The organism is Streptomyces uncialis (assembly GCF_001905345.1).
Taxonomy (GTDB): domain Bacteria; phylum Actinomycetota; class Actinomycetes; order Streptomycetales; family Streptomycetaceae; genus Streptomyces; species Streptomyces uncialis.
In genome coordinates this window covers 719,671-777,341 of record NZ_LFBV01000003.1, presented here as the reverse complement: position 1 = coordinate 777,341, position 57,671 = coordinate 719,671, and the positions used below count along the sequence as shown (strand labels likewise).

Below are 57,671 nucleotides of genomic sequence, written 5' to 3'. Positions count from 1 at the left end.
CCGGACAGCACCTCGGCCGCGGCGGTCAGATGCCACTGCCACTCGGCGGGCAGGCTGTCGGCCGGGTAGATGGCCTGGACCGGGCAGACCGGTTCGCAGGCGCCGCAGTCGACGCAGTCGCCGGGGTGGATGTACAGCATCCGGTCCCCCTCGTAGATGCAGTCGACGGGGCACTCGTCGATACAGGCGCGGTCCTTGACGTCGACGCAGTTCGTCCCGATCACATAGGCCATGGGCACCTCCTGGGGCGCGAAGGGGGACGGGGAGAGGGCGGCCGGGGGGAGCGGGGGCGGCGGTGGGCCGGGCGGCGGCTCATCCGGCGGTCCAGGTGTCGCGGCCGGTCAGCAGCGTGTCGAGATCGCGGCCGGCGCCGTCGGCCGCGGCCCGGCGCAGCTGGTCGGCCACCAGCCGGTCGTACGAGGGCCTGGCCACCGAGCGGAAGACGCCGACCGGGGCCGGACCGCCGTTCTCCGGCAGCCGCGACAGGGCGAACGCGCCCGCCGGGTCCGGGTCATGGGCGTCGTGCACCACCTCGCCCGGCGGTTCCGCGCCGTCCCGGCCGGCCGGGGTCAGCGCGCCGGACGGCCCGCGTACGACGGTCCGCGCGCCCCCGGCGCCGTACCGCAGCGGCGCCCCGTGGGTCAGCCGCAGCAGATGGTCGTCGCGGGTCGCCCGGTTCTTGAGGACCTCGAACGCGCCGTCGTTGAAGATGTTGCAGTTCTGGTAGATCTCCACCAGCGCGGTGCCCTCGTACCGGGCGGCCTCCCGGAGCACCGAGGTCAGATGCGCGCGGTCCGAGTCGATGGTGCGGGCCACGAACCCGGCACCGGCGCCGAGCGCCAGACCCACCGGTTCGAACGGGGTGTCGACGGAGCCCATCGGTGACGACTTGGTGATCTTCCCGGGTTCCGAGGTCGGGCTGTACTGGCCCTTGGTCAGGCCGTAGACACGGTTGTTGAACAGCAGGATCGTGATGTTCACATTGCGGCGCAGCGCGTGGATCAGATGGTTGCCGCCGATGGACAGGGCGTCGCCGTCCCCGGTGACCACCCATACCGACAGATCCGGCCGGGACACGGACAGGCCCGTGGCGATCGCGGGTGCCCGTCCGTGGATGGAGTGCATACCGTAGGTGTTCATGTAGTACGGGAAGCGGGACGAGCAGCCGATCCCGGAGACGAACACGATGTCCTCCCGGCGCAGTCCCAGTTCCGGCAGGAACCCCTGGACGGCGGCGAGGACGGCGTAGTCGCCGCAGCCGGGGCACCAGCGGACCTCCTCACCGGAGCGGAAGTCCTTCGCCGTCAGCTCCAGCCCCGGGCCCCGGGCGCCGGATGGCGTGGTCACCGTCTCAGACATCGCAGATCACCTTCTCGACGGCCGTCCGCAGATCGGCGGCCTTGAACGGGGTCCCGCGCACCTGGGTCACGGACACCACGTCGACCAGATAGCGGCCACGCAGCAGCAGGGCGAGCTGACCCAGGTTCATCTCGGGCACCACGACCCGGTCGTAGGCCGCGAGGATGTCCCCGAGTTCCGCGGGAAAGGGGTTGAGGTGCCGCAGATGGGCCCGGGCGACCGGGCGTCCCGCGGCCCGGACCGCGTCGCACGCGGCGGCGATCGGCCCGGCGGTCGAGCCCCAGCCGAGCACCAGGACCCGGGCGTCCCCGCCGGGGTCGTCCACCGTCAGCGGCGGCAGGTCCCGGACGATCCCGTCGACCTTCGCCTGCCGGACGCGCACCATGAACTCGTGGTTGTCCGCGTCGTAGGAGATGTCGCCCGTCCCGTCGGCCTTCTCCAGCCCGCCGATCCGGTGTTCCAGACCCGGGGTGCCGGGCACCGCCCAGGGCCGGGCCAGGGTGACCGGGTCCCGCAGGTACGGCAGGAACCGCGGCGATCCGTCGGCGGCCGTGCCGTTGGGGCAAGTCGCGAAGGAGAACACGGCCGACAGGTCAGGCAGTTCGGCGGCCTTCGGGACGAGCCACGGCTCGGAGCCGTTGGCGAGGTATCCGTCGGACAGCAGCACCACCGGGGTCCGGTACGCCAGGGCGATCCGTACCGCCTCCAGCGTCGTGTCGAAGCAGTCGGCCGGGGAACTCGCCGCGAGCACCGGCAGCGGCGACTCGCCGTTGCGGCCGTGGAGCACCTGGAGGAGATCCGCCTGCTCGGTCCTGGTCGGCAGCCCGGTGGAGGGCCCGCCGCGCTGGACGTCCACGACGACCAGCGGCAGTTCCAGGGTCACCGCGAGCCCGACGGCCTCCGCCTTGAGCGCGATCCCCGGCCCCGAGGTCGTGGTCACCCCGAGCGATCCGCCGAACGCGGCCCCCAGCGCCGCGCTGACGGCGGCGATCTCGTCCTCCGCCTGGAAGGTGGTGACCCCGAGGTCCTTGTGCCGGCTCAGCTCGTGCAGGATGTCGGAGGCCGGTGTGATCGGGTACGAGCCGAGGAACAGCGGCAGCCCGGCGCGCTGGGCGGCGGCCACCAGTCCGTACGACAGGGCGAGATTGCCGGTGATGTTCCGGTACACACCGGGCGGCGCGGGCGCCGGGGCGACCGTGCAGGTCACGGCGAACGCCTCGGTCGTCTCACCGAAGTTCCAACCCGCTCCGAACGCGGTGAGGTTGGCCCGCAGGATCTCCGGCTTCCGCGCGAATTTCCGTTCCAGATGGGTCCGGGTGCCCTCGGTCGGCCGCTGGTACATCCAGGACAGCAGACCCAGCGCGAACATGTTCCTGGCCCGCTCGGCGTCCTTGCGGGACAGCCCGGAGTCCTTCAGCGCGGTGACCGTGAGGGTGGTGAGCGGCACCGGCCGCAGCACGTACCCGTCCAGCGAACCGTCGGTCAGGGGATCGGCCGGGTATCCCGCCTTCGTCAGCGCGCGCGGGGTGAACCGGTCGGCGTCCACGATGATCTGGGCGCCGTCCCGCAGATGTCCGAGATTGGCGCGCAGCGCGGCCGGGTTCATCGCGACGAGTACGTCCGCGCTGTCGCCCGGGGTGCTCACCCCGTGGTCGGCGAAGTGGAGCTGGAACGCCGAGACCCCGGGGAGGGTGCCGGCGGGGGCGCGGATCTCGGCGGGGAAGTCGGGCAGCGTCGCCAGATCGTTCCCGAAGGCCGCCGTCTGCGCGGTGAACCGCTCACCGGTGAGCTGCATACCGTCACCGGAGTCACCGGCGAACCGGATCACCACCGAGGGGACGGCTCTGACCTGCTTGGACATGATCGCGACTCCTGAGATCGCAGGGAGGTCCCGCAAGGGGGGCTCCGGGGAGCCGGTCCGGCGGCTAGCCGTGCCTCTCGCGTCGTCCGGTGCGGACGCCCGGGGCACCGGCCGTACGGGACGCGGCCCGGGACGCCGTACCGGATACCGCACCGGAACGCCCGGCGCGGGCCGGGGGAGAGACATGGGGTGGGAAGGCCGGTCCCGGTGGGCCGCGCGACCGGCGCGTCGGCCCACCGGGACCGGGCGCCGGGGCCGGCGGGAGTCCGTGCGGGGAACTCCGCGGGCCGCTGCGGCGCGGGCCTGCCCGGAGGGTACGGGCAAGCCGTCCGGGCCGCCCGGGACCGGGGCGGAGGCGGCGGCCAGGGGCGAAAAGGGGAGGTGGTGGGCGGGGGTGGCCGCGCCCCGTACGCGTGATGGGCATCGACTGCGCGGGACACGGGACCCTTCAGGTCCCGCACACGGTGCGTACGGGGCGCGACCGGTCCGGTCAGGTCCCGTGGACCGCCTCACGCAGCCGCGCGACCAGTTTGTCCGGCGCCGCGGACCCCCAGACGTTGCGGCCGAACGCGACACCCGCGCCGCCCGCCTCGACCACGCCCCGGGCGAGCGCGACCACCTCGTCCTCGCTGTCGGTCTTCGGACCGCCGAGCGCCACCACCGGCACCGGGGTCGCCGCGACGACCTCCGCGAACTCCTCCGTCGGACCCGGGCACACCGTCTTGATGATGTCCGCGCCCAGCTCCGCGCCGATCCGCGCGGCCCGCGCCACGTTCTTCGTGGTCCACGGCACCGCCTTGGCCCAGCCGCCGGGGATCATCTCCGCCATCACCGGCAGACCCAGCAGCTCGCACTCCGAGGTGAGCCGGGCCAGCCGCTTCAGCGACAGATCCTCGTCGGGCGCCCCGGGGAAGGCGAGGACGACCACGCAGTCCGCGCCGATCCGCAGCGCCTCCTCCGGCAGATGCATGATCGCGTTGACGTCGCCGGAGGCGAACTCACCGATCTCGGAGGAACCGCCGTCCACCCGCAGCACCAGCCCCGCGCCGGCGAACACCTCGGCGTACGCACGGGCCAGATGCCAGGTCGCGAGGACCGCGTCCGGGCGGCCCTGCGCGATCCGCGTCATCGGCTCCCCGAGCGGCGGCCCCTCACCCATGTACGCGGCGTGGTCGATGGCCGCGAAGACGGCCCGGCCGTCCGCGCCGAACATCCGGCGCATCCGCCGGAGCTTGCCCGCCCCGAGGGCGGAATGGGTCTGCACAATCGTTCCTTTCGTCGCTGTACACGTCATCCGGGCGGCGGTCCCGGCCGGCTACCCGTCCTGCTCCGGCCGGGTCCGCCACCGCCGCTGCTCGGTGCTCTGCCGCTGGAAGGTGCCGCTGTCCCAGTAGTCGACCCGGTGCGCGATCTCCCCGCCGCTGACCCGGAACCGGAACATCCCCCGGATCCTGATCCGCGGCCGGTGCGCGGCCCCCGACCAGCGGAACGTCATCAGATACGCCACCGCGGCCCGGTCACCGTCCACGATCAGGTCCTCGACCTCGTACCGCAGTTCCTCGAACTCGGCGAGGAATCCCGTCAGCCGCTCCCGGTACGCGGCCCGGCCGCGCACACTGCGGCCGAGCGACGCGGTGTGCTCGTTGTGGAAGTCCGCGGTCACCCGCCCCGCGATCCGGTCCGGGTCCCCGCTGTTCAGCGCGGCGATATAGCGTTCCACGGCCTCCCGGGTCCGCTGCGCGGTACCCGCGCCGGCGGCCGGGGCGGACCCGCTCACCGGTCCCCGCCGGAGCCCCAGAGGGTGCGGACCTCCTCGAACACCCGCTGATTGTGGGAGATCTCGACGACATTGCCGTCCGGGTCGTTCAGCGCGCAGATGTAACCGACCGGCGGCGGCAGCTCCATCGGCTCCCAGTGCAGACAGCCGGCCTCCCGGGCCCGCGCCGCGGTGTCGTCCACGTCCGAGCGGTTCGGCACCTCCATCCCGAGGTGCGCGAACGGGCTGAGCTGCGGCTGCTTCCTGCCCTTGTCCTTGTCGAACCCGACGAGCACCAGCACGAACGGCGTCTCGACCTGGCCCTGGTTGGACAGCCACGCGTTGGCGCCGTCCTTGTCCTGGTGCCGGGCCACCACCACCAGCGGGGTGAAGGACGTGTAGAACTCGACCGCCGCCTCCAGATCGCTCGTCGGAAGCGCGATATGGGTCCAGCGGGCCTCGGTGAGCTTCCTGCCCGGTTCCGTGTCGGCCACGGTCACCACTCCTCTTGTCTCTCGTTCCTCGGCGGCCCCGCTCGCGGCCGTACCGGCCGCCGCTGCCCGTCCCCTCAGCCGACGGGTCCCTCGAACTCGTCCGGCGCCAGCGGGGTCGCCACGTCCTCGCGGATCTGACGCATCATGTGCCGGGCCCGGCCCTCCCAGGTGCTCGGCGGGCCGACCCGGTAGAACGGTGAGCGGAGGTTCTCCATCAGGACGGTCACCATGTCGGTGTCCTCCTTGTTGGTCAGCTCCAGATTGACCAGCTCCCGCTCCTGGAGCCCGATGTCCTCGGTCAGCCCGTAGATCCGCGACACCAGCCGGCTCCGGTCCGGGGCGATCGGGTCCACCCGCACCATGATCAGCTGCGAGGCGTACGGCAGCGGCGTCAGGTTCGGATAGACGAACTCCGCGTAACTGCCGCGCAGATCCTCCTCGTTCAGGTCGGTGCGGCCCAGCGACAGATCGAAGTTGTCGCTGTGCGGTTTGTAGCCGCTGGTCGTCCGGCCCTGGAAGCGGACGATGGTGTCCATCTGCTTGCGCACCTTGTTCAGCCGCCGGTGCACGAACCGCACGTGGTAGTCGTCGTTCGAGTTCTCGACGAACACCTTCCAGTTCATCGGGTACTCGTCGTTCAGCTCGCGGTGGTAGCGGTGGTACCCGTCGATCCGGTACGCCTCGTAGCGCGGCAGCAGCGGCGCGATCCACTCCTCGAAGGAGGGCGCCTTGCGCGACAGACAGGCGAACACCAGCTTCCCGAAGGCGATGTGCACCCGGATCGGCACCAGCCCGTACCGGTTCATCGGGAAGTCCGGGCCGTACATCCGCTCCCGGTCCGGGATCGACAGCAGCTTTCCGTCCAGGCCGTACGTCCAGGCGTGGTAGGGGCACGCGAACGCCTTGCCGCAGTTCCCGGCCGGTTCGAAGGCCACCCCGGAGGCGCGGTGCCGGCAGTTGTTCAGGAAGCCCTTGACCGAGCCGTCCCGCTGCTTCACCACCAGCACCGACTGGGTGCCGATCCGCCCGGTGATGAAGTCGCCCGGCTTCACCAGGTCCTCGGTGTCCCCGAGCCACACCCAGGACCGGCCGAACACCCGGATCATCTCCAGGTCGAACAGTTCCTGGCTCCACACCTCCCACGGCTGGAGCATGTCGCTCGGCAGGGGTGACTCGACGAGTCCGTCGCTCTCCCGCGCCGGCCCGGCGGCCCGGCCCGCGGCCACCTGCTCGTCCAGGGCGAGTTCCGAAGCGGTCATCCGGTCCAGCACGGCTTCCTCCCCAAACACTTGACTTGCTTGCACCGACTGCGTGCTCTTGATGCTTGTGATGAGCTCGAAGGTAGGTCCGCGGCCCACCGCCCCGGTATGTGCTTCAGGCACGAACCTGGGCCGCCCTTGCTGCTCCCCGGCCACATCGGTACGCGCGGGGCGAGCTGTCAGGCTCGGGACATGGATTCTGTGAACCTCGGCGGTACAGGACTGCGGGTCAGCCGCCTCTGTCTGGGCACGATGATGTTCGGCGCCTGGGGAAACCCGGACCACGACGCCTGCACCCGGATGGTGCGTACCGCGCTGGACGCGGGCATCGGCTTCATCGACACCGCCGATGTGTACGCCTTCGGCGAGAGCGAGGAGATCGTCGGCCGCGCGCTGAAGGGCCGCCGTGACGAGGTCGTCCTCGCCACGAAGTTCGGTGAGCGCACGGACCCCGACGACCCGCGCACCGGTGGCGCGTCCCGCCGGTGGATCGCCCGGGCGGTCGAGGACAGCCTCCGCAGGCTCGGCACCGACCGGATCGATCTCTACCAGCTGCACCGGCCCGACTTCGGGACCGCGCTCGACGAGACACTCGGCGCCCTCGGCGATCTGGTGCGCCAGGGCAAGATCCTCGCGATCGGCGCCTCGGCCACCCCGGCGGACCGCATCGTGGAGGCCCGGTGGACCGCGGAACGCCACGGTCTGGAACCCTTCGGCACCGAGCAGCTCGGGTACTCCGTCCTCGCCCGGCACGCGGAGGCGGCGGCCCTGCCCGCGTGCGGGCGGCACGGGATGGGCGTGCTGGTGTACAGCCCCCTGAACGGCGGATGGCTCACGGGGAAGTACCGCGCCGGGGTCCCGGCCCCCGCCGACTCCCGGGCGGTGCGCAACGCCGGGCACTTCGACCACGGGCAGCGGGGTGTGCGCGCCCGCAAGCTCGCGGTGGTCGAGGAGATCGCCCGGCTCGCCGAGGAGTCCGGGCACACCATGATCGAGCTGGCGCTCGGCTTCGTGCTCGCCCATCCCGCGGTGGGGTCCGCGATCGTCGGACCCCGCACCGAGGAGCAGCTGGCGGCTCAGCTCTCGGCGGCGTCGGTACGGCTCGCCCCGGACGTGATGGACCGGCTCGACCAGCTGGTCGCCCCGGGTACCGACCTCAACCCCGGGGACGCCGACCAGACGTCCCCGGCGCTGACGGACGCCGCACTGCGGCGCCGCGCCCACGCGCTGCCCGAAGGCGCGCTGCCCGAAGGCGCGCTGCCCGGGGGCGGTGCCTGACCGCCGCCACGCGACCGGGCCGGGCCGCCCCCCTCCCGGGCGGCCGGGCCCGAGGACACGGCCGCGGCCGGGCAGCGGACGAGCCGCCTCGGCCCCCGCCGGACGGCCCCGCGCATCATGCGTCGGCCGACCTCCTGACCCCGGTCGGACACCCGGCTCCGGCCGGGACCCCGGTCGTACGCGGGGTCCCGGCCCGGACGGTCCCCCGCGAGGTCCCGGCCCGGCAGTCGCGGGCGTCAGGAGTTCGCCCGCCACACCACGATCTGGTTGCCCCACGGGTCGAGGAACGAGGCGTGCCGGCCGTTGAACTCCTCCCAGTAGGTCTGCTCCCACAGGGCCGTCGCGCCCAGCAGGACCGCCTTGTTGAGGTAGTCGCCGGGCGGACCGTCCACCAGGATGTACACCCGGGTGTGCAGACCGGAGCGGGGCTGCGCGGGCAGCGGCGCCGGGTCCGGGTGCTGCTCCGTCTCGCTGAACAGCCCCAGGTGCAGCCCCTCGCCCGGGACCACCTGATGGAAGACGCCCTGGGGGCGCGGGTTGATCGTCCAGCCGAACAGCTCACGGTAGAACGCCGTGGACGCCTCGACATCGGTGCTGGGGAGGTCGACGAAGACAAGGGTGTTGGCCATGGGGTGGTTCCTCGGTTCCTGGGATCGTTTCGGTTGCTCTGCCGACCGCGTCCGGTGCCCGGCGGCGGTCACCCGGTCCGCGGCGCGTGACCGCTCCTGAAGTACGTCCCCTTGTCACGCCACAGGACGACCTCGTTGCCCCACGGGTCACGGAACGCCGCGCAGCGGGCCTCGAACTCCGCCCACGGCTTCTCCTCCCAGAGCACCGTGGCGCCACCGGCGACGGCCTTCTCCAGACAGGCCGGCGGCTCGTCGACCATCACATAGATCCGGGGCACCGGACCGGTGACCGGACGGTCCTCCCGGTGGATGCCGAGATTCGGCTTCACCCCGGGCAGCACCTCGTGGAACTCCCCGGCGGGGCGGCGGTTGAAGGTCCAGCCGAACAGCTCGGCGTAGAAGCGCGAGGTGGCCTCCACATCGGGCGTCGGCAGATCCATGAAGATCACGGGATTGGGCATCGGGACTCCGTTCTCCGGGCGGGACGGACAGGGGCCACCGGGCGGCGGGCCCTTCACGCGGCGGTGGAGGTGTTCACCGGAGCCGACAGACGCGCCACCTCCGCGTCCCCGAGCGCCAGGAAGAGCCGCAGCCCCTCCGCGTACACCGGGTCCGGCTCCGGATCGATCACGGTCATCGGCGGACGCGGCCAGTCCCCGCCCGCCCCGGCGCCGGGCACGGGCCACCAGCCCGCCCCGGCGCCCGCGGCGAGCGCCGCCCCGAACGCCGCCACGTCCACCGGCTCCGGCACCTCCACCGGCACCCCGAGGACCGCGGCCTTCACCCCGCACCACAGCCGACTGCGCGCCGGGGACCCCGCGCACACCAGCGTGTCGATGGGCGCCCCGTGCGCGGCCAGCCCCAGCGCGATGTGCGCCAGCCCGTACGCGGCGCCCTCCAGCGCCGCCCGGGTGAGCTCCCCCGGACCCGCCGCCGACGACAGCCCGTGGATCTCGCTGCGCAGCGCGCGGTTCCAGCGCGGCGCCCGCTCACCCTCCAGATACGGGATCACCGTGACGCCCCCCGCGCCCGGCGGCACCCGCGCGGCCAGCCGCAGCAGATCCGGCACGGCCCGGCCGGTCAGGGAGCTCAGCCACTCCAGCATCAGTCCGTGCGCGGCGACCGGCCCGCCGACGATGTCGAGGCCCGGCACCGCGCTCGGCAGCGCGTAGTGGTCGGCGGCCGGTGAACCCGCGGCGACCGCCACCGCGAGGCCGCCGGTCCGGCCGCCCGGGTCCATTGCCCGGCCCGGCCGGTCCAGTCCCCCCGCCCAGAACGCCAGATACGCGTCCTGCGCCGCCGCCACCAGCGGAATCCCGGGCGCCATGCCCTCGGTGCCGGTGGTCGTCCCGGTCACCGTGCCGGTCCGGGCGACGGGCCCGTAACCGTCCAGCAGCGGATCACCGGTCCAGCGCGACTGGTACCGGTCCGCCCCGAGCCGGGCTCCGACCCAGTCGTACAGCTGCCACGGTGTGCCGTCCGGGTCGTCCGCGCGCAGCACCGTCCGCTGCGCCTGGTGCTGGGCGACCGGGGACCCCTGCGCCCCCGCTGGATGACGGCAGGTCAGGGCGGTGACCGGGGAACCGCCGTCGGACACCGCGACCGTCGTCGGGCTCTGCCCGCCGAAGGCGAGCGCCACCGGACGGGCCGCCGCGGGCAGTCGCGCGGCCAGCCGGCGCACCGACTCGACCGCACCGGCCAGCCAGCCCGCCGGATCGGCGCATCCCGCGGTCCAGTCCGCGGCACCCGGATAGGGCGCGGTGGCGCTGCCGAGGCTGTTCCCCCCGGGGTCCAGGGCCAGCGCACGGGCGGAGTTGCTCCCCAGGTCGACCCCGACGACGACCCGGGCGGACACGGGCGGCACGCTCAGCCGCCCACGAGGACACGGTAGACCGGGCTCTTCGCGGCGAGCCGGAGCGCCGCGTCCGCCTCCGCCAGCGGGAACTCGGCGGTGACCAGCGCGTCGAGGTCGGCGGCGAGCCGCCCGGAGGCGATCAGGGCCGCCGCCTCGGTCCAGTCCTCGGGCTCATGGCTGAACACCCCGAGGACGGTCAGCTCATGGTGGTGGATCGCGTCGGGGCCCACCCCCGCGACGAGTTCCTTCGGGAACGCGCCGAACAGCACCACCGTGCCCCCGTCGTCGCACAGCGCGAGCGCCGTCTCCAGCGCGTCCGGCGCACCCGCCGTCACGAACACCAGATCCTGCTTGCCGCCCGTCGCCACCGCCGCGTCCGGGGTGCTCGTCCAGTCGGCCCCGGCGTCACGCGCCTCCGTCAGCCGGTCCTCGCTGATGTCGATCAGCCCCACGGACGCCGCGCCCCGCAGCTTCGCCAGCGCCAGATGCAGCCGCCCCATGAAACCCGCGCCGACGACGGCCACCCGGTCCCCGGCCCGCAGCCCGCCGAGCCGGGCCGAGTGCGTGACACACGCGAGGGGTTCGCCCATGACCGCGTGGCGCACCGGCGCCGCACCCGTCCCGAACGCCTGCGCGGCGGGCACCCGGACCAGCTCCGCGAGGCCCGCGCCCATCGAGACGGTGCCGTCCGACAGCGCGCCGCCCTGCGGGCGCTTGCACAGGGCGCTGCGCCCCCGGCGGCACGAGACACACGTCCCGCAGCGGGTCAGCAGATCGAGGGTGACCGTGTCACCGACCCGGGGCGAGCCGGGCAGCCCCTCGGCCTCCGCGCCGACGGCGACGACCTCGCCCGCGACCTCGTGCCCGGCGGCGACCGGATAGACCGGCTTGGTGCCCAGATAGAGCCTGCGCTCCATGGTGCACAGACCGCAGGCCCCGATCCGTACGAGCACGTCCCGTGCTCCCGCGACCGGATCGGGCTCCTCCCGCAGCGAGACCTGTTCGGCGGCGGTGATGACGGCGATCTTCATGAGAACGACTCCCGGTGCTAGGGGATGCGAGAGGACGGAACGGAAGAGGTGGGGTGGGGAACGCTTCAGTGGGCCGCGATCACGGGCCATCGGGACCGGACCGGGACGCCCGAACGGTGCAGCAGGTCCGCCGCCGCGCGCGCCGCGTCGGCCCGCAGTTCCGTCTCGTCGACGGTGACGCAGCGGTGGTCGCGGACCACGACCCGGCCGCCGACGAGGACGTCCCGTACGGAGCGGCCGTCGGCGGACCACACGAGCTGATGGGCGATGTCCCCGCGCGGTGTCCACTCGGGTCCCGCCGTCGTGTGGACGACGAGGTCCGCGTACTTGCCGGGTTCCAGCGAACCGATCCGGTCGGCCATCCCGATCGCCTCGGCGCCCCGGATCGTCGCCAGCTCCAGGGCCTCGGCGGCGCCGAACCGGGTGGGGTCGGCGCGCATGTCCTTCGCGAGTCCGGCGGCGAGCGCGGCGGCCTTCAGGATGTCGGAGGAGTCGCCCGCGTTCTGCGCGTCGGTGCCGAGCGCGAGCCGTCCGCCCCGCTCGAACAGCTCCGCGTGCCGCCCGGCGCGGGTCACCCCCTGCCCGAGCCGCAGATACGCCCAGGGGCAGTACGCGACGGCCGTGGAACTGGTCAGGAGCGCGTCGACCTCCGCGTCGTCGAGCCACACCGCGTGGGCGAGCAGCAGATGCGGGCCCAGTACCCCGAGGTCGGCGAGGTGCAGCACCGGCCGGCGGCCGGTCAGCTCCAGATAGTGCGCGGGGTCGGCCGCCGACGGCGACATATGCATGGTCATCGGGGCACCCGTGGCGCGTGCGAGGTCGGCCGCCCCGGCGAGCAGTTCGTCACTGGCCAGCCCGTGCCCGACGAGCGTGACCCAGCCCTCGACCCGGCCGCCCGCCGGATACGTCTCCACCAGTGCGCGCAGCCGGTCCAGCACCCGCGGCGCGGGGGCGGCGAACGGCGCCCCCGGCACGTCCCAGCCCCAGGTGCCGACCGTGCCGCGTATCCCGGCGGTGCGCAGGGCGTCCGCGACCCGGTGCGGATGGGCGACCGTGCCCGCCTCCACCACGGTCGTGACCCCGTTGCGCAGATTCTCCACGCAGGTCAGCAGCGCCGACAGTCCGTCGTCCGCGGCGGTGTGCGCGCGGTGCAGGGGGATCGCCCAGGACCCCACCGACGCGCCGGGCGGCAGATCGTCGGGGATCCGGGCCCGGGCCAGCGGGTCGCCCGTGTGGTGCTGGTGGGCGTTGACCAGACCGGGGGTGACGACACAGCCGTCGGCGGACAGCTCGGGGGTGCCGGGCCAGCGCTCCCGCAGCGCGGAGGTCGCGCCGACCGCCAGGACACGTTCCCCGGCCACCGCGACCGCGCCGCCCGCGAGGATCTCGCGGCGGGCGTTCATCGTCACCACGTCGCCGCCCGTCACCAGCAGATCGGGGCGCTCCGGGGGCGGGCCGTGCGGCTCCTGTTCGCTCACCATGGCCACGGACACTAGGCCGCCGGGGGCCGCCGGACATCGTGGCCGGGAGCACAATCAACGCCCCCCGGTCCATGCCGGGAACACGATGCGGCGGCTCCCCGCTGCGACCAGCCTGACTTGCGTTCGTATCGCACGGCCAGGCAGCCGAGAGGGAGTGACCGCGATGTCCGCCGCGATGTCCGCCGGGGAACACAGCACCGGCCCGCAGCCCGGAGCCGAGCCCCGGCTCCGTCCGGGCTGGCTCAGCACGGACCCCTATCCGCAGCTCATCGGGGGCCGTGAGGCCACCGGCGGCACCCCCCTGCCGATCACCGACCCGTCCACCGGGGAGCGGCCCGCCCGCTATCTGGCCGCGACCGCCGAGGAGGTGGACGCCGCGATCGGCGCGGCCCGCGCCAGCTTCGACACCGGGGTGTGGCGGCGGATGCCGGGCCCCCGCAAGGCGGAGGTGCTGGAGGCCGCCGCGGCGGCGATCCGCGCGGACGCCGCGCGGTTCGCCGCGCTGGAGGCCCTGGACACCGGCAAGGCGGTGTCCGGCGCGCTCACCAATGACGTCTACGAGGCCGCGAACGCCTTCTCCTACGCGGCGGCCGTGGCCCGCACCGCGCACGGCGATGTCCGCCGGGCGACCTTCCCGCCGGAACTGCTGCCCGGCGGCGGGCCGCGTGTCCTCACCGTCCGTGAACCGGAGCCCGCCGGGGTCGTCGTCGAGCTGCTGCCGTGGAACGGGCCGCTGATGACCGGCAGCCAGCGCATCGCGTCCGCGCTCGCCGCGGGCTGCTCGATCGTGGCGAAGCCCCCGGCCGACGCGGTGATCACCCTGGTCGAGCTGGGCCGTCTGCTCACCGCCGCCGGTCTGCCGCCCGGGGTGCTGAACATCGTCCTCGGCTCCGGCGCCACCGTCGGGGAACAGCTGATCACCGACCCCCGGGTCGATCTGATCAGCCTCACCGGGGGCACCGCGACCGGCCGCCATGTGATGGCCGCCGCCGCCCGCAACCTCACCCCCGTCCATCTGGAACTCGGTGGCAAGTCCCCGGTCGTGGTGTTCGCCGACGCCGATCTGGAACAGGCCGTCGGCTGGGCGATGATGGCCGCGTTCGTCAACATGGGCGAGGTCTGTGTCGCGGGCAGCCGGCTGCTGGTCGAGGAGTCGGTGTACGAGGACGTGGTGCGCTCGGTCGCCGCGGCGGCGGCGACGCTGCCGGTGGGGGACGCCCTCGACCCGAAGACGTTCATCGGCCCGCTGATCCACGAACGGCACGCGAACCGGGTACGGGGCTATGTGAGCCGCGCTCTCGGCGCCGGGGACGCCACCCTGGTCGGCACCCCGGAACTGCCCCCGGGACTGGGTCCGGCGTACGCCGCGCCGACCGTGCTCGGCGGGGTACGGCGCGGCTGCGAGCTGGAACAGGAGGAGGTCTTCGGCCCGGTGCTCGCGGCGATGCCGTTCCGTACCGAGCGGGAGGCCGGTGAACTGGCCAACGGCACCGCCTACGGGCTCAACGGCACGGTGTTCACCGGGAACCTGGAGCGCGCGTTCCGCTTCGCGGACACCCTCGACTGCGGCGAGGTCAACGTCAACTGCCACTTCGCGCCCGATATGAACGGCGGCCGGGGCGAACCCCGTCGGGCCAGCGGATTCTCCCGTACCGGGGTCGACGCGTACACCCGGATCAAGGCCGTGAACATCTCCGTGCACAGTGGCTGAATCCCCGCTTTGTGCTCCTGAACCAAAGACCCCCCTGGCCTGGCGTCCATACCTTCTGACCGTCAGACCATCAGTCCGGAACGAACCGGCCCACCGAACCACCGGAAGGAGTCGCCGACGATGGCGATCACCGGTATGAACCACGCGGTCCTCTATGTACGGGACGCCCGCAGGACCGCCGCCTTCTACCACGACGTCCTGGGCTTCGAGACGGTCATCGAGGGCCCGCCGGGCAGCTTCGTCTTCATGCGCGCCCCGGCCTCGGACAACCACCACGACATCGCGTTCTTCACCATCGGCGACAAGGCGAAGGCGTCCGAGGCGGGTTCCCGGACCGTGGGCATGTACCACATCGCCTGGGAGGTCCCCTCGCTGACGGCCCTCGCCCGGGCCCGCGACACCCTGGCCGCCGCCGGCGCGCTGAAGGGCGCCAGCGACCACGGCGCCAACAAGAGCCTGTACGCCACGGACCCCGACGGACTGGAGTTCGAGGTGATGTGGCTGGTCCCCGCCGAGCACTGGGGCGACGAGGCGCACCAGGCCATCGTCCGCCCGCTGGACATCGACGCGGAGATGCGCCGCTTCGCATCCGTCACGGGCGCGGTCTAGGCCCTGGCCCTGCCCCGTCCCGGTGCCCACCGGACACCGCACCGCGCCGGCCCTCCGGGCGGGCGTACCCACCACGAGGACCGGAGGCCGTCCCCATGGACCCGAAGCGCTTCGCCCCCGTCTCCCGCGCCACGGTCCCCGAGCAGATCAGGGACTCGCTCCTGGACGGCATCCGGGACGGCAGTCTGGCGCCCGGGTCCCGGCTCCCCGCGGAGCGCACGCTGTGCGAACAGTTCGGTGTGGCCCGCACCTCGGTACGCGAAGCGGTCCAGGGACTCGTCGTCCTCGGCTGTGTCACCAAGCGGGGCAACCGCTTCGTCGTCGCCGATTCCCTGCCCGACATGCCGCTGGGCGGCGAGGACCGGCGCAAACGCAACATCAGCGAACTGTTCGAGGTACGGCAGGTGATGGAGGTCGCCATCGCGCGGCTCGCCGCCACCCGCGCGGACCCGGCGGAACGCGCCCAGATCACCGCCCTCGCGGCGGAGTTCGGGCCGGGCATGCGGCTGGAGGACTTCCGGGACCTCGACCGCCGCTTCCATCTCGCCCTGGCCCGCGCCTGCGGCAACCCCACCCTGCACGAGCTGTACCGCAAGGCCCTGGACGCGGTGTTCGCCTCCGAGGACTTCTCCTCGCTGCTGGACGCCGAGGACAACGCCGGGGCCGTCCGCGAGGTCATCGCGGAAGCCTGCCTGGCCCATGTACGGATCGCCGCCGGGGTGGCGGGCGGGGACCCGCACACCGCCGCGCTCGCGGCGGCCGACCATCTGGGCGAGGTCGAGAAACACATGATCGCCCGCATGTTCTGACCCACGGGCCGCCCGCTGGCCGCCGGGGCCGGCTCCCCGGCTCTCGGCTCCCCGGACCGCGGGGCGCGGGCACCGGCACCGGCACCCGCACGACAGAGAGGACGGACCCGCCCATGAGTGACGACGACCGGCCGACCGAGGACGCGCAGCACGTCTGGGCCTTCGACGACGCCGAGTTCAAGGAGGTGCGGCCCGGCTTCCGGCGCCGCGTCTGGTCCAGCGACGACATGATGCTGACCTTCTGGCGGATCGAGGAGGGCCGCGGCCCCACCCCGTACGACAACCATCCGGACAACGAGCAGTGGGGCGTCGTCCTCAAGGGGAAGCTCGACTTCCGGATCGGTTCCGACGAGCGGCGGACGCTCGGCCCCGGCGACGTCTACTGGGCGCCCAAGGGCCACGACCACGGCGACAGCCTCTTCATCGGCGACCCCGAGCACGGCGAGACCTGGATCCTCGACATCTTCACCCCGCCCCGCGAGGAGTACCTCGGCGGCTGACCGGGCCGCCCACGCCTCACTCACCCGCGCGCCACGCGCCACTTCACCCACGCGCCACCCGCCTACCCACCCACGCATCCTGGAGGACACCGTGCGCATCGGCAGCCTGCTGATCGGTTCGGAGAACGCCGAGCAGATGAAGTCCTGGTACCGCTCCGCCTTCTCGGTCACCGAGAACGACGGCGGCGCCTTCCCCCTCGGGGACGTCCAGCTCTTCATCGAGGAGCACAGCGAGGTCTCCGGGCCCAACGCGGACGCCGCCCGGGTGATCGTCAACCTCGACGTCGACGACTGCCGCGCCCTGGAGGCCCATCTGCTCACCCTCGGCGTCACCTGGGTGCGCAAGGTCGAGCAGATGCCCTTCGGACTGATCGGCACCCTCGCCGACCCCGACGGCAACTATGTCCAGATCATCCAGTGGGGCGCCGAACCGGGCACCCACCCCGGATGATCCGCCCGCCCCACCTTGAGGGCCCCACAGCACCCCCCACTCCTAGCAGCTCCCGCAGCACCCTCGAACGGTCCGCGGACCCGCCACCGGGTCCGCGTGACACCGAATCCGCGTTGAGTCGTCTGGAGAAGTGCGATGCGAAGAAAAGTACTGAGAGCTGTCGCGGGCCTGGTCATCGCGCCGGGACTGCTGCTGACCGCCTGCGGTGAGACACGGACGGACAGCCCGAAGGCCACCCCGGCCGCCGGCAAGAGCAGCGGGGGAGCGGCCACCACCACGCAGGCCGACGGCACAGTGCCCGCGGGCGAGCCCGATGTGAACGGCGACGGCAAGGTCGTCATCGGGGTGATGAGCCCCGGCGACACCAAGGACAAGGGCTACTACCAGAGCTTCGTCGACGAGTCCCGGAAGTTCGCCGACGAGAACGACTGGAAGCTCACCATCGTCGACAAGATCAACCCCGCCACCGCCGTCCAGCAGGCCCGCAACCTGTGCCTCCAGCGGGTCGACCTGATCGCCATCGGCGCCAGCGAGCTCAAGGACGCGCTGTCCGCGTCCACCGAACCGCAGTGCAAGGGCGTCGCCTGGTACATCAGCGGCGGCCAGGGCGTGAAGCAGACCCCGGCGTTCACCCAGTCCCTCGACTTCATCAACGAGAGCCTGTACGCCGCCGGTTACGCCGCCGGACTCATCCTCAAGGAGAACGGCGGCAAGAAGGCCGGCTACATCACCGGCCCCGACCTCGACTTCGCGCGAGCCGTCGCGAAGGCGTACAAGGCCGGTATCAGGTCCGTCGTCCCCGACGCCGAACTCGTCGAGAACTACACCGGCGACTTCAACGACTCCGGCAAGGCCAACGAGGCCGCCAACGCCCAGCTCTCCCAGGGCGTCAAGGTCATCTACCCCTACCTCGGCGGCGCCACCGACTCCGTCACCCGGATCGCCAACAAGAAGGGCGTCCCCGCCCTCACCCCCGGCACCGACCGCTGCACCCCCGAACCGGGCGGTGTGAAGTACGCGGTGTCCGTGGTCTTCAGCCCCGGCGCCTACTTCGCCGGAGCGCTCAAGGACTTCAAGGAGGGCACCCTGCGGATGGGCGTGGCCCGTGAGTGGCACCTGGGCAAGGACCCCGTCCCCACCGTCAAGCTCTGTGAGCCGAAGGGTGACCAGGAGGCCAAGCTGGCGAAGCTCATCGAGGACATCGGCAGCGGAAGGCTGAACGTCGATGACGCCGTCGCGGGCAAGCGGTAGCGCGACCGCGCCGGTCATGGCCGCGGACGTGCCCGTGCTCCAGATGCTCGGCATCTCCAAGCACTTCGGGTCCGTCCGCGCCTGCGGCGAGGTCGATCTGAGCGTGGCCGCCGGGGAGATCCACGGTCTCCTCGGTGAGAACGGCGCGGGCAAGAGCACCCTGATGAAGATCCTGCTGGGCCTGGTCGTCCCGGACTCCGGACGGGTCCTGCTGCGCGGCCGGGACGAGGACATCACCGACCCGCTCACCGCCGCCGCCCGCGGTATCGCCATGGTCCACCAGCACTTCAGCCTCGTCGGCCCTCTCACCGTCTGGGAGAACATCGCCCTCGGTGACCGGGGCCGGGTGGACCGCGACCGGGTACGCGCGGCGGTCCGCGAGGTCGGGGAGCGCTACGGACTCGCCGTCGACCCCGACGCCCGGGTGGAGGACCTGTCCACCGGGGAACGCCAGCGGGTGGAGATCGTCAAGTGCCTGCGCCGGGACCCCGATGTACTGGTCCTCGACGAGCCGACCTCGGTACTCACCCTGGAGGAGTCAAGGGACCTGTTCACCGTGCTGCGCCGGGCGGCGGCCGACCAGGGCAAGGCCGTGATCCTCATCAGCCACAAGCTGGACGAGATCGTCCACGCCACCGACCGGGTCACCATCATGCGCCAGGGCCGCGTCGTGGCCCGGCGCACCACCGCCGGGACCGACGAACGCTCCCTCGCCCGCGAGATGGTGGGCCGGGAACTGTCCAAGTGGACGGCGGCCACCGCCGTCGGCGCGCTGGACGCCCTCATCGAACCCGGCCGCACCGAACCGGCCGGAGGCTCACCCGTCGAGGTCCGCGAGGAACCGGACACCGAGGCCCCGGCGGCCACCCCGGCGGCCTTGCCCGCTACTTCGGCCACCCCGGCCGCCACCCCTGGGACCGCCCCGACCGGCGGGGCGGGGGAGTCCGGCTCGGGCGACGGGCCGGGGGTGAGCCGTACCGGAGCCGCGTACGGCTCACCCCTGCCCGCCGTCCCCGCGTCCCGGCGGGCGGACGCCGACCCGGGGCCCGGATCGGCCGGCCCACCGCACCCCGCCGCCACGGGTGTGCTCCTGCGGGTCCGCGACGCCCACGCGGTCGGCCCCGAACGGATACCGCTGCTGCGCGGACTCTCCCTCGAACTGCGGGCCGGGGAGATCCTCGGCATCGCCGGGGTCGAGGGCAACGGACAGGCAGCCGTCGGTGAGCTGTTCTCCAGTCTGCTGCCGCTCACCTCCGGCAGCGTCGAGGTCGACGGCACCACCGTGCCCGCGGGCCGCCCCGGCGCCATGCACGACGCCGGGATCGGCGTCATCCCCGAGGACCGGCACGCCTCCGGATGCGTCCTCGACATGAGCGTCGCCGAGAACCTCGTACTGGCCGACCTGCGGACCGTGACCCGGCGCGGACTGCTCAGCAGACGCCGACTCGTCACCCGGGCCCGCGAACTCATCGAGCGCTTCGAGATCGCCACCCCGTCCCCCGACACCCCGATGCGGCTGCTGTCCGGCGGCAATCAGCAGAAGGTCGTCCTCGCCCGGGAACTCTCCGCCCGGCCCCGGGTGCTCGTCGCGGCCCAGCCCACCCGCGGGCTCGACATCGGGGCCATCGAGTACATGACCGAGCGGCTGCACGAGGCGGCCCGCGGCGGTATCGCGATCCTGCTGCTGTCCACCGAGCTCAGCGAGATCCTCACCCTCTCCCACCGGATCGCGGTCATCCACCGCGGCACGGTCGTCGGCGGGATGGACCGCGCCGACGTCGACATCGAACGCCTCGGCCTGATGATGGGAGGCCAGACCGCATGACCGGACTCCTCCAGGCGCCCCGCGCGAACAGCGCGGCGGGCACGCCCGGACCACCCGCGCCCCCGCCGCGCCCACCGCTCACGGAGCGGCTGCGCACCCCCGCGCTGTACGTCCTCTCCCTCTCCGCCGCCTTCGGGATCGCCGCGATCCTCGTCGCCGTCGTCGGCAAGTCCCCCAAGGACGCCGCCGTCGCGATGTTCGACGGCAGCCTCGGCAGCGGCGCGGCCCTCGGCCAGAGCGTCGACCAGGCCGCCCCGCTGCTGCTCGTCGCCGTCGGCTCCGTCATCGCCGCCCGCGCCGGGATCTTCAACATCGGCCAGGAGGGACAGGTCGTCATCGGCGCCGCGCTCGGCGCGGGCGTCGGGCTCTTCATGCCCGGCCCCGGCTGGTTCGTCCTGCCGATGATCCTGCTGTGCGCCGCGCTCGGCGGCGCCCTGTGGGCCGGCGTCGCCGCCCTCCTCCACTACTGGCGCGGGGTCGACGTCGTCATCAGCACCCTGCTGCTGATCTTCGTCGCCAACCAGGTCGTGTCGTTCGCCGTCAACCGGGACTATCTGCTGCGGGAGACCGCCGTCCCCGGCCAGACCACCACCTCCCAGTCCGACATGCTCCGGGAATCGGTGTGGCTGCCGCGCTTCGGCGAGTTCCCCGGCTTCAACATCGGTGCCGGGATCTTCCTCGCCGTCGTCCTCGCGGTCGCCGTGTACTTCGCGCTGACCCGCACCCGCTGGGGCTTCCGGATCCGGCTCCTCGGACTCAACGCCCGCACCGCCCACCGCGCCGGGGTCGGCGCCGTCGTCGTCGGCGGCGGCGCACTCCTCGCCTCCGGCGCCTTCGCCGGGGCCGCGGGCGGGGTGATGCTCACCGGCAGCGGCTACCGCATGCAGGACGGCTTCGCCGGGAACGTCGGTTTCGACGGACTCCTCGTCGCCCTCGTCGCCAAGGACAACCCGCTGCACGCCGTCCCCGTCGCCTTCTTCTTCGGGGCGCTGCGCGCCGGCGGCGGCTTCCTCGCCGCGACCGGCATCCCCCGCTACATCGTCGCCGTCGTCACCGCGCTGCTCGTCCTCGCCGTCGTCTTCCCGACGGCCGTCGCGGAGATCCGGCGGCGTGTCCCGGCCCGCACCAAGGAAGCCTGAGAGGAGGCACCATGATCGACGAGTCCTCCGTGGTCCTCGCCAGCGCCGTACGGCTCACCGTGCCCCTGGCCTTCGCCGCCTGCGGCGAGTACATCGCCGAACGCGCCGGAACCATCAACATCTCCGTCGAGGCCATGATGCTCGGCGGCGCCTTCAGCGCCGTCCTCGGCGCCACCGTCACCGGCTCCGCCGCCACCGGACTGCTGTTCGGGATGGCCGCCGGACTGCTCGTCGGCTTCGTGCACGCCCAGTTCAGCCACCGGCTCGGCGTCAACACCTACGTCGTCGGCCTGGTGCTGAGCGCGCTGGTGCTCGGTCTGACGAGCTTCCTCCTCGACTCCGTCGACCTCGACAAGAACCAGCAGGTCGGAGCCGTCGACATCCCCTTCCTCTCCGACCTCCCGCTGCTCGGACCCGTCCTGTTCAGCCATCGCTGGCCCGTGTATCTGCTGGTCGCCCTGGTCCCGTTCGTCTGGTGGCTGGTGCAGCGCAGCCGCTTCGGCCTGGAACTGCGGGCCGCCGGGGAGAACCCCCGGTCGGCCGACGTCACCGGTATCGACGTCCGCAAGCGCCGCCGCCAGGCCCTGCTCATCTGCGGGCTGCTCTCCGGACTCGGCGGCGCCTACCTCGCCGTCGGGGAGGTGGGCATGTTCAACCAGAACATGACCGCGGGCCGCGGCTTCGTCGTCATCGCCGCCGTCATCTTCGGCGGCTGGACGCTGCGGGGCACCCTCACCGGCTGTCTCGTCTTCGGCGCCGCCGACGCCATGCGGCTCGCGCTGCCCGCGCTCGGCCTCCAGCTCAACGCCCAACTCCTGATCGCCGCACCCTATGTGCTCGCCCTGCTCGCCATGATGTTCTTCGCCAAGAGCCACCGGGCCCCCGGCGCGCTCGGCCGGCCGTTTGTCCGGGGGACCGTGTGAAAGCCGTGATGCACACCCGCCACGGCGGACCTCAGACCCTTGAGCTCCGCACCCTGCCCGACCCCGAACCCGCCCCGGGCGAGGTGCTCGTCGCCGTCCGCGCCGCCGGGGTCAACCGCCTCGACCTGATCCAGCGGCGCGGCCCCGGCGTCCTGCCCGGCTTCCGGCTGCCGCACATCCCCGGCATGGACGTCTCCGGCGACATCGTCGCCCTCGGCCCCGGCACCACCGGCCGTGCCGTCGGGGACCGCGTCGTCGTCAACCCGACCATCGCCTGCGGCGACTGCGGTGACTGCGCCGCAGGGAACGACGCCTACTGCGGCCGGGTCCGGATCATCGGCGGCAACCGCCCCGGCGGCTACGCGGAACTCGTCGCCGTACCCGCCACCCACACCCATCTCCTGCCGCCCGGCACCGGTCATGTCGCCGCCGCCTCGCTGCCCACCGCGTACGGCATGGCCTGGCAGGCGCTCGTCGTCCGCGGTGAACTGCGCGCGGGCGAGAGCGTCCTGGTCCACGGCGGCGGCAGCGGGGTGAGCATGGCCGCCGTCCATATCGCCCGCCGGATCGGCGCCCGGGTCCTCGTCACCTCCGGCTCCGACACCAAGCTCGACCATATGCGGGACGTCGGCGCCCATGTCGTCATCAACAACCGCACCGAGGACATCGCCGCCCGCGCCCACGAGGCCACCGGGGGCGCCGGGGTCGACCTCGTCCTCGACCACATCGGGCCCGCCCTCTTCCAGCCCTCCCTGCACGCCCTGCGGCTGCGCGGACGCCTCGTGTTCTGCGGCGACACCACCGGCAGCACCGCCGAGTTCGACCTGCCGCACGCCTTCCACCGGGGCATCACCCTGCTCGGCGCCGGATCATGCGGGTACGCCGACTTCGGCGCGATGATCGACTTCTGCTTCGGGGACGGCGGCGGGGTCGAGGGCGACCTCGAACCCGTCGTCGACACCCTGCTCCCGCTCGCCGGGGCCGCCGCCGCGCACCACCGCCTGGAGAGCGGCGCCACCATGGGCAAGGTCGTCCTCGTCCCCGGCGACACCCATCCCGGCCCGGCCGCCCGCACCACCTGCGCCGCCCCCCGCCCCGCGCCCGTCCCGCACGGCCGTTCGTCCGCTACCCGCTCCACCGCGACGGCCGTGGAAGTGGCCACCGTCCCGTGACCGCGTTCGAGATCGTCCTCGTGCTGGCCGCCGGACTGGCGGCCGGCACGCTCAACACCGTCGTCGGCTCCGGGTCCCTGCTCACCTTCCCCGTACTGGTCGCCCTCGGCCACCCGCCCGTCGTCGCGAACGTCTCCAACACCATCGGCCTGGCCCCCGGTTCCCTCAGCGCCGTCTACGGCTGCCGCCGCGAACTCGCCGCCCAGCGGCACCGGTTGCTGCCGCTCGGCGCCGCCGCGGTCCTCGGCGGACTCACCGGCGCCCTGCTGCTCCTCGCCCTGCCCGCCGACACCTTCGGCGCCGTCGTCCCCGCCCTGGTGCTGCTCGCCGCACTGCTGATGGCCCTTCAGCCCCGGCTCACCCGCCTCGTCGCCGCCCGTCGGGCGCGGCACGCCCAGGCCCCCGCCCCCGGGACGCTCGCCACCCGGCCCCCGCGCACCACGGGACGCGCCCTGCCCGCCGCCGTCCTCGCCGTCAGCGTGTACGGCGGCTACTTCGGCGCCGCCCAGGGCGTACTGCTGCTCGCCGCGCTCGCGATCGCGCTGGACGACGACCTGCGGCAGCTCAACGGCCTCAAGAACCTCCTCCAGGCACTGGTCAACCTGATCGCCGCGGTGCTGTTCGCACTCACCGCGGACGTGGCCTGGCTGCCGGTGGCGCTGATCGCCGCCGGTTCCGTCCCCGGCGCGCTCCTCGGCGCCGCGCTTGGCCGCCGGGTGAGCCCCGCCGTGCTGCGCGCGGTGGTCGTCACGGTCGGGACGGTGGCGGGGGTGACGCTGCTCATGCGGTGAACGGACCGGGCCCGGGGCCGGACCCCGTGCCCCCACGCACGACGGACGAACGACGACGAAAGGCTGGGAACATGCTGCGCTGGCTGACTGCGGGGGAGTCCCACGGACCCGCGCTGACCGCGGTACTGGAAGGGATGCCCGCGGGAGTGGGCATTACGACGGACGACCTCGCGGACGCGCTCGCCCGACGCCGTCTCGGCAAGGGCCGCGGCGCGCGGATGCGCCTGGAACGCGACCAGGTCGAGATCAACGGAGGCGTCCGGCACGGACGGACGATGGGCGGCCCCGTCGCCGTGCGCGTCGCCAACACCGAGTGGTCCAAGTGGTCGGAGGTGATGTCCCCGGACCCCGCGGACGCCGACGGCCGCCGCTACGACGAACCGGGCCGGTTCCCCGACCGGGGCCGCTCCGCCCCGCTGACCCGCCCCCGGCCCGGCCACGCCGACCTCGCCGGGATGCAGAAGTACGGCTTCGACGACATCCGTCCGGTGCTGGAACGGGCCAGCGCCCGAGAGACCGCCGCCCGGGTCGTGCTCGGCGAGGTGGCCCGCGCGTTCCTCACCCAGGTCCTCGACGCGGAGGTCCTGAGCCATGTGGTCCGGATCGGTTCGGTGGCCCTGCCGGACGGACTGGTCCCGGTCCGGGGCGCCCGCGACGCCGTCGACGCCGATCCGGTGCGCTGCCTCGACCCGGCGACCTCGGCCGCGATGGACGCGGAGATCGACGCCGCCCACAAGGACGCCGACACCCTCGGCGGTGTCGTCGAGGTCGTCGTCCACGGGCTGCCGCCGGGCCTCGGCAGCCATGTCCACTGGGACCGCCGGCTGGACTCCCGGCTCGCCGCCGCCCTGATGGGCATCCAGGCCATCAAGGGCGTCGAGGTGGGCGACGGCTTCACCACGGCGTCCCGCCGGGGTTCACTCGCGCACGACGAGATCGAGGGCGTGGTCGGCGGCGACCCGGGGCGGCTCGCGGTCCGCCGGATCACCGAACGGACCGGCGGGATCGAGGGCGGCATGACCACGGGCGAGACGCTGCGGGTGCGCGCCGCGATGAAGCCCATCTCGACCCTGTCCCGACCGTTGTCCACGGTGGACGTGAGCACGGGGGACCCCGCCAAGGCGATCGCCCAGCGCAGCGACGTGTGCGCCGTCCCCGCGACCGGCGTGGTCGCCGAGGCCATGGTGGCACTGGTCCTCGCGGACGCGGTCCTGGAGAAGTTCGGCGGCGACAGCGTCACGGAGACCCGCAGAAACGTCGAGTCCTACCTGACCGAGGCAAAGGTGACAACAGCCCCCTGACCGAACCCACCAGGACCTGGCGGGGTGCCCCGAAGGGGCGCACTCAGCACTGGCACCCGCCGGAACAGGCCCCGTCTGGACAAGCCCAGGCGGGGTGCCCCGACAGGGGCGCGGGGAACTGCGCGAAACCCCGTACAGCCGTGGAAGTCCCGTCCGACGCCCAGAATCGCCCCGAAGGGGCGCACCCGACAACGGCACCCGCCGGAAGGCACACGGACCGGACAGGCCCAGGCGGGGTGCCCCAAAGGGGCGCGGGGAACTGCGCGAAACCCCGTACAGACGTGGAGGTCCCGTCCGACGCCCAGAATCGCCCCGAAGGGGCGCACCCGACAGCGGCACCCGCCGGAAGGCACACGGACCGGACAGGCCCAGGTGGGGTGCCCCAAAGGGGCGCGGGGAACTGCGCGAAACCCCGTACAGCCGTGGAGGTCCCGTCCGACGCCCAGAATCGCCCCGAAGGGGCGCACCCGACAGCACCCGCCGGAGCACGCACCCGACACCCGGACCCACCGGAACACGCACCCGACACCCGGACCCACCGGAACACGCACCCCACGACCGGACCCACCGGAACCGGCCCCGCACGGAACGGGTCAGGGGGAACCGAGGACCCCCACGCCGCCGCCCGAGGCCACCGCCCGCGCCACATCGACCCCCGCCCAAGCCATCGCGAGCCCCCCTTCCACCACAGCCCGATCCGCCGCCGCCCCCGCGGCCACCGCCGCGAACCCCGCCTGGTGCAGCCCCACCGCCCCGGACCCGATGGACACCAGCGGCTGGATCGCGGGCACGGCGAGCGACACGTTCGCCATGTCCGTGGACCCGGCCTGCCGGTCGTCCTCCGCGGTGACCGGCGGAAAGACCCGCCCCAGGGCCACCGCGTTGCGCTCGTACGCACGAAGGAGAACAGGATCATGACGGAAGTGCGCGTACGTGGGGGAGTCGGACCCGATCGTCAACCGGGTCCCCGTCGCCACCGCGCCCGCCTCGAAGCACGCCCGCACCCGCCGTTCCAGCGCGCCGACCCCGTCCAGCGTCGCGGCCCGTACATAGAACGCGGCCTCCGTCAGCTCGGGGATCACATTGGGCACCTGCCCCCCGGTCGTGACGATCCCGTGCACCCGCTGGTCGGGCGTCATGTGCTGGCGCAGCAGCCCGATCGCGACCTGTGCCACGGTCAGCGCGTCCGCCGCGTTGAGCCCGTCCTCGGGACACGCGGACGCGTGGGCCGCCCGCCCCTCGTAGCGCACCCCGAGCTGCGCCCGCGCCAGGCACACCGGATCGAGCCGCTCCCGGGGCGCGGGGTGGACCATCATCGCCGCGTGGACGCCCGCGAAGGCGCCCCGCTCCAGCATCAGGACCTTGCCGCCGCCGTTCTCCTCGGCGGGGGTACCGAACACCCGTACCGTCACCCCGATCTCGTCGGCGACCGCCCCGAGCGCGAGGGCGGCGGCGAGGGCGGCGGAGGCGATCACGTTGTGCCCGCAGGCGTGCCCGAGGCCCGGCAGCGCGTCGTACTCGGCACAGATCCCGATCACCAGCGGACCGCTCCCGCGCTCGGCGACGAACGCGGTCGGCAGCTCGCAGACGCCCGCCGTGACCGTGAACCCGTGCGCGGTGAGGACCTCTCCCAGCCAGCCGCACGCCCGCTCCTCCTCGAAGCCCAGCTCGGGGTGCGCGTGGAGCCGGTGGCTCAGCGCGACCAGCTCGTCCGTGGCGCGGTCGACGGCGGCCCGCGCGGCGGACTTCACCCGTGTCACGTCGGCGGAATCACCGGGTATCCCATGGTTCGTCAGCATTCGCGCATCGTGCCACGGGTGGCCGGAACCATGCGATACCCGGGACGGGACGACTTCCGCCGGACAGCCCCGCGTCAGCGGCGCTCCGGTGGACTCACCCGGGCCGGGCGTTCGCGCGATTGGAGAGGTGGAGGGGGTAGAGCGGACGATCGCAACGAGATACGTTCCCGGTACCGATATGGCCGATGCGGGGATTTCACCGTATGGGGCCTATGGGGGACATCCTGGACCGTGGGCGTCATCCATGGACAGGGACACCGTGTCGAGCGGCCGGACGATCCGTCGTCCGAACAGTGTGGAGCGACATGAACCAGACAATCGGGAGACCGGTCCGCCCCGCCCGCACCCCCGGCGGGGCCGAGGTGTTCGAACGCCGGCTCAACACCCTCGCCCTGTCCGGCGACGGCTGGTCCGCGGTCCTGCGGGCGATCGCCCAGCACACCGGGCGTCCCGTCCGGCTGATCGGGGTGCACGGCGGGGTGCTCGCCGCCACCGACGACGGTGCCACCGCGATGACCCCGGTGGGTGTCGCCCGGGTCTTCGCCGAGGACGGGGTGGTCCCCGTCACCTGCGAGACCGGCTGGCACGCCAGCGCGCGAGCGGTCCGCGCGGGGGAGCGCCGGGTGGGTGTCCTGCTGCTGGGCGGTGCCCGGTCCCCCGCCGACCCGGACGACGAGGTGGTCCTGCGGGCGGCCTCGACCGCCGTGGCCATCGAGGCGATACGCCGTGACGCGGTCGCCGCCGCCACCACCGAGACCGGCGGACGGCTCATCGACGAGCTGCGCTACGGCGCGCTGCGCAACCACACCGAGGTCGTACGCACCGCCGCCCGCTTCGGTCTGCGGCTGGAACAGCCTCACGCGGCGGTCGTCTTCGCGTACGCGGGCCCCAATCAGCGGACCTGGTCCACGGCCCTGTCCTGGCTGGAGATGCCGGTCCGCCAGGAGGGCCGGTTCGGCCTCGCGGTGCTCGCCGGGCACATGGACCGGGAGATCACCCGGATCAGGGTCCGCCTCCAGGGCATGGTCGGCGAGTTCCCGGTGCTGGCGGCGGCGGGCCCGGTCGTCTCGGACGTCCGTGAGACGGCCCGTTCCTTCCGGGACGCCGAGACCGTCCTCGGACTGCTGCGCCGCCGGCCGGGGGAGGTGGAGCTGCGGTTCGCCTCGCTGGGGCTCGCCCAACTGCTGTTCGGGGTCTCGCCGGAGCGCCTTCAGGCGTTCGTGGAACAGCATCTGGGCCCGATCCTGGAGCGCGAGGAATGGGTGAACACCCTCAGCGCCTGGCTCGCGACCAAGGGCAGCCGTGCCGCCGTCGCGGAACTGCTGCATCTGCACCGCAACTCCGTCGGCTACCGGGTGGGCCAGATCCGTGAACTCCTCGACGCCGATCCCCTGGACCCCGAGGTCACGCTGCGCCTCCAGGCCGCGCTGACCGCCCGTGAACTGCTGTCCGTCCTGCGCGAGGACGGCACCCGGCGCCCGGTGTGAACCCGTGCGCCGCCGCACCGGACGCGCACCGCGTCGTACCGCGCAGGGCGCGTACCGCGCCGGGCCGTTACCGCCGGGCCGTGTACCAGGTGACGCTCACCCCGTTGGGGAACACCTCGCGGTCGGCGGCCAGGAACGGCGTCGGGTCGAAGCCCCCGTCGAACAGCGCGACCCCGGCCCCGGCGACCACGGGATAGCTCTTGAGGATCAGTTCGTCGATCTCCGGCAGCAGCGCGCCCGCGAGCTTTCCGCCACCGCACAGCCAGATGTCCCGCCCCCGCTCGCGCTTGAGCGCGCGGACGAAGCCGACCGGGTCGCCGTCCACCACCGTCACGGCGGGATCGGGGGCGGCGCCGAGGGTGCGGGAGACGACGTACTGCCGCAGATGGGCGTACGGGCTCGGGGCGCCGAGCGCGAGTGCGTCGCGGTAGGTGCCGTGTCCCATCAGCACGGTGTCGAAGCGGGCGGGGGGTACGTCCGCGACACCGGCGGGTTCCCGCATGGCGGTCGGGACGGTCTCCGGCAGCCGGGAGTTGACCCACCCCGCGTACGCGGCGGACTGCTGGGCGTCCCCTGTGGGGAAGAAGTCGAACTCGCCCTTCGGGCCGGCGATCCGGCCGTCGAGGGACGCGGCGATGTAGTACACGAGCTTGCGCAAGAGGCTCCCCGTTGTGCAGTACTATGTTTGTAGTGGTGGGAATGTAGTACTACATGTGGAGTGATGTCAATGGCGCGCAGGAACGACGAGCGACGAGCCGCCCTCGTGGACGCGGCGATCGAGGTACTGGCCGGCGAGGGCGCCCGCGGGCTCACCTTCCGGGCGGTCGACGTGGCGGCCGCCGTCCCCACCGGAACGGCGTCCAACTACTTCACCAACCGCGACGATCTGCTGACCCAGGCGGGCGCCCGGGTCTATGAACGCCTCCAGCCGGACGAGGCGACGATCACGCGGCACCGCACCGCGAGCCGGGACCGGGAGACCTACGCGGAACTCATGCGTGAACTCGTCGGCCGTGTCAGCTCCTTCCGTACCGGCTATCTCGCCCTGCTGGAGCTGCGGCTGGAGGCGACCCGGCGGCCCGCTCTGCGGGCGATCCTGACCGAACGGGTCAGTGCGGACGTCGCCGCCAATGTCGCCTATCACGAGCAGTCGGGGCTGCCCGGCGACGCCACTGCCGTACGGCTGCTGTATCTCGCCCTCAACTGGCTCATCGTCGAACAGCTCACGCTCCCGGGCGTGTTCTCCGAGGAGGAGCGCGACGCGCTCGTCACGGCGGCGGTCGAGCGGATCGTACGGACGGACTGACCGGTCCCCCGCGCGCCCCGGCCCCGGACCCGTCCGCGCCCCGACCCTGAAGGAGCAGCGCCATGCCCACCCTTGACCGCCAGGACGGCGTCTTCGTCCTCGACCTCGGGGACACCGAGAACCGCTTCCACCCCGACTGGGCCGCCGAGGTCGACGCCCTTCTTGACGAGGCCGAGCGGGCCGACGGCCCGCGCGCCCTGGTGACCACGGCGCGCGGCCGGTTCTGGTCGAACGGCCTGGACCTCGACTGGTTCCTCGCCCACCCGGACCGCGCCGACGCCTTCGTCGCCGATGTCCAGGCGCTCCTTGCCCGGGTGCTGACCCTGCCGATGGTCACCGTGGCCGCGCTCCAGGGGCACACCTTCGCGGCGGGGGCGATGTTCTCGCTGGCGCACGACCTCCGGGTGATGCGCGCGGACCGGGGCTACTGGTGCCTGCCCGAGGCCGACCTGGGGATCCCGTTCACCACGGGCATGTCCGCGCTGATCCAGGCCCGTCTGGACCCGCGCACCGCCCATGAGGCGATGGTCACCGCCCGCCGCTACGGAGGCCATGACGCCCTCGCCGCCGGGATCGTGGACCGGGTGGTCGACGCGGACACGCTGCGTGGCACGGCCGTCGACCTGGCCCGCGCCCAGCTGGCCAAGGCGGGAGCCCCCCTCGCCACCATCAAGTCCCGTATGTACGCACCGGTGTTGACGGCCCTGGCGGAGAAGGGCGTCCGCCTCGCACCGGACGCCCGGCCCGCGTGACGTGACATGGCCGACGGCACCCGGGTGCCCGGGTGGGCAGCCGGATGCCGCGCGCCCGACGGCACCCGCCCGCCACCCGGCGGCACCGCGCACCGGGCGCCCGCCCGCCTTCCTGTCGGCGCCGAGGGGGCGGCGCACGGGCGGACCACCCGGTGTGCGCGGTGCCTGAGCCATACTATTGCTAAGTAGTTTAGTAGTCGAATGCGGCCGACGCGGATCACTTCCTTCCGGACGAGAGCCGCCGGTCCGCCTCGTCGGGACTCACGTCCTGGTGACGTGGTGACCCGTGAGCGGGGTCCGGCCCGGCGCCACCGAAACCCGTACCTTGGCCGCCCGTCGGCCGCCTCGGAGTCTCCTCCAGGGCGTGAAGGCCCGGGTGTCGACTCACGCGCCCGAGGCGAACTTCCTTGCAGGGCAGTGCTGTTCGTCGCTGGCACGGATGGTGGCCGAGCGGCTGGGCGGCTTTGCGCCAAGAGTGCGGAGGCGGGCTCCGACGGCGGCCCGTGCGGTGCGGCCCGGGGTACTTTCGCACCCACAACCGTCCGTCGAACGGCGCTCGCGGCATGAGGTCGAGGCCGCCATCGGGGCCGTCGCGGACCGGCCACGCTCGGGCCGGCTGTCGGTCGCGGCCGTCGGCCTGCCGCTGCTCGCGGTCCCGCACATCGGACTGATCGGCCTTTCCCTGTTCCGCCCGCTGTACCTGGACCGCTATGTCCTGTTCGGCCTGCTGGGTCTGGCGCTGCTGATCGGTGCGGCGCTGGGTGCGGCAGTGGCCTCCGTCGCGAAGAGGTTCCAGCGGATGTCGTCGTGGCTCCTCCCGGTGGCGGTCGTGGCGGCGGTGTCGGCGCTCCTGCCGCAGTTGCAGGCCAAGCGTTCCCCGGCGAGCCGGATCGATGACGTCCTGGCGGTGGCGGCGGACGTGAGGCGATTGAAGAAGCCCGGGGACGCGGTGCTCTTCATACCGGCGGCACGGCGTGACACGGCACTGGTCTCACCCGACGCGTTCGCAGACCTGCGGGATGTGGCCCTGGCGGAGAGCCCCGCGGCATCGGGCACCTTGAAGGGCCTGGAGACGGGCCCCGGCCGGATAAGGGCCGACCTCCTCACGCAGCGGCGGATACTGCTGGTCACGGACGCGCACGAGGTGGCCCGACCGGTGTCCGGGGCGCGGGACGAGGCGAAGATGTCGGTGCTGCGGACGTTCTTCACCGCGGTGGCGGATCGTCAGGTCCTCGGACGACGGGTGACGGTGTACGAGCGGCGCCCCTGACACGTCGAAGCGAACGAACCGGCAGTCATGGGTCTGCCCAGCCGTGACGCGATGTCCGGCGAAATTCTGAGCGACCGCTGCCGACGCAACGTAGGCTCCGGCGCTGTGGATCTGCGAACCTTTGCTTTCGATGACCGGCCTGATCTGCATGAGCGGGCTGAGGAGATCTTCAGCGCGGGATGGCCGGAGTTCATCTTTCACGACCCTGTCGCCGACCAGCAGATGGACAGGGTCCGGCAGTGGTTCGGGGAGCTGAACCTCCTCCTGGTCGACGGTGAGGACCGGATCGTGGCGGGCGGGTGGGGTGTCCCCGTCTGCTGGGACGGATCGCTCGACGACTTGCCCGGCGGATACGACGAGTCGCTGGTGCGGGCGGTCGCACTGCGTGAGGCGGGCGGCCGGGCCGACACGCTGGTGATCGCCGCGGCTCAGGTCCGTGGAGATCTGCAAGGTCGTGGCCTGGCTTCCGAAATGCTCGGCCTGCTCGCGGGGGCCGGGGAGCGAGAGGGTCTGGCGCGCGTCATCGCCCCGGTGCGGCCGGCTTCGAAGGCGCGCTATCCGCTGACCGCGATGGACGAGTTCATGAGCTGGACCCGGGCGGACGGCGCTCCGTCGGACCCGTGGTTGAGGACCCACCATCGGATGGGCGCCCGCGTGCTGCGTTCCGCCGAGCGTTCCATGACGATGAAGGGTTCGGTCGCCGACTGGGAGAAGTGGGTCGGGTTCGCCCTTCCGGCCTCCGGTAGCTATGTGGTCCCGGGGGCCCTTGCTCCCCTCGTGATCGACCGCGCGACCGATCAGGGCGTGCTGGTGGAGCCGAACGTGTGGGTGCGGCACCGCTGAACGGCCGCGCCGTCCGACATCGCTGCTCTCTGTGCGTTGCTGAGCGGACGCCGCAAACGGTCCTGGCCCAGCGACGACCGCACAGAGCGTGCCGACCGGCGAGTCGACGAAAGATCGGTTGGCCGGTGACATCTCCGATCGGCACCTGCGCCGCGTCCGGTGGGTTCCGCTTCGGCTTGCCGCTTGGTGCCGCGCTGACCTGCGGCTTTGATGGTCGTCCAGGTGACTTGTCAGCGCCTTCGTCCAGCGAATGTGTCAGATTCTTCAGCAGCGGGAGCCTCTTCGGGCAGTGCACAGAACCATCTGGTGGTCGCCATGGGAGAGAATGCTGGGCATGACGACTTGAAGAGCACCGACCGGGCGGCAGCGCTGGGTCAAGGTCGCGTCCTGGGACACGGTCAGCCACGGCGATCGCCGAAGCTGCGCTGCCTGCGGGACACCCGTTCGCTCCTACCAGTTCCGTCTCCATGAGCCTGAGTCCTCGATGTTCGAGCGGTGCGTCGGCTTGGCCTGGTGTTCCGGGTGCCGGATCTACTCCGCTGCGATGGTCCGGATTCCCCGAACGCGTGTCCTCGTCGACGCGCTGGGATCCCTGCCTGCGGACGAGCGTGTTCGACTGCGCCGCAGCGAGGTGAAACTGATCGACCATCTCGATCGCCAACGCGACCGGAGGTCGTGATCCGCATCCCGAGGGTGGCACTGCCGATGTCGCGCTCACTCGTGAGTCGTTCCGGCGGCTCCAGCCGATCAACGTGCCCGGCGCGCGAGTGGTGCCCGGCCGGAGCCCCTTCGATGCCTCCGATCGTCGGTGAGACCGGATGCACCCCGGGTCAGGGGCGCGTGGCGGCGAAGTACGGCATCGAGTCCAGTGGGGTGAGCTCGACGTTCTTGCCCGTGCGGGGCGCGTGGATCGCCTTCCCGTCGCCCACGTACATCCCGTTGTGCTGGGTGTTGTTGTACCAGTAGATGATGTCGCCCGGCTGGAGGTCCTCCCGTGCGACCTGGCGACCGGCCGAGTACTGCTGGATGACCGTGCGCGGCAGTGAGACCCCGGCCGTGCGCCACGCCGTTCCCGTGAGCCCCGAGCAGTCGAAGGAGTCCGGGCCGGTCGACCCCCACTCGTACGGCTTGCCGAGCTGCGCGTACGCGAAGCGGACCGCGTCGCGGGCGCGGCCGCTCGCCGAGCCCTGGTACGCCGCGGGCTTGTCGCTGTTGCCCGCGGCCTTGTCCTCCTTCTTCTCCGCCTCCCGCAACTGGGTCCGCTGCTCGGCCGTGAGGCTGTTGAGCAGCTTCCGCGCCGCACCCAACTTGCCCTGGATCTCCTCCTTCTTGCCGCTGAGGCGCTCGCGCGCCTTCTCCGCCGCGCCCACCTTCCGTCCCGCCTCGGCGCGTGTTCGGGCGAGCTCGCGGCGCTTGGACTCCAGGGCGGTGAGCTCGGTGGCCTGGCGGGCGCTCATGCGGTCCAGCGTCTGGGCCCGGTCGAGATAGCTGTCGGGGTCCGCCGACAGGAACAGTCCGAGCGTCGGGTCGACCCCGCCGCTGCGGTACTGGGCCGCCGCCATGGGCCCCATCCGTGCCCGCAGTTCGTCGACCTCGGCCTGCTGGTCGGCCATCCGCCGCTGGGCCGCGTTGGCCTCCTTCTGGAGTTTCGCCTTCCGCTCCAGGATCGCGTTGTACTCCTCCGTCGGCGCCTCGGCCTCCTCGTAGAGCGCGGCCACCTGCTGGCGTACCTCGTCGAGGGAGGGTTTCGGCGCGGCCTGCCCCTGGGTGGGCAGCAGCGAGACGGTCCCGGCCGTCGCGGCCAGGACGGCGAGCCGGGGACGGCTCGGCGGCTTCGGTCGGCGGTGCGTCCCCATGGCGGACCACTCCTTCGCTCACCGGGGCGGCGGACGCCGGGGCGGGCGTCCGCCGCACGTGCCGGTGGGGTTGTGACGTCGATATCGTCAACAACTTAGTAGATTCGTAGTTCGGCCCACAATCCCGGGCACCGGATACGCGGGAGCGGCGGGGGACCGGGTACGCGGCCGGGTACGGGCGTCAGCCGACGCCGTGCAGACAGCCCATCGCCAGCGGGAGGAGCACGACCGCTGCCGCGGCCGCGGCCAGGCCCGTCCGCAGGACGAGCGGGGGTCGGTGGCGCGGGGCGAGCACGCGCCGCAGCCGGAGCAGGGCGGTGGGGCCGCCCACCGCGAACGCGCCCGCCGGGGCGGTCGCCGTCGCCATCCCGTACATCGCCGCCGCCAGGACATCCCCGGGCTGACGGCGCAGCGCGCGGTCGTCGGCGATCATCTCCAGCAGGACCGCGGTCTGTTCCCTGCCGTGCCGGGCCAGTGGGAGCCACCGGAACACCCGGGCGAACCCGCCGGCCGCGGCGAGCACCAGATGATGGCGCCCCGTGATGTGGGCGCGCTCGTGCAGCAGGACCGCGTCGAGCTGGTCGTCCGACAGCAGCCGCAGGGCGCCCGCGCTGACCACGACCCGGGGGCCGCGGCCGGGCAGGCAGTACGCGGCGGGCCGGTCATGGTCGAGCACCGTCGCGCCGAGCCGCCGCGAGCGGCGTCCCACGATGTCCAGCACCGCCCGGTGCCGGGACCGCGCCCGCCGACCCCGCAGCACCTCCACCGCGACGGCCAGCGCGACCGTACCCACGACCGCGCCGGGCGCCGCCATGGCGAGCCGCGCCGCCACCGAGGCCGCCGGGACGGCCGCCGGGTCACCGACCCCGCAACTGTGCAGCAGCCCCACGATCTCCGTGTGCAGATGACCGGCGGGCACCACGACGTCGTAGACGGCCAGCGCCAGCGACACGAGGAACGACAGGGTGAGCGCCTGCCAGAGGGCGAGCGCCAGCGCCGGGGCGCGGTGCGGCCAGCGCGCCCGCAACAGGGGGACGGGCGCGAGCACCCCGACGGCCGCCGCGTAGCCGAACAGCGCCGGGGCCGTGCTCACGCGCGGTCCTGCCGCCCGGCCGCGCGCAGCGCCTTGCGCAGCGCGCCGACCTCCTCGGGGCTCATCTGCTCCACGAAGTGCGCGAGGGCCACCGGGCGGTCCTCGCTGGCGCCCAGGGCGTCCTCCATCAGGGCCGCCGCGTACTCCTCACGGCTGCGGACCGGGGTGTACACCCACGCGCGGCCCTCCTTCGCGCGCAGCAGCCAGCCCTTGTTGTAGAGGATGTTCGCCACCGTCATCACGGTGGTGTACGCCAGCGGACGCCGCTTGTTGATGTCGTCCACGACCTCCCGGACCGTCGCCGGGCGCTCCCAGCGCCACAGGCGGTCCATGATCTCCGCCTCCAGATCCCCCAGCCGACGCATCCTCTGCTCCTCCTCCGACACCGCGCGAACGCAGGCCAATAGTAGGCCGTGGGGGCCGGCCGACGGTCCGCGCACCCGGGGTCGGCTCACACCCGGGCGGGCTGCTCCTCCTCCCCGGGCCGTCCGGCGTCCTTCGCCTCCGTGGGCCGGGGCCGGGTCTCCGGCAGCGCGGCGAAGCAGCACAGGCTCAGCACGGCGACCCCGGTCAGCCACCCGGCGACACCCCAGGGCGGTCGGCCGCCGCCGGACAGCGCGGTCGCCACGATCGGGGTGACCGCGCCGCCCAGCACCCCGGCGAGGTTGTAGCCGACGGCGGCGCCCGTGCACCGCACCCGGGGTTCGTACAGCTCCGGGAGATACGCGGCGATCACCGCGAACATCGTGACGAACGCGATCAGGGCCACCATGAACCCCAGGGACATCAGCACGGGTTCCCCCGTGCTCAGCAGCGCGACCAGCGGGAACATCCACACCACGGCGAGCGCGCTGCCCGCCAGGCACAGCGGCCGCCGCCCGAACCGGTCGCTCAGCAGCGCGGCCACCGGCGTCAGCAGCCCCTTCACCGCCACCGGGACCATCACACAGAGCAGCATCAGCGTGGGACTGACCCCGATCACCTCGGTCCCGTACGCGAGCGCCCAGGTCGACACCGAGTAGAACACCGCGTATCCGCTGGACAGGGCGCCGGCGGTCAGCAGTACCAGCCGCCAGTGGCCGCGCAGCACCTCGGCGACGGGCGCGGCGGCCCGTTCCCCGCTCTCGCTGAGGGCCTTGAACTGGGGGGTCTCCGCGAGGGAGGAGCGCAGCAGCAGACCGCCCGCGGCGAGGAGTCCGGCCGCCCAGAACGGCACCCGCCAGCCCCAGGAGTTGAACTGCGCGTCGGTGAGGGTGGCCGTCAGCAGCAGCATCATGCCGTTCGCCAGCAGGAACCCCAGCGGGGGACCCATCTGCGGGAAGCTGCCCCACAGCCCGCGCCGACCGGCGGGGGCGTGCTCGGCGGTCAGCAGCACCGCGCCGCCCCACTCACCGCCCAGTCCGATGCCCTGGACGAACCGCAGCACCAGCAGCAGCAGGGGCGCCGCCATCCCGATCGACGCGTAGGTCGGCACACATCCCACGGCGACCGTCGCGACCCCGGTCAGCAGCAGCGACGCGAACAGCACGGGCCGCCGCCCGTACCGGTCCCCGACATGGCCGAACAGCACCGACCCGAGGGGCCGGGCGACGAAGCCCACGCCGAACGTGGCGAACGCGGCGATGGTCCCGGCCAGCGGGGAGAACGACGGGAAGAACAGCGGCCCCAGCACCAGCGCGGCGGCCGTGCCGTAGATGAAGAAGTCGTAGAACTCGACGGCGGTCCCGGCGAGCGAGGCCGTCGCGAGCCGCAGCATGGACGGCGTCCCGCTCCGGGAGGACGGCGGCGACGGAGCGTGACTGGTAGACATACCGCACCAACGCCCCGCACCCGGAGCCGGTTACGCCGACGGCCGCGACAGCGGCAGGAACATCGGCCAGGGCACGGGCGCGGGCGTCGGTACGGGTCCGGGCACCGGCACCAGCACCGGTACGGCCGGCGTGACTTCGCGGCGGACGGAGCGCGCGCGGAGCGCGGACGGGTGCCCCGGCGTACCGTGCGCACCCCCTCAGCGCGACCACCGGGTGTGCGGGTCACTTCGCGGCGTGCCCGGTCGGGCGCGGTTCCAGCCCGCGCGTGCGCATGGTTCACGCGCTCCCGCCCGGCGCCGGGACCCCGCGCGGCGACCGCTGCGCCTAGCCTTCCGAGGACATTAGCAGGGGCGGCCGTCGTGAATTCCCACTGCGTCGCCCCCGCCCGTCCGTGTCTCGAACCGGAGACCGTTCCCGGAGGTTGTCCATGCTGGAGAGCATCGTTGTCGTCGGTGGCGGAACATCGGGCTGGATGACGGCCTCCTATCTGAGCGCCGCGTTCGGCGAGCGGATATCCGTCACGGTGGTGGAATCCGCCCGGGTCGGGACCATCGGAGTCGGCGAGGCGACCTTCAGCACCGTGCGGCATTTCTTCGAATACCTCGGGCTTTCCGAGGAGACATGGATGCCCGCGTGCAATGCCACCTACAAACTCGGTATCCGCTTCGAGAACTGGCGGGCACCGGGCCACCATTTCTACCATCCCTTCGAACGGCAGCGGGTGGTGGACGGGTTCACCCTCCCCGACTGGTGGCTGGCCGACGGCGGCGCCACCGAACGGTTCGACAAGGAGTGCTTCCTCGTCGGCACCCTGTGCGACACGATGCGCTCGCCCCGCCACATGGACGGCGCCCTGTTCGAGGGGGACCTCACCGACCGCCCCGCGGGCCGCAGCACACTCGCCGAACAGGGCACCCAGTTCCCGTACGCGTACCACTTCGACGCCGCGCTGCTCGCCGACTTCCTGCGGGACTACGCCGTCGCGCGCGGGGTGCTGCACGTGGTGGACGACGTGGTCCACGTCGCCCGGGACGAGCGCGGCTGGATCAGCCATGTCGCCACCCGGGGCAGCGGTGACCTGGCCGGGGACCTCTTCGTCGACTGCACCGGCTTCCGCGGGCTGCTCATCAACGACGCCCTGGACGAGCCGTTCGAGTCGTACCAGGACACCCTCCCCAACGACAGCGCCGTCGCGCTGCGGGTACCCGTCGACATGGAACGCGAGGGGCTGCGCCCCTGCACCACCTCCACCGCGCAGGCCGCGGGCTGGATCTGGACCATCCCGCTGTTCGGCAGGGTCGGCACGGGCTACGTCTACGCCCGCGACTACTGCACCCCCGAGGAGGCCGAGCGCACCCTGCGCCGGTTCGTCGGCCCCGCCGCCGACGATCTGGAGGCCAACCACATCCGGATGCGGATCGGCCGCAGCCGGCGCTCCTGGGTGAACAACTGCGTCGCCGTCGGACTGTCCTCCGGATTCGTCGAACCACTGGAATCCACCGGGATCTTCTTCATCCAGCACGCCATCGAGCAACTGGTGAAGCATTTCCCCGACGCCGACTGGGACCCCGCCCTGCGCAGCGCGTACAACACGCTCGTCAACCGCTGCATGGACGGTGTCCGGGAATTCCTCGTCCTGCACTACTACGGTGCCGCCCGCGCCGACAACGAGTACTGGCGGGACACCAAGACCCGGAAGATCCCGGACTCCCTCGCCGAACGCGTCGAACAGTGGCGGACAAAACTCCCGCACCCGGAATCCGTGTATCCGCACTATCACGGCTTCGAGGCCTATTCCTATGTGTGCATGGTGCTCGGGCTCGGCGGAATCCCGCTGAAACCCTCACCCGCGCTGCGCATGCTCGACCCGTCCGCCGCGCAGCGGGAGTTCCGGCTGCTGGCCACCCAGGCCGAGGATCTGCGGCGCACACTGCCCAGCCAGTACGCGTACTTCGCGCAGTTCCGCTGAGCGGCGGCGGCCGGAGCCGTGGCGATGACGATCGATCTGCTGTGGTCAGTACTGCATCTGACCGCCCTGCTCGGGGCCCTCGGCCTGGTCGCGCTGACCGGGCGGGCCGTCGCGCGGTGGCTGCGGCTGCCGCTGGTGATCGGGGAGATACTGGTCGGCCTGTGCGCCGGGCCCGCCCTGCTCGCCCTGCTCGGGGGACCGGGCTTCGACCGGCTGCTGCCGGACCATCTCGCCGTCCCGCTGGCCCGGGTCGGTGAGGCGGGGCTGGTGCTGTTCCTCGTCGGTGTCGTCCACGGGCTGCGGCACGGCCCGGCCGGTCCGGCGAACCGGGCCCTCGGCCGGGTGAGCGCCGGGGTGTTCCTGCTGCCGCTGCTGACCGGGCTGCTGTTCGCCGGCTGGGTGCTGTGGCTCGGCCCGCCGGGCCTGGCCGGTACGGCGCCGCTGCCCGCGCTGCTGGTGATGCTGCCCGTGGCGATGAGCGTGACGGCGGTGCCCGTCCTCGCCTGTGTCATCGACGAACGCGGGCCCGGGCTCGGCCGGGCCGCGCCGCTCGCCCTGATGTCCGCGATCCTGCTGGACACCGTGGCGTGGCTGCTGCTGGCCGTCGCGCTGGGGCTGGCCGCCGGGGGACTGTGGGGGGTGGCCGGGGCGTTCGCCGCGCTCGCCGTCGGGCTGCTGCTGGCGCACGGAGGCCGCCGCGCACTCGCCCGCCCCCGGATCACGGCGGCCGCCGCCCGCCGCCCCACGGCCGCCGCCGTGCTGCTCGGCGGGCTCGCGCTGCTGGCGGCGACCGGGGCCCACGGCGCGGGACTCACCGCCGTCCTCGGCGCGTTCCTCGCGGGCGTCATGGTCCCCCATGACCCCGACGGCCCCTGGACCCGGGCGGTCGCCGTCGTCGCCCGGGTCGGCCGGGTGCTGCTCCCGGTGTTCTTCGTCGGCACCGGGATCACCCTGTTCACCGAATCGGCGGGCTCGCTGCCCTGGTCCGCGACCCTGCTGTGCACCGCGCTGGCGATCGTCGGCAAGGTCGGCGGCGGATACCTCGGCGCGCTGTGGGCGGGGGAGGACCGCCGGACCGCGCTGCGGGTCGGCGTCCTGGTCAACACCCGCGGACTCACCGAGATCGTGGTCCTCCAGGTGGGCTGGGCGGCGGGCATCCTCACCCCGGGACTGTTCCTCGCGATGCTGGTCATGGCGCTCGTCACCACCGTCCTGACCGGACCGCTGCTCTCCCTCATCGACCACCACGCGGCCTCCCGGGAGCCGCTCGTGCGAACAGGCGGTGTTCCGTGAAACTGTCCCCAGAGATCACCCCGACCCGGTTCCGCGCCCTGATGGCCGGGTTCCCCAGCGGTGTCGCCGTCCTCACGGCCACGGACCCCGACGGCGGGCGCCCGTGGGGCATGACGTGCTCCTCCGTGTGCGCGGTGTCGCTCGCCCCGCCCACCCTGCTGGTCTGTGTGCGCACCGGCAGCCCCACCCTGGACGCGATGCTCCGCCGGAGCGCCTTCGCGGTGAACCTGCTCCACGACGGGGCCCGCGCCACCGCCGAACTGTTCGCGTCCGGGGCGCCCCACCGGTTCGACCAGGTCCGCTGGGAGTACCCGGTGACGGGCGGCGGACCGCATCTGGTCGAGGACGCGCACACCGTCGCGGACTGCGAGGTCAGCGGGCACCAGGTGGTCGGCAGCCACGCCGTGGTGTTCGGGGAGGTGACCGCGGTCCACCACAGGAGCCCGCCGCGACCCCTGCTGTACGGGCTGCGCCGGTACGCCGCGTGGCCCCTGCCCGACGTGGACACCGTCTCGTGGGTGGCCCCCTGACGGCCGTCTCCTGGACGGCCCCTGGACGGCCTCTTGGACGACCTGACGGCGGCCCGCCGGCACAGCTCGGCATGCCTCCGCACGCCTCGACGGCTCCGCACGGCTAGGGCACGGCTCCACGCGTACGCCCGACTCGGGCACGGCGTCCACCGACGGAAGGTCGCCCAGGAACGTCACCCAGGGGCGTCGTCGCCCGCGTCGGTGGCCGCGGGCAGCAGCCAGGCGAGGGCCGCCGACACCGCCCCCGCGAGCGCGTCCCCGCCGGGCGGGAGCTCCACGAGACGGTGCTCGGCGGTGAGCGCCCCGGCCGCCGACCGTGACGACGCCACGGGGACCCGTGCCGCGCCCGTACCGTGCACGATCAGGGTGGGCGCGGTCACCGCGCCGAGCACCCCGCGCGGCTGGAGCCAGAAGACCTCGTTGAGCATCGCCCGGCCCGCCGCCAGTCCGCAGGCAGACGCGAGCGCGCCGTCTGCCAGCAGCGTCCGGCCCGCGGGCTCGGTCAGCCGGCCGCCGCGCCACCGCGGCGAATCCGCCGTGAAGTGCTCCTGGTAGTCGATCAGCGGATCGAACAGCACCAGCCGGCCGATCTCGTCGCCGCGCCGCGCCGCGTACCCCGCGGCCACCCCGCCCGTGAGTCCCGCCGCCAGTACGGCGATCCGGGCGGCACCGGTCCGCTCCCGCAGCTCCCGCAGCCCGGAGCCGATCAGATTGAGCAGCCCGGACAGGCTCAGCTCCGCCTGCCGCCCCTCGCTGTGCCCATGGCCCGGCAGATCGAAGCGGAGTGTGGCCACCCCGCCGTCCGCCAGACCCCGGGCGACCCGGGTGAAAAGCCCGCCCTGCTCCCGGTCGGCACCCGACCCGTGCAGGAACAGCGCCGCGTCCCGGGAGCCGTCGTGATGCCCCGGCGGTACCAGGAGCGTGCCCGCGAGCCGCAGTCCGTCATGGGTGCGGACGAGGACCTCCGCGCCGGTGTCCGGCGGGTTCGCCGGCAGGGTCGCATCGGACATCACAACACTCCGTTCGGGCGGGGGCCGGAGCGCCAGCGTGCCCCCGCCCGGCGCCCGTGGGTGGTCCGGCCCCCGGATTCCCCCGGCTCGCACGGTGTGGACGACCGCCCCGCACGCGACCGGCCCCGCAGGGCCACCGCAAACCGTCAAAGGCCCCCGGTGAGTGGGGATGTGGGCGCGGTCGCCGGTCCACAAGATTAGGGGCCGGGGGTTCCACCGCCCTGACGGTCGGTGCTCCGGACGAAGTCCCGTCGCGGATGGCGGAGGCCGTCACCTCGGCCCCGGCACCCGGGACGGCCCATCGCCCTCCCCGGTCCCGTCCCCTCTGCCGAAGGAGTCCGGTGCGCAGGAACGGCTCGGCGGCCACGGGCGTCACCCGCCCGTACCCGCCCCTCTCGACCATCCCCCGCCCGCCCGCGTCCGCCGGGCATCCGCCACCGGGGCCCAAACGGATCACCGTCGTCGGCGCCGGTATCGCCGGGCTGATAGCCGCCCATGAACTGGAACGCCTGGGCCATCGCGTCCAGGTGCTGGAGGCGGGACTCGCCCCCGGCGGCCGGGTCCGCACCCACGGGTTCAGCGGACGCGCCCACGGACCGCTCGTGGAACTGGGCGCCATGCGCATCCCCGCCTCGCACCACCTCACCATGCAGTGGATCGACCGGCTGCGGCTGAGCGACCGCGTACGGCAGTTCCGCACCCTCTTCTCCGACGACGCCAGTTATCTGGCGACCCCGGCCGGACACGTCCGGGTCCGGGACGCCTCACCGGTCCTCGTCGAGGAGTTCCGCCGGAGCCTGCCGCCGGGCCCGGACCACCGGCCCGAGACCCTGCTGTGCGCGGCCTGGCTCGCGGCGAGCGTCCACGCGGTCGCCCCCGGCACCTTCGGACGCGGACTGCACACCGATCTGCCCGTCGAACTCCTCGGCCTGCTCGCCGGCATCGACGTCCGGCCCTACCTCGTCGGCGGCGCCGCGACCCGGATCGACCTCAACCGGTTCTTCGCCCACCACCAGGGGTTCGCCGCGCACGGCCGGTTCCGCTACTTCTTCGACGACGTCGTCACCGAGACGTCCTCGGCGCTGTTCCGGCTGGACGGCGGGATGGACCAGATACCCAGACGGCTCGTCGCCCAGCTGCGCGGACCCGTCCGCTGGGGCCGCCGGGTGGTCGGGCTGCACGCACGGCCCGACGGGGTCACGGTCGACACCCGGCACGGACTGTCCACGGAACGGTTCGACTGCCCGTACGTCCTGTGCACCCTGCCGTTCTCCGTACTGCGCCGGATGCCGCTGACCGGGGTCGGCGACGACAAGACCGCGGTGGTCAACGACATGCAGTACTGGCCCGCCACCAAGATCGCCCTGCACTGCCGGGAGGCGTTCTGGGAGAACGACGGGATCAGCGGCGGCGGCTCCTTCACCGGGGGACTCACCCGCCAGACCTACTACCCGCCGGTGGAGAGCGACCCCCGGCTGGGCGCCGCGCTGCTCGCCAGCTACACCATCGGCCCCGACGCGGAGGCGCTCAGCGAGGTGCCGAAGGACAAGCGCGTCGCCACCGTCCTCGGTGAACTCAAGCCGATGCACCCCGAACTGGCCTCCCCGGGCATGGTCCTCGACGCCCGGAGCCAGGTGTGGGGCGAGGACCCGCTGAGCATGGGCGCCGCCTCCGTGCGGTGGAGCAAGGACCCGGACACCGCCGAGGAGGAACGACGGCTCGCCGCCGCGCCGCAGGGCGCCCTGTTCTTCGCCGGCGAGCACTGCTCCTCGACCCCCGCGTGGATCGAGGGCGCGATCGAGTCGGGGCTGACCGCGGCCCGGGAGATCCACGGCCATGTCCCGCTGAACCGCGGGGTGACGGCGCCGGGACACCGGGTGGGCGCGGGCGGCGCGCGATGAGCCCGGCGGACGGCCGGGGCGGACCATCCCCAGGAGGATCGATGAACCCCTCGCACGACACCGGCGTACTGATCGTCGGCGGTGGCCCCACCGGTATGGCCACAGGTCTGGAACTGCGGTCCCGCGGCGTCGACTTCACCCTCGTCGAAGCGGGTGACGGCAGCGTCACCCACCCCAAGGTCAGCGCGATCGGTCCGCGTTCCATGGAGTTCTTCCGCCGCTGGGGCATGGCCGACCGGGTCCGCGGCGCGGGCTGGCCCGGGGACCACACCCTGGACTGCGTCTGGGTCACCCGGGTCGGCGGCCATGAGCTGTACCGGCTGCCGCGCCGCACCATGGACACCCGCGCCCCGTTCCGGCACACCCCCGAACCCGACGCCATCTGCCCCCAGCACTGGCTCGGCCCCCTGCTCCGCGAGGAACTGGGCGTGCACCCCGGCGGCCCGGTCCGGATGCGGACCCGGATGACGGGCTTCACCCAGGACGCGGACGGCGTCACCGCACGGCTCACCGACGAGGCCACGGGCCGGACCACCACCCTGCGGGCCCGCTATCTGATCGCCTGCGACGGCACCTCCTCGCAGGTCCGCAAGGACGCCGGTATCGAGGCCCCCGCCCGCCACCGCACCCGGGTCTGCCGCAACATCCTCTTCCGGGCGCCACGGCTGCGCGAGGAACTGGGCGAACGCAACGCCAACTTCTTCTATCTGCTGATGTCCTCCGCCCTGCGCTTCCCGCTGCGCGCCCTCGACGGCAAGGACCTGTACCGGCTCACCGTCGGCCTGCTGGGCCACCCGGACTCGCTGGTCGACGCGGAGACCCTGGTCCGCCGGGCCATCGCCCATGACACCCCCGTCGAGGTGCTGTCCGACAACCAGTGGCATCTGGTGCACCGGGTCGCGGAGAACTTCCGCGCGGACCGGGTGTTCCTCGTCGGGGACGCCGCCCACACCCTGTCGCCCTCCGGCGGCTTCGGGATGAACACCGGGATCTGCGGCGCCGCCGACCTGGGCTGGAAGCTCGCTGCCGCGTTCGACGGCTGGGCGGGCCCCGGACTCCTCGACAGCTACACCACCGAGCGGCGGCCCGTGGCGCTGGAAGGCTTGGAGGAGGCCAACCGGCATCTCGTCCGGGCCTGGGCGCGGGAGATCCCCGGGGAACTCAACGACGACACCCCCGAGGGCGAACGGCACCGCCGCTCCCTGGGCGCGGACCTCGCCGCCGGGCCGGTCGCCAAGGAGTTCGACGCCCCGGAGATCCATCTCGGCTTCAGCTACGCCGACTCCCCCCTGGTCGTCCCCGATCCGACCGTCCCCGCCGACGCGCACGACGACCGGCGGCCCAACTCCCGGCCCGGCTCCCGCGCCCCGCACGCCTGGGTGAAGCCCGGGACGTCGACCCTGGACCTGTTCGGCGACGGGTTCGTGCTGATGTCCAGCACCCGCTCGGCCCGCACCGACGGCTTCACCCGCGCCTTCGCCGACCGGCGCGTCCCGCTGACCGTCGTCCACTGCGAGGTCCCCGAGGTCGTCGAGAGCCTGGAGCGGCCCTTCGTCCTCGTCCGCCCCGACGGACATGTGGCGTGGCGCGGCCATGAACTGCCCGACGACCCCGCCGCCGTCGCCGCCCGGGTCACCGGCGCGGGTACGGGGACCGGTACGGGTACCCGCGCAGGTACCGGCACGGACTCCGGTACGGGCGCCAGCGGCACCGGGGGAGCGCCATGACCCCCGCCACGGCCCCCGCCGCCCTGCCCCCGTTCGGCCTCACCGGCTGGCCCGCCGAACGCCTCGCCGACCCCTACCCGGTCTACCGCCGCTACCGCGCCGCCGCCCGCGTCCACCGGGCCGAACCGGACGGTACGGCACCGACGTTCTACGTACTCGGCCACGACGAGGTCGCCAAGGTCCTCAGCGCCCCCGTCTACGGCCGCAGCCCCCGCCGCGCCACCGGCGGCGCCCCACCCGCGACGGTCCCGAACGGCCACTCCGCGCTGCGGAGCATGGTCGAGAACTGGCTGGTCTTCCTCGACCCGCCCCGCCACACCGAACTGCGGTCCCTGCTGAACCGGGAGTTCACCCCCGGTGTCGTCACCGATCTGCGCGGCCGGATCCAGGACATCGCCGTCGGCCTCCTCGCCGAACTCACCGCCGAGGCCGCCCGCACCGGGACCGTGGACCTCGTCGAACGGTTCAGCGCGCCCTTCCCGATCCTGGTGATCTCCGAACTGCTCGGGGTGGACCGGACCGACTGGGCCTGGCTGCGCGAACAAGCCGTCGGGGTGCAGCAGGCGAGCAGCAGCCGCGCCGCGCTGCGCCCCGACGCGCACCACGTCGCCGAGACCGCCGCCCGCGAACTCACCTCTTACTTCCTGGAACTGGCCGCCCGGCGCCGCGCCGAACCCGCCGCCGACCTGGTGTCGCTGCTCGTGTCGGCGCAGACCCGGGGCGAACCGCTGACCGACGCGGAGATCGTCGCGACCTGCGTGCATCTGATGACGGCGGGCCACGAGACCACCACCAACGTCCTCAGCAAGTCCGTCCTCACCCTCACCGCGCGGCCCGCGCAGCTCGCCCGGCTGCGGGCGGCGCCGCTCGTCCCGGCGCCCGCGGTGGAGGAACTCGTCCGCTTCGACCCGCCGGTGCAGGCCGTGACCCGCTGGGCCTACCGCGATGTGGTGCTCGGCGGGCACCACGTACCCCGCGGCAGCAAGCTCTTCGCCGTGCTCGGGGCCGCCAACCGCGACCCGGCGCGCTTCCCCGACCCGGACACCCTCGACCTGGACCGCGGCGGACGCAACCTCGCCTTCGGGCTCGGCGTCCACTACTGCCTCGGCGCCGGCCTCGCCCGCACCGAGATCGAGATCGGACTGGGACTGCTGCTGCGCGCCCTGGCCGCCCTCGGCGACAGTGAGGTCGACGAGGTCCACTACCCGTACGACCTCGTGTTCCACGGGCCCGAGCGGCTCACCCTGCGGCTGCGCTGACCTCCGGCGAGGTCGCCCGCAGCAGCACCCGGTCGAGGAAGGCGACCAGCGCGCCGACGGCGTCCGGGGCCGGGAGGTCCACCACGGCCCCGAGATGCCCGTCCGGCCGGACCACCACCAGCCGCGCCCCCTTCACCTGGTACGCGCGGTACGCCGCCGTCTCCTGCGGCGGCACCGCGTGGACCGTCACCATCCCCGGGTAGCGGTCGTCCAGCAGCTCCGCGAGCTCCTGGACGTCCAGCCCCGCCGCGCCGGGGTCCGCCGCGAACCCCAGGACGTGATAGCCGCTGCCATGGGTCAGGTCCAGCACACTGCCCGTCCCGTCACCGGCCCGCGCCAGCAGCGCGTACGGGGCCCGGTCGCCGGGCCGCAGCCCGCCCGTCACCGGCCGGGCGGCGGCGACCGCGCGTGAACCCCGGTAGCCGATCCACAGCTGCGAGAACATATGGAAGAACATCCGCCGCACCGGCGCGAGACGGCTGACCACGCCGACCACCCGGGCCGCCACCTGGGTCCGCATCCACACCGCGACCGCCCCGTCGCCGGTCTCCGCGCGGAACCCCAGATCGGTGCGCTTGAGGACGGTCCGCGCGATGGGCCGCCGCTCCGACTCGTAGGTGTCCAGCAACCACGGCGGCGCCTGGCCGTGCACCACCTGCGCCAGCTTCCACGCCAGATTGACCGCGTCGCCCACCCCCAGGTTCAGCCCCTGCCCGCCCGCCGGGTTGTGGATATGGGCGGCGTCCCCGATCAGGAAGCAGGAGCCCACCCGGAACCGCGGCGCGATCCGGCTGTGGAAACGGAACATCGACGCCCACACGATCTCCTGGAGCCGCGCGTCCACCCGGAAGTAGTCGGCGAACCAGCGGTGCAGCACCTCCGGTTCCAGCGCCGCGTACGCCTCGTGGGAGGTCTCGACGGGCTCCTGGGCCTTGTGCACCGACGGCGGCACCACCCCGAACAGCCGGCAACGCCCGCTCGCCAGCGGCAGGATGCCGACGAAACCGCCCCGGGTCAGGTTCAGCCGCATCCCCCGCACCCCGAGATCGGCGTCCAGCACGACATCCGCGAGCATCCCGCTCTGCGGATACGTCCGCCCCCCGAACTCCAGCCCCAGCGACTGCCGGACGGTGCTGCTCGCGCCGTCCGCGCCGATCAGCCAGCGCGCCGTCACCGTCTCCTCGCCGTCCGTGCGCCGCACCGTGACACGTACCCCCTCACCGGTGTCGGCCAGCGAGTCGAGCGCGCTGTCCCACTCGACGTCCACCGCGTGCTCGGCCAGCGCCTCCACCAGCAACCGCTGGGTCTCGAACTGCTCCAGCGCCAGCGCGTACGGGAACCGGGTCCAGGCCGCGGTGCCCGCGCCCGCGAGCGGCATCCGCCCCGCGTGCCGGCCCCGCTCATGGATGGCCACCTGGGTGATCGGCAGCCCCCGCGCCACCGCCTGCGCCGCGACCCCGAGCCGGTCCAGCAGCTCCAGCGTGCGGGCGTGCACGATCGCCGCCCGCGCCTCCTCCACGGGCCCCGCGGCGCGGTCCACGACCCTGACCCGGACCCCTTGCTGCGCCAGCGCCAGCGCGGCGGTCAGTCCGCTCGGACCCGCCCCGACGACGAGGACGTCACAATCGTGTGCGTCACGCATAGGACCTCACAGCGTGGAAGTCGGTCCCGGAGCCGGTCCCGGGACCCCCGGCCCCGAGTGTCCCCGGCGCGCGCGGCCGTCCGCATCGCGCGTCGCACGACCCGGCGGACGGTTCTCGGCGGACGGCGGCCCCGCCCGCCGCCCGCCGGAGGTGACCCCGGGCCCCCGCGCGGCCCGGCACCCTACGCGAGTGCGCGGTATCCGGCGCACCGCCGCCGCCACCGCTTCCGGCCGCCGGGACCGGACTATAGGTTCTGGCCTGCCCGTGGCGGGCGCCGAGGCCCGCCCCGACCCGCCGAGGACGTGCAGATGACCGACCAGGCCCCCGTCCCGCCCCCACCACAGCCGTACTTCGACGACCTCGCGGACCTGTACGAGCGGTTCACCAGCATCCGGGACGGCGCCACCAGCCCGGTCCGCTCCTGGCTCGTCGGCCAGCTGCCCAAGGGGCAACGGGCCCTCGACATAGGCTGCGGCGGCGGCAACAACTGCGTGATGCTCGCGGAACGCTACGACGAGGTGGTCGGCGTCGACATCTCCCGCCGGATGCTCGACATCGCCGCCGCCAAACCGGCCCGGGTCCCGGTGCGTTACCAGCACCGCAGCGCGCTGGACCTCACCCCCGCCGCCGACGGCACCTTCGACCTGGTGATGTCCGTCAACGCCGTCTTCCATCTGGGCCCCGCCCCCCGGGTGCTGCCCCGGCTGCGCGACCTCGTCGCCCCGGGCGGCCGGCTCGTCGTCATCGACGTCACCCGGCCCGACGCGACCGGCACGGACACCGACGCCGCGCCGCCCGCCGAACGCGACACGTACGCCTTCGACACCGCGCGCACCATCTACGAGGTCTCCGGCGACGCGGACGCCGCCGCCGACTCGCTGCGGATGATGCTCCACCCGCGCTGGCTGGAGATGAGCGCCGCCCATATGCCGCTCACCTACGGCGAGTTCGTCCGCGCCTACCGCGAACAGCTGCCCGGAGTGCGAATCACCCGCGACCTCATCCCCACCATGAGCGCCGCCGTCTGGGACGCCCCGTGAGCGTGCTCGACGTGCCCCGGGTGCACTTCGCCGGGGCCGCCGTCACCCGGCTGCCCACCGGCCCCCGCTCCGGACTGTACGACCTCGCCACCGGGCGGGCCCTCACCGACGACGGCCCTTTCCCGCTGGAACGCCCCGCCCGCGAGTACCACGACCTGCTGCGCGCCCGCGGCGAGCGCTACGAACCCGACGGCACCCTCACCCCCGACGGCCGCTTCTCCACCACCACCGGCTGGAACTTCGGCGGCAACGGCCACTTCTGGATCGACGCCCGGGTCACCGGCTGCGAACACACCCCCGGCCGCGCCGCGACCGACGACCCGCTGGTGGGCCGCGCCGTCGACCTGTGGGGCCACTTCTGCGACTACACCGCGGGCACCGTCAACCGCTGCCGTGTCCTCGATGTCGACCCCGCGTCCCCGTGGACCACCACCGTCATGATCGGCCAGCTCGCCCTCGGCCGCCTCGGCCGCTCCCACGACGTGGGCTATCTGCTCACCGGCGACGTCACCGGTATGAGCCCGCCGCGCTGGCCCAACGCCCGCTACATCGACGACGTCGGCCCGCACCCCCTCGCCGACCGGTTCCGCCGCTCCGTCGTCCACCAGTTCGCCGTCGAACGCGGCACCGGACTGCACTGGCTGGACGGCTCCGCCGACTCACCGGCCCTCACCGCGCTGCGGGACCTCCTGGACTCCGGCGCCGCCGACGGACTCGTCGTCCAGCTCGCCCTGTCCAACATGTCCACCCCCACCGACAACGACCAGCCCGACTTCTGGGACCTGCGCGGTGTCCTCGCCCCCTGGCACGCCCACGAACTGCGCACCTACCCCGCCGGACGGCTCCTCACCGGCCGCCGCGTACGGGCCGCCGGTCACCACGCACCCCTGCACAACCTCACCGTCCGCGTGGACGACGAGCACGTCACCGCGAACCTCGTCACCGCGCTGCCCGTCACCGGCCGCGCCCCGCTGCGCGGCCCCGGCCCCACCCACCGCACCGGACCCCTCGCCGACCTCGGCGACCTCCAGCTGCGCGCCGCCGACGGCACCCTCGTCGCCGTCGTCCGCGGCGCCGACTACCTCGGCGCCGGCTACCGGCGCACCGGCGGACTGCTCACCCTCGACCGGATCGACGGCCGCACCGGCGAACCCGCCGGCCCGCTGCGGATCACCTCGCCGGACGGCACCGTACTGGCCGACGAGGAGGAGACCGTCGTCCAGTCCGACGAGGCGGCGCTGTTCCTCGAACACCCCAACCCCCGCACCGGCGAAGACTTCGCGGTCCAGGTGCCCGTCCGCTCCTACGTCCGGGGCCGCCCCGCACGGGCCACGGGCATCCGGGTCCAGCAGTACCCCAACCCCCGCGCGCTGCCCCTCGACCCGGCCGCGCAGTCGCCCGACGCCCGCCCCGCGGACATCCCCGTCACCGCGTTCCTGGCCCCCGGCCGCGCCGACTACACCGCCGACAGCCTGCTGTCCACCGACGAACACGGCCACGGCACCCTCACCCTGCGGGGCGCCGCGGCGGGCGCCGCCCTGGTCCTGCTGCTCCCCGCCGGTGAACAGCCCCCCGCCGACCCCGCCGAGCCGGGCTCAGCCGCCCGCGGCTACGACCACGACGACGACCTCGGCTACTGGCCCGCCGCCGGCAGCATCGCCGTCCGGGTGCTGCCCGACCACTGGCACCTCGACGACCTGCCCGACAGCGCCATCACCTTCCCGCTGGTCTACCGCCAGGCCCTCGCCCCCTACGAACTCCTCTACTCCTTCATGAGCGACGAGGTGCTCAGCCTCGCCGACGAGTTCAAGGTCGAGACATACGCCCGGCTGATCTGGCACGTCAGCGCCCCCGAACACCGGGACCGGACGTTCTACATGCCCTCCACCCGCGATCTGAGCGCCCCTCAGATCCGGCTGCTGCTGCGGTACATGCTCGCCGACGAGGCGAAACGGCAGACCCCGCCCGTCCTCGTCCCCCCGCACCGGACCCCCGGCACGATCACCACCCGCGACGCCCTGCTGCGGGCCCTGCGCCAGGCCGCGGCCATCGAACTCGCCACCATGATCCAGTACCTGTACGCGGCGTACTCGGTCCCCACCCACGGCGCCGCCCGCCACTACGTCGAGCGCGGCGAATGGACCCCCGCCCAGCTTCTCCTCGCCTGCGGCGAAGGCCCGCAGACCCTCAGCAACGGCATCCGCGGCAGCCTCACCAACGTCGCCCGCGAGGAGATGATGCACTTCCTCGCCATCAACAACATCCTCATGGCCATGGGCGCCCCCTTCCAGGTGCCCGACATCGACTTCGGGACGTTCAACCACCGCATCGACGTCCCCCTGGAGTTCTCCCTCGAACCCCTCGGCCTCGGCAGCGTCCAGCGGTTCATCGCCCTCGAACAGCCCCACACCCTCACCCAGGAGATCGCGGGCAACGACTCCACGGCCGACGGCGGGACCGCCTACCGCTACGGATCGCTCAGCGAGCTGTACGCCGCGATCCGCGACGGCATCCAGCGCGTCCCCGGCGCGTTCCTCGTCCGCAAGGGCCGCGGCGGCGGGGAACACCATCTGTTCATGCGGGAGTCCGTCAACGCCGTGCACCCCGACTACCAGCTCGAAGTGGACGACGTCACCAGCGCCGTCTTCGCCATCGACTTCGTCACCGAACACGGCGAAGGCGGCTCCATCCCCTCCGTCCTGCCCGACGAGGACTCCCACTTCGACACCTTCCTGCGGATCTCCGACGCCCTCGTCCACGAACGCGCGCAGGGACCGAACGGCCGCGCCGTGCCCTGGAACCCCGCCTACCCCGTGCTCCGCAACCCCACCCTGGACCTGCGGAGCACCGCCAAGGACCCCGTCACCCACGAACCCGCGCGCCGCGCCATGACCGTCTTCAACCGCTCCTACGCCCTGGCCATGCACCTGATGGTCCAGCACTTCGGCCACAGCCCCGACAAGAGCCTGCGCCGCTCCCGGCTCATGAACTGGGCACTGGACATCATGACCGGCGTACTGCGCCCGGTCGCCGAACTCGTCGTCACCCTGCCCTCCGGACGCCCCGGCCGCACCGCCGGACCCTCCTTCGAACTCGGCACCGTCCCCCAGTACATCGCCCGGCCCGATGTGGCCGCCGCCTGGCTGGCCCGCGAGTTCGACGAGACCGCCTCCCTCGCCCGGGGCTGCCCCGCACTCACCCCCGCCGTGGCCGACCTCCTCGCCTTCATCGGCGACCGGCTGCGCACCATGGACCCCCGGGAGATGTGATGAGCGGCCCGGCTCCCACCCGCACCACCGTCTGCGTGGTCGGCGGCGGCCCCGCGGGCGCGATGCTCGGCCTGCTGCTGGCCCGCTCCGGCGTGGACGTCGTCGTCCTGGAGAAGCACCACGACTTCCACCGCGACTTCCGCGGCGACACCGTCCACCCCGCCACCCTGCGCGTTCTCGACCAGCTCGGCCTCATCGACCGCTTCCACGCGCTCCCGCACCAGAAGGTCACCACCATCGGGGTGATCCAGGACGGCCACCGCATCGACATCGCGGACTTCAGCCGGCTACGGGTCCCCTACCCCTACATGGCCTTCGTCCCCCAATGGGACTTCCTCGACCTGATCACCGCCGAGAGCGCCCGCCACCCCGCGTACCGGCTGCTGATGGGCACCGCGGCCACCGGGGTGCTGCGCGACACCGACGGCCGCGTCAGCGGCGTACGGACCCGGGGCCCCGACGGCGCCGCCGACCTCCGCTGCGCCCTGGTGGTCGCCGCCGACGGCCGCCACTCGGCGCTGCGGGCCGCGGTGGGCGCCCGGCCGAAACTCATCGGCTCCTCCCTCGACGTGGGCTTCTTCCGGATCTCCCGCCGGCCGACCGACCCCGACGAGGGCATCTGCGTCCGGGTCGGCAACGGCAAGATCTTCGGCGCGACCGACCGCGGCACCTACTGGCAGATGTCCTACGAGACCACCCGCGGCGGCTTCGACCGGGTCAGGCACGCGGGACTCGACGCGTTCCGCGCCGACCTCGCCGCACTGGTGCCCTTCCTCGCCGACCGGGTCCACGAACTGCGCTCCCTGGACGACATCAGCCTGCTGGAGGCCCGGATCGACCGGCTCGCCCGCTGGCACCGGCCCGGACTGCTGTTCATCGGGGACGCCGCACACGCCATGTCCCCCGTCGCCGGGTTCGGCGTCAACCTCGCCGTCCAGGACGCCGTCGCCACCGCCAACGCCCTCTGCGCGCCCCTGCTGCGCGCCCAGCGCACCGGCGCCGCCTTCGACGACAGCCTCCTCACCAAGGTCCGCCGGCGCAGACTGGTCGCCACCGCCCTCTCCCAGGGACTGCAACGCGCCACCCAGCGCTTCGGCATCGACACCACCCTCAACGGCTCAGGACAGCCGCCCGCGCCCCGGCTGTTCGAACGATTCCGGCCCGCACAGCTCCTGATGAGCAGGGTCATCGGGGTCGGCTTCCGCCCCGAACACATCCGCACACCCCCGGCCCGCCCCGCCGACCACGAGAAGGACCCGACATGAGCGCAGCCGACCCCGGGGGGACCGGGCCCGCCCCGGCCGACCGGATGATGTCGATGATCACCGGCTACTGGGTGACCCAGATCGTCCGGACCGTCGCCGAGCTGTCGATCCCCGACCAGCTCGCCGAGGGCCCGCTGACGGCCGCCGAACTCGCCGCGCGGATCGACGCCGACCCCGACGCGGTCGCCCGGCTGCTGCGGGCGTGCGCGTCGCTGGGGCTCACCGAGGCGGACGACCGGCGCGCGTTCCACCGCACACCCCTGCTCGACACCCTGCGCGCCGGGACCCCGCACTCCCTGCGGACGATCGCGCTGGTCCACGGCTCACCCGGCCACTGGCTGCCCTGGGGCCTGCTCCCCGACGCCGTACGGTCGGGGACCCCGCAGACCGGGGCCGCCCTCGGCCGGGACATCTGGGCCCACTTCCTCGCCCACCCCGAGGAGGGCGAACGCTTCGCGACCTCCATGACCGAACTGACCGCCGGGCTCGCCGAGGAGGTCGCCGCCCTGATCGACACGGACGGCGTCGGGGTCGCCGTGGATGTGGGGGGCGCGAACGGCGCGCTGGTGCACGCGCTGCTGCGCGGCGACCCACGACCGCGCGGGGTGGTCGTGGACCTGCCCGCCGTCGAGGAATCCGCCCGCGCCGAAGCGCGCGAGGCGGGACTCGCCGACCGGGTCACCGTGGTCGGCGGTTCCTTCTTCGACCCGCTGCCCCGGGGCGACCTCTTCCTGCTCAAGGCGGTCCTGCACAACTGGGACGACGACGCCTGCACGGCCATCCTGCGCAACTGCCGCGCCGCGCTGAACCCGGGGGGCCGGGTGATCGTGGTGGAGATGCCCCTGGGCCCGCTCGGCGAGCCCGGCTTCGCCCCCCTCCTGGACCTCAACATGCTCGCGGTCCTCCCGGGCCGCGAACGCGACCTCCCGCACTACGACGCCCTCTTCGCGGCCGCCGGCCTGCGCCGCACGGGGATCACCCCCACCCGTTCCCCCCAGCGGCTCATCACCGCGGTAACGGCCGGGAGCTGACCCCCGGCCGCTACCGGACCGTGTCCCCTGGGAAGGCCAGGACCCCGCGCCCGGTGCGGGGGACCAGGACCGGACCGGGGCCGCCGGGAAGGCGAAGACGGCGCGCCCGGTGAAGACGGCCCGCACGGGAACGGGTCCGCGGGGGAGCCCAGGACCCCGCACCCGGTGCGGGCGACCCGCAACGGACCGGGTCCCCGGGGCGGCGACCACCCCGGGCCCGGTGCAGGCGACCCGCACGGGAACGCACGACGGCCCCCCCGAAGGCCCCGCCAGGGAACGCGGCTCGGCCCCTGGCGGGCTCCCGGGGCGCACGGCGGGGGCCTACTCGGCCCCGAACGGCGCCGGCGCCGTTCTCGCCCCCGGCGCACACACGATCCGGGTCAGATCCACCCGCGACTGGATCGCCAGCTTCCGGTAGATCTGCCGCAGATGGAAACTCACCGTGTGCGGCGAGATGAACAGCTCACCGGCCACCTGCCGGTTCGTCAGCCCCCGGGCGACGAGCTGCGCCACCTTCTCCTCCGCCCCGGTGAGACTGTCCCAGCCGGTCTGCGGCCGGGCGACCAGATTCCAGTGCCGCCGCCGCACCCCGAGCCGCCGCAGCCGCCGCCGCACCCGCGCCGAGTCGCGTTTGGCGCCCAGCCCGTCGTACCCGGCCATGGCCGCGTTGAACGCGCCGATCGCCCCCTCCCGGTCGCCCCCGCACAGCAGCACGCCCAGATCCTCGGTGGCCGAGGCGACGGCCCAGGGGTCCCCGTACCCGTCGACGGCCCTGGCCAGCAGGGTCACATCGCCGGTCAGCAGGGCCCGCCCATGCGCCGCCGCCGCACCCGTCGCGGGCCGCGTCCGGGCCAGCGCCGCCACCTCCCCGGCGCAGTCCGCGATCCGCGCCGCGAACTCCCGGTCCCCGGCGGCCAGCGCGGTACGGACGCACCACGCCGTCGCCGACGGGTCCTCCAGCACCAGCCGTCGCCGCAGCCCTTCGTCGTGACGGGCGTCCCGCAGTACCTCCAGCGCTTGTTCGGCCCCCCTCCGCGCGGCCGTCACCTGCGCTGTGATCAGGCACCGCATGGCCCACCACGGGCGCGACGGCCCGCCGGGCACGGTGGCGGACTCCCAGTGGCCCTGCCGTTCCAGGGCCTCGGCCAGATCACCCCGGCGCAGCGCCACGGCCACCAGCACGGCCCGCAGATGCGGTTCGCACAGCGGCATCCGGGCCGCGTCGGACGCGGTGATCCCGGCCCGCGCGAGCTGCTCGGCCTCGGCCAGGTCGCCCCGGGCGAAGCTCACCCAGGACCGCAACGCGAACTGCAACGGGTCCAGTACCCCGTTGGAGTCGGCGTCGATGGTGCGCCGGACCGCTTCGACCATGACCGCGGCCCCGTCGAGGTCGCGGAGCTTGATCAGGATCCACGCCGTGTTCCACAGGGAGTTGTTCTGCCAGATGCCGGTGCCGTCGTCACCGTGCGCGGGGGTGCGCTCCAGCAGGCCCAGCGACTCGTCGATCCGTCCGTCGCCCCACAGGGACATCGCCCGGATGTTGCGGGCCGCCGTACACACGTCGCGTTCGTGGGCGGACTCGTCCTTCAGTACCTCGTCGGCCGCCGCCAGCGCGGCCCGTTCGTCGGTGTGGGACAGCATGGTGAGCCGCAGCAGCAGCGGCGACGGGCTGCCCTGGCCGGGGCCCGCCCCGTCCGCGGCCGGGTCCGGGGGCCCGCCCGCCGCGGCGTCGCACAGGATCCCCGGTACGGAGGCGGCCTCCCCGCGCAGCAGCAGCGCGGTCGCGAGCCAGGCCCGCAGCGGCCAGGTCCGGGCGTCCTGGCGGGCGCCGTCGCCGGGCCGCGCCGGATGCGCGCGCCGGTGTCCGGCGACCACGCGTTCGGCGACGTCCACCGCCCGGTGCAGACTGCCCGAGCGGACGAGCGCGGCGGTCGCCGTGGTGGCCAGCGCGATGTGCTCGGGCTGGGTCGGCGTGGTGATCTCCAGACCGCGCAGCGCGAGCGCGGCGGCGGCCTGCGGGGACACCGGGAGC

General features: G+C 73.4%; 48 protein-coding genes and 1 pseudogene (2 of these 49 only partly in view). 28 read left to right on the top strand and 21 right to left on the bottom strand.

The annotated features are described in order from the left end of the window. The 7 genes from fdxA to AB852_RS17185 all read right to left on the bottom strand — a co-directional run. Positions 1-233: the 5' portion of a ferredoxin gene (fdxA, locus tag AB852_RS17215; protein ID WP_073789069.1), read on the bottom strand. Its footprint begins 82 nt before the window's first position; only the first 233 of its 315 coding nucleotides appear in the window; its start codon is at positions 231-233; the stop codon falls past the left edge of the window. Between the two features lie 79 nt (positions 234-312). Beyond that, the gene (locus AB852_RS17210) at positions 313-1,359 is read right to left on the bottom strand and encodes a 2-oxoacid:ferredoxin oxidoreductase subunit beta (protein ID WP_073789066.1); all 1,047 of its coding nucleotides are present in this window, start codon (positions 1,357-1,359) and stop codon (positions 313-315) included. Then, positions 1,352-3,220 carry a 2-oxoacid:acceptor oxidoreductase subunit alpha gene (locus tag AB852_RS17205; RefSeq protein ID WP_079184687.1) on the bottom strand — a complete coding sequence of 623 codons (1,869 nt, stop codon included), beginning with the start codon at positions 3,218-3,220 and terminating at the stop codon, positions 1,352-1,354. The genes AB852_RS17210 and AB852_RS17205 overlap by 8 nt, the downstream gene beginning before the upstream one ends. A 490-nt stretch (positions 3,221-3,710) precedes the next feature. After that, the gene (locus AB852_RS17200) at positions 3,711-4,484 is read right to left on the bottom strand and encodes a class I fructose-bisphosphate aldolase (RefSeq protein WP_073789061.1); all 774 of its coding nucleotides are present in this window, start codon (positions 4,482-4,484) and stop codon (positions 3,711-3,713) included. 51 nt (positions 4,485-4,535) lie between these two features. After that, the gene (locus AB852_RS17195; RefSeq protein ID WP_073789059.1) at positions 4,536-4,997 is read right to left on the bottom strand and encodes an ester cyclase; all 462 of its coding nucleotides are present in this window, start codon (positions 4,995-4,997) and stop codon (positions 4,536-4,538) included. Beyond that, positions 4,994-5,470 carry a VOC family protein gene (locus AB852_RS17190; protein WP_073789272.1) on the bottom strand — a complete coding sequence of 159 codons (477 nt, stop codon included), beginning with the start codon at positions 5,468-5,470 and terminating at the stop codon, positions 4,994-4,996. The genes AB852_RS17195 and AB852_RS17190 overlap by 4 nt, the downstream gene beginning before the upstream one ends. Positions 5,471-5,544: 74 nt before the next feature. Next, complete coding sequence (locus tag AB852_RS17185) at positions 5,545-6,729, bottom strand: aromatic ring-hydroxylating oxygenase subunit alpha (protein WP_079184685.1); 1,185 nt, start codon at positions 6,727-6,729, stop codon at positions 5,545-5,547. Between the two features lie 192 nt (positions 6,730-6,921). On the opposite strand from AB852_RS17185, the gene AB852_RS17180 reads away from it, so the two are divergent. Next, positions 6,922-8,007, top strand: coding sequence for an aldo/keto reductase (locus AB852_RS17180; RefSeq protein WP_073789055.1), 1,086 nt, complete (start codon positions 6,922-6,924; stop codon positions 8,005-8,007). A gap of 236 nt (positions 8,008-8,243) precedes the next feature. Here the strand turns inward: AB852_RS17180 and AB852_RS17175 are convergent, their stop codons facing one another. From AB852_RS17175 to AB852_RS17155, 5 genes are all read right to left on the bottom strand, one after another. Further along, positions 8,244-8,636, bottom strand: coding sequence for a VOC family protein (locus AB852_RS17175; RefSeq protein WP_073789053.1), 393 nt, complete (start codon positions 8,634-8,636; stop codon positions 8,244-8,246). A gap of 68 nt (positions 8,637-8,704) precedes the next feature. Then, the gene (locus AB852_RS17170; protein WP_073789051.1) at positions 8,705-9,097 is read right to left on the bottom strand and encodes a VOC family protein; all 393 of its coding nucleotides are present in this window, start codon (positions 9,095-9,097) and stop codon (positions 8,705-8,707) included. Between the two features lie 53 nt (positions 9,098-9,150). Continuing rightward, the gene (locus tag AB852_RS17165) at positions 9,151-10,491 is read right to left on the bottom strand and encodes an FGGY-family carbohydrate kinase (protein ID WP_073789049.1); all 1,341 of its coding nucleotides are present in this window, start codon (positions 10,489-10,491) and stop codon (positions 9,151-9,153) included. 11 nt (positions 10,492-10,502) lie between these two features. Next, entirely contained in the window at positions 10,503-11,522 is a 1,020-nt protein-coding gene (locus tag AB852_RS17160; RefSeq protein ID WP_073789047.1) for a zinc-dependent alcohol dehydrogenase, read from the bottom strand. 65 nt (positions 11,523-11,587) lie between these two features. After that, positions 11,588-13,003, bottom strand: coding sequence for an amidohydrolase family protein (locus tag AB852_RS17155; protein WP_073789031.1), 1,416 nt, complete (start codon positions 13,001-13,003; stop codon positions 11,588-11,590). Positions 13,004-13,166: 163 nt separating this feature from the next. On the opposite strand from AB852_RS17155, the gene AB852_RS17150 reads away from it, so the two are divergent. The 12 genes from AB852_RS17150 to aroC all read left to right on the top strand — a co-directional run bounded on the left by AB852_RS17150 (position 13,167) and on the right by aroC (position 25,485). Beyond that, positions 13,167-14,714 carry an aldehyde dehydrogenase family protein gene (locus AB852_RS17150; RefSeq protein WP_178391040.1) on the top strand — a complete coding sequence of 516 codons (1,548 nt, stop codon included), beginning with the start codon at positions 13,167-13,169 and terminating at the stop codon, positions 14,712-14,714. 120 nt (positions 14,715-14,834) lie between these two features. Next, entirely contained in the window at positions 14,835-15,323 is a 489-nt protein-coding gene (locus tag AB852_RS17145) for a VOC family protein (RefSeq protein ID WP_073789029.1), read from the top strand. Positions 15,324-15,418: 95 nt separating this feature from the next. Then, the gene (locus AB852_RS17140; RefSeq protein WP_073789026.1) at positions 15,419-16,132 is read left to right on the top strand and encodes a FadR/GntR family transcriptional regulator; all 714 of its coding nucleotides are present in this window, start codon (positions 15,419-15,421) and stop codon (positions 16,130-16,132) included. A gap of 113 nt (positions 16,133-16,245) precedes the next feature. Continuing rightward, on the top strand, positions 16,246-16,632 hold the full coding sequence (locus tag AB852_RS17135) for a cupin domain-containing protein (RefSeq protein ID WP_073789024.1): 387 nt from the start codon (positions 16,246-16,248) through the stop codon (positions 16,630-16,632). 91 nt (positions 16,633-16,723) lie between these two features. Continuing rightward, the gene (locus AB852_RS17130; RefSeq protein ID WP_079184683.1) at positions 16,724-17,083 is read left to right on the top strand and encodes a VOC family protein; all 360 of its coding nucleotides are present in this window, start codon (positions 16,724-16,726) and stop codon (positions 17,081-17,083) included. Positions 17,084-17,218: 135 nt separating this feature from the next. Continuing rightward, on the top strand, positions 17,219-18,334 hold the full coding sequence (locus AB852_RS17125) for a BMP family ABC transporter substrate-binding protein (RefSeq protein ID WP_073789021.1): 1,116 nt from the start codon (positions 17,219-17,221) through the stop codon (positions 18,332-18,334). Between the two features lie 16 nt (positions 18,335-18,350). Next, positions 18,351-20,159: an ABC transporter ATP-binding protein gene (locus tag AB852_RS40835; protein WP_245876807.1), complete on the top strand. Its 1,809-nt coding sequence runs from the start codon at positions 18,351-18,353 to the stop codon at positions 20,157-20,159. Then, on the top strand, positions 20,156-21,298 hold the full coding sequence (locus AB852_RS17115) for an ABC transporter permease (protein WP_073789017.1): 1,143 nt from the start codon (positions 20,156-20,158) through the stop codon (positions 21,296-21,298). Before AB852_RS40835 ends, AB852_RS17115 begins: the two co-directional genes overlap by 4 nt. Before the next feature lie 11 nt (positions 21,299-21,309). Then, positions 21,310-22,221 (top strand): ABC transporter permease, encoded by a 912-nt coding sequence (locus tag AB852_RS17110; RefSeq protein ID WP_073789014.1) that lies wholly within the window; start codon positions 21,310-21,312, stop codon positions 22,219-22,221. An 8-nt stretch (positions 22,222-22,229) separates the two neighbouring features. Then, entirely contained in the window at positions 22,230-23,393 is a 1,164-nt protein-coding gene (locus AB852_RS17105; protein ID WP_143201245.1) for a zinc-binding dehydrogenase, read from the top strand. Then, entirely contained in the window at positions 23,390-24,184 is a 795-nt protein-coding gene (locus AB852_RS17100; protein ID WP_073789008.1) for a sulfite exporter TauE/SafE family protein, read from the top strand. The genes AB852_RS17105 and AB852_RS17100 overlap by 4 nt, the downstream gene beginning before the upstream one ends. A 71-nt stretch (positions 24,185-24,255) precedes the next feature. Continuing rightward, on the top strand, positions 24,256-25,485 hold the full coding sequence (gene aroC / locus AB852_RS17095; protein ID WP_073789005.1) for a chorismate synthase: 1,230 nt from the start codon (positions 24,256-24,258) through the stop codon (positions 25,483-25,485). 593 nt (positions 25,486-26,078) lie between these two features. On the opposite strand, the gene AB852_RS17090 is transcribed toward aroC, so the two are convergent. Next, positions 26,079-27,284, bottom strand: coding sequence for an amidohydrolase (locus AB852_RS17090; RefSeq protein WP_079184682.1), 1,206 nt, complete (start codon positions 27,282-27,284; stop codon positions 26,079-26,081). Between the two features lie 305 nt (positions 27,285-27,589). Between AB852_RS17090 and AB852_RS17085 the strand changes: the two genes are divergently transcribed. Then, complete coding sequence (locus tag AB852_RS17085) at positions 27,590-28,771, top strand: PucR family transcriptional regulator (protein WP_073789003.1); 1,182 nt, start codon at positions 27,590-27,592, stop codon at positions 28,769-28,771. Between the two features lie 67 nt (positions 28,772-28,838). On the opposite strand, the gene AB852_RS17080 is transcribed toward AB852_RS17085, so the two are convergent. After that, positions 28,839-29,429 (bottom strand): dihydrofolate reductase family protein, encoded by a 591-nt coding sequence (locus AB852_RS17080; RefSeq protein WP_073789001.1) that lies wholly within the window; start codon positions 29,427-29,429, stop codon positions 28,839-28,841. A 69-nt stretch (positions 29,430-29,498) separates the two neighbouring features. Between AB852_RS17080 and AB852_RS17075 the strand changes: the two genes are divergently transcribed. The 4 genes and pseudogenes from AB852_RS17075 to AB852_RS17060 all read left to right on the top strand — a co-directional run bounded on the left by AB852_RS17075 (position 29,499) and on the right by AB852_RS17060 (position 32,942). Beyond that, complete coding sequence (locus AB852_RS17075; RefSeq protein WP_073788999.1) at positions 29,499-30,077, top strand: TetR/AcrR family transcriptional regulator; 579 nt, start codon at positions 29,499-29,501, stop codon at positions 30,075-30,077. 62 nt (positions 30,078-30,139) lie between these two features. Further along, a complete protein-coding gene (locus AB852_RS17070; protein WP_073788997.1) occupies positions 30,140-30,829 on the top strand; it encodes an enoyl-CoA hydratase/isomerase family protein in 690 nt (229 codons plus the stop codon). 580 nt (positions 30,830-31,409) lie between these two features. Further along, positions 31,410-32,099, top strand: a pseudogene (locus AB852_RS17065) (glycosyltransferase family 39 protein); the annotation flags it as partial. A 27-nt stretch (positions 32,100-32,126) separates the two neighbouring features. Then, positions 32,127-32,942: a hypothetical protein gene (locus AB852_RS17060; protein WP_245876806.1), complete on the top strand. Its 816-nt coding sequence runs from the start codon at positions 32,127-32,129 to the stop codon at positions 32,940-32,942. Between the two features lie 830 nt (positions 32,943-33,772). On the opposite strand, the gene AB852_RS17050 is transcribed toward AB852_RS17060, so the two are convergent. The 4 genes from AB852_RS17050 to AB852_RS17035 form a co-directional block, all read right to left on the bottom strand. Next, the gene (locus AB852_RS17050) at positions 33,773-34,798 is read right to left on the bottom strand and encodes a C40 family peptidase (RefSeq protein ID WP_073788993.1); all 1,026 of its coding nucleotides are present in this window, start codon (positions 34,796-34,798) and stop codon (positions 33,773-33,775) included. Between the two features lie 181 nt (positions 34,799-34,979). After that, entirely contained in the window at positions 34,980-35,891 is a 912-nt protein-coding gene (locus AB852_RS17045) for a M56 family metallopeptidase (RefSeq protein ID WP_073788990.1), read from the bottom strand. Beyond that, a complete protein-coding gene (locus AB852_RS17040) occupies positions 35,888-36,256 on the bottom strand; it encodes a BlaI/MecI/CopY family transcriptional regulator (protein ID WP_073788987.1) in 369 nt (122 codons plus the stop codon). The genes AB852_RS17045 and AB852_RS17040 overlap by 4 nt, the downstream gene beginning before the upstream one ends. A gap of 86 nt (positions 36,257-36,342) precedes the next feature. Further along, entirely contained in the window at positions 36,343-37,647 is a 1,305-nt protein-coding gene (locus AB852_RS17035) for an MFS transporter (RefSeq protein ID WP_073788985.1), read from the bottom strand. A 482-nt stretch (positions 37,648-38,129) separates the two neighbouring features. Between AB852_RS17035 and AB852_RS17030 the strand changes: the two genes are divergently transcribed. The 3 genes from AB852_RS17030 to AB852_RS17020 are packed head-to-tail and all read left to right on the top strand — an operon-like array spanning position 38,130 to position 41,494. Further along, the gene (locus AB852_RS17030) at positions 38,130-39,671 is read left to right on the top strand and encodes a tryptophan halogenase family protein (protein WP_073788983.1); all 1,542 of its coding nucleotides are present in this window, start codon (positions 38,130-38,132) and stop codon (positions 39,669-39,671) included. Positions 39,672-39,695: 24 nt separating this feature from the next. Then, entirely contained in the window at positions 39,696-40,964 is a 1,269-nt protein-coding gene (locus tag AB852_RS17025; protein ID WP_079184681.1) for a cation:proton antiporter, read from the top strand. Beyond that, the gene (locus tag AB852_RS17020) at positions 40,961-41,494 is read left to right on the top strand and encodes a flavin reductase family protein (RefSeq protein ID WP_323181456.1); all 534 of its coding nucleotides are present in this window, start codon (positions 40,961-40,963) and stop codon (positions 41,492-41,494) included. Before AB852_RS17025 ends, AB852_RS17020 begins: the two co-directional genes overlap by 4 nt. Positions 41,495-41,667: 173 nt before the next feature. Here the strand turns inward: AB852_RS17020 and AB852_RS38655 are convergent, their stop codons facing one another. Continuing rightward, on the bottom strand, positions 41,668-42,504 hold the full coding sequence (locus AB852_RS38655) for an alpha/beta hydrolase (protein ID WP_073788981.1): 837 nt from the start codon (positions 42,502-42,504) through the stop codon (positions 41,668-41,670). Between the two features lie 341 nt (positions 42,505-42,845). On the opposite strand from AB852_RS38655, the gene AB852_RS17010 reads away from it, so the two are divergent. The 3 genes from AB852_RS17010 to AB852_RS17000 are packed head-to-tail and all read left to right on the top strand — an operon-like array spanning position 42,846 to position 47,391. Continuing rightward, complete coding sequence (locus AB852_RS17010; RefSeq protein WP_107499258.1) at positions 42,846-44,405, top strand: flavin monoamine oxidase family protein; 1,560 nt, start codon at positions 42,846-42,848, stop codon at positions 44,403-44,405. Positions 44,406-44,446: 41 nt separating this feature from the next. Next, on the top strand, positions 44,447-46,132 hold the full coding sequence (locus AB852_RS17005; protein WP_073788979.1) for an FAD-dependent monooxygenase: 1,686 nt from the start codon (positions 44,447-44,449) through the stop codon (positions 46,130-46,132). Further along, on the top strand, positions 46,129-47,391 hold the full coding sequence (locus tag AB852_RS17000) for a cytochrome P450 (protein ID WP_073788977.1): 1,263 nt from the start codon (positions 46,129-46,131) through the stop codon (positions 47,389-47,391). Before AB852_RS17005 ends, AB852_RS17000 begins: the two co-directional genes overlap by 4 nt. On the opposite strand, the gene AB852_RS16995 is transcribed toward AB852_RS17000, so the two are convergent. Further along, complete coding sequence (locus AB852_RS16995) at positions 47,372-49,033, bottom strand: FAD-dependent monooxygenase (protein WP_073788975.1); 1,662 nt, start codon at positions 49,031-49,033, stop codon at positions 47,372-47,374. The genes AB852_RS17000 and AB852_RS16995 overlap by 20 nt on opposite strands. A 309-nt stretch (positions 49,034-49,342) precedes the next feature. Between AB852_RS16995 and AB852_RS16990 the strand changes: the two genes are divergently transcribed. Genes AB852_RS16990 through AB852_RS16975 form a run of 4 tightly spaced genes read left to right on the top strand, consistent with a single transcriptional unit; the run spans position 49,343 to position 55,639 of the window. Then, entirely contained in the window at positions 49,343-50,074 is a 732-nt protein-coding gene (locus AB852_RS16990; RefSeq protein WP_073788973.1) for a class I SAM-dependent methyltransferase, read from the top strand. Continuing rightward, positions 50,071-53,343: a ferritin-like domain-containing protein gene (locus AB852_RS16985; protein WP_073788971.1), complete on the top strand. Its 3,273-nt coding sequence runs from the start codon at positions 50,071-50,073 to the stop codon at positions 53,341-53,343. Before AB852_RS16990 ends, AB852_RS16985 begins: the two co-directional genes overlap by 4 nt. Beyond that, complete coding sequence (locus tag AB852_RS16980) at positions 53,343-54,608, top strand: FAD-dependent oxidoreductase (protein ID WP_073788969.1); 1,266 nt, start codon at positions 53,343-53,345, stop codon at positions 54,606-54,608. The genes AB852_RS16985 and AB852_RS16980 overlap by 1 nt, the downstream gene beginning before the upstream one ends. After that, positions 54,605-55,639, top strand: coding sequence for a methyltransferase (locus AB852_RS16975; protein WP_245876805.1), 1,035 nt, complete (start codon positions 54,605-54,607; stop codon positions 55,637-55,639). The genes AB852_RS16980 and AB852_RS16975 overlap by 4 nt, the downstream gene beginning before the upstream one ends. Before the next feature lie 321 nt (positions 55,640-55,960). Here the strand turns inward: AB852_RS16975 and AB852_RS16970 are convergent, their stop codons facing one another. Then, positions 55,961-57,671 carry the 3' portion of a helix-turn-helix transcriptional regulator gene (locus tag AB852_RS16970; RefSeq protein ID WP_073788967.1) on the bottom strand. It continues 1,235 nt past the right edge of the window, so 1,711 of the gene's 2,946 nt are visible here — the last part of the coding sequence; the start codon falls outside the window, past its right edge — the gene reads right to left on this strand; it ends in the stop codon at positions 55,961-55,963.

What these genes read in the sequence shown, in the direction of transcription:
- AB852_RS17210 (WP_073789066.1), bottom strand. Translation starts at nt 1,359, where the DNA reads ATGTCTGAGACGGTGACCACGCCATCCGGCGCCCGGGGCCCGGGGCTG.
- AB852_RS17205 (WP_079184687.1), bottom strand. Translation starts at nt 3,220, where the DNA reads ATGTCCAAGCAGGTCAGAGCCGTCCCCTCGGTGGTGATCCGGTTCGCC.
- AB852_RS17185 (WP_079184685.1), bottom strand. Translation starts at nt 6,729, where the DNA reads ATGACCGCTTCGGAACTCGCCCTGGACGAGCAGGTGGCCGCGGGCCGG.
- AB852_RS17180 (WP_073789055.1), top strand. Translation starts at nt 6,922, where the DNA reads ATGGATTCTGTGAACCTCGGCGGTACAGGACTGCGGGTCAGCCGCCTC.
- AB852_RS17175 (WP_073789053.1), bottom strand. Translation starts at nt 8,636, where the DNA reads ATGGCCAACACCCTTGTCTTCGTCGACCTCCCCAGCACCGATGTCGAG.
- AB852_RS17170 (WP_073789051.1), bottom strand. Translation starts at nt 9,097, where the DNA reads ATGCCCAATCCCGTGATCTTCATGGATCTGCCGACGCCCGATGTGGAG.
- AB852_RS17160 (WP_073789047.1), bottom strand. Translation starts at nt 11,522, where the DNA reads ATGAAGATCGCCGTCATCACCGCCGCCGAACAGGTCTCGCTGCGGGAG.
- AB852_RS17155 (WP_073789031.1), bottom strand. Translation starts at nt 13,003, where the DNA reads ATGGTGAGCGAACAGGAGCCGCACGGCCCGCCCCCGGAGCGCCCCGAT.
- AB852_RS17150 (WP_178391040.1), top strand. Translation starts at nt 13,167, where the DNA reads ATGTCCGCCGCGATGTCCGCCGGGGAACACAGCACCGGCCCGCAGCCC.
- AB852_RS17145 (WP_073789029.1), top strand. Translation starts at nt 14,835, where the DNA reads ATGGCGATCACCGGTATGAACCACGCGGTCCTCTATGTACGGGACGCC.
- AB852_RS17140 (WP_073789026.1), top strand. Translation starts at nt 15,419, where the DNA reads ATGGACCCGAAGCGCTTCGCCCCCGTCTCCCGCGCCACGGTCCCCGAG.
- AB852_RS17135 (WP_073789024.1), top strand. Translation starts at nt 16,246, where the DNA reads ATGAGTGACGACGACCGGCCGACCGAGGACGCGCAGCACGTCTGGGCC.
- AB852_RS17125 (WP_073789021.1), top strand. Translation starts at nt 17,219, where the DNA reads ATGCGAAGAAAAGTACTGAGAGCTGTCGCGGGCCTGGTCATCGCGCCG.
- AB852_RS40835 (WP_245876807.1), top strand. Translation starts at nt 18,351, where the DNA reads ATGGCCGCGGACGTGCCCGTGCTCCAGATGCTCGGCATCTCCAAGCAC.
- AB852_RS17115 (WP_073789017.1), top strand. Translation starts at nt 20,156, where the DNA reads ATGACCGGACTCCTCCAGGCGCCCCGCGCGAACAGCGCGGCGGGCACG.
- AB852_RS17110 (WP_073789014.1), top strand. Translation starts at nt 21,310, where the DNA reads ATGATCGACGAGTCCTCCGTGGTCCTCGCCAGCGCCGTACGGCTCACC.
- AB852_RS17105 (WP_143201245.1), top strand. Translation starts at nt 22,230, where the DNA reads ATGCACACCCGCCACGGCGGACCTCAGACCCTTGAGCTCCGCACCCTG.
- aroC (WP_073789005.1), top strand. Translation starts at nt 24,256, where the DNA reads ATGCTGCGCTGGCTGACTGCGGGGGAGTCCCACGGACCCGCGCTGACC.
- AB852_RS17090 (WP_079184682.1), bottom strand. Translation starts at nt 27,284, where the DNA reads ATGCTGACGAACCATGGGATACCCGGTGATTCCGCCGACGTGACACGG.
- AB852_RS17085 (WP_073789003.1), top strand. Translation starts at nt 27,590, where the DNA reads ATGAACCAGACAATCGGGAGACCGGTCCGCCCCGCCCGCACCCCCGGC.
- AB852_RS17075 (WP_073788999.1), top strand. Translation starts at nt 29,499, where the DNA reads ATGGCGCGCAGGAACGACGAGCGACGAGCCGCCCTCGTGGACGCGGCG.
- AB852_RS17070 (WP_073788997.1), top strand. Translation starts at nt 30,140, where the DNA reads ATGCCCACCCTTGACCGCCAGGACGGCGTCTTCGTCCTCGACCTCGGG.
- AB852_RS17060 (WP_245876806.1), top strand. Translation starts at nt 32,127, where the DNA reads ATGGGTCTGCCCAGCCGTGACGCGATGTCCGGCGAAATTCTGAGCGAC.
- AB852_RS17050 (WP_073788993.1), bottom strand. Translation starts at nt 34,798, where the DNA reads ATGGGGACGCACCGCCGACCGAAGCCGCCGAGCCGTCCCCGGCTCGCC.
- AB852_RS17040 (WP_073788987.1), bottom strand. Translation starts at nt 36,256, where the DNA reads ATGCGTCGGCTGGGGGATCTGGAGGCGGAGATCATGGACCGCCTGTGG.
- AB852_RS17035 (WP_073788985.1), bottom strand. Translation starts at nt 37,647, where the DNA reads ATGCTGCGGCTCGCGACGGCCTCGCTCGCCGGGACCGCCGTCGAGTTC.
- AB852_RS17030 (WP_073788983.1), top strand. Translation starts at nt 38,130, where the DNA reads ATGCTGGAGAGCATCGTTGTCGTCGGTGGCGGAACATCGGGCTGGATG.
- AB852_RS17025 (WP_079184681.1), top strand. Translation starts at nt 39,696, where the DNA reads ATGACGATCGATCTGCTGTGGTCAGTACTGCATCTGACCGCCCTGCTC.
- AB852_RS38655 (WP_073788981.1), bottom strand. Translation starts at nt 42,504, where the DNA reads ATGTCCGATGCGACCCTGCCGGCGAACCCGCCGGACACCGGCGCGGAG.
- AB852_RS17005 (WP_073788979.1), top strand. Translation starts at nt 44,447, where the DNA reads ATGAACCCCTCGCACGACACCGGCGTACTGATCGTCGGCGGTGGCCCC.
- AB852_RS17000 (WP_073788977.1), top strand. Translation starts at nt 46,129, where the DNA reads ATGACCCCCGCCACGGCCCCCGCCGCCCTGCCCCCGTTCGGCCTCACC.
- AB852_RS16995 (WP_073788975.1), bottom strand. Translation starts at nt 49,033, where the DNA reads ATGCGTGACGCACACGATTGTGACGTCCTCGTCGTCGGGGCGGGTCCG.
- AB852_RS16990 (WP_073788973.1), top strand. Translation starts at nt 49,343, where the DNA reads ATGACCGACCAGGCCCCCGTCCCGCCCCCACCACAGCCGTACTTCGAC.
- AB852_RS16980 (WP_073788969.1), top strand. Translation starts at nt 53,343, where the DNA reads ATGAGCGGCCCGGCTCCCACCCGCACCACCGTCTGCGTGGTCGGCGGC.
- AB852_RS16975 (WP_245876805.1), top strand. Translation starts at nt 54,605, where the DNA reads ATGAGCGCAGCCGACCCCGGGGGGACCGGGCCCGCCCCGGCCGACCGG.